55 protein-coding genes are annotated in these 55,757 nt (G+C 67.3%); 28 read left to right on the top strand and 27 right to left on the bottom strand.

Going from position 1 to position 55,757, the window contains the following annotated elements; translation table 11 throughout:
* The first annotated feature begins 41 nt into the window (after positions 1-41).
* From NO978_RS17120 to NO978_RS17110, 3 genes are all read left to right on the top strand, one after another.
* Positions 42-413 (top strand): cupin domain-containing protein, encoded by a 372-nt coding sequence (locus NO978_RS17120; RefSeq protein WP_257300776.1) that lies wholly within the window; start codon positions 42-44, stop codon positions 411-413.
* Positions 414-477: 64 nt separating this feature from the next.
* Positions 478-2,562 carry a DEAD/DEAH box helicase gene (locus tag NO978_RS17115; RefSeq protein WP_257300775.1) on the top strand — a complete coding sequence of 695 codons (2,085 nt, stop codon included), beginning with the start codon at positions 478-480 and terminating at the stop codon, positions 2,560-2,562.
* A 490-nt stretch (positions 2,563-3,052) separates the two neighbouring features.
* Positions 3,053-4,804: an excinuclease ABC subunit C gene (locus tag NO978_RS17110; RefSeq protein ID WP_257300774.1), complete on the top strand. Its 1,752-nt coding sequence runs from the start codon at positions 3,053-3,055 to the stop codon at positions 4,802-4,804.
* On the opposite strand, the gene NO978_RS17105 is transcribed toward NO978_RS17110, so the two are convergent.
* The 5 genes from NO978_RS17105 to uvrB form a co-directional block, all read right to left on the bottom strand.
* Entirely contained in the window at positions 4,801-5,520 is a 720-nt protein-coding gene (locus tag NO978_RS17105) for a DUF4013 domain-containing protein (protein ID WP_257300773.1), read from the bottom strand. The two genes, NO978_RS17110 and NO978_RS17105, sit on opposite strands and share 4 nt — an antisense overlap.
* A gap of 72 nt (positions 5,521-5,592) precedes the next feature.
* Positions 5,593-6,441, bottom strand: a complete 849-nt coding sequence (locus NO978_RS17100) for an ABC transporter permease (RefSeq protein WP_257300772.1) — start codon at positions 6,439-6,441, stop codon at positions 5,593-5,595.
* On the bottom strand, positions 6,441-7,400 hold the full coding sequence (locus NO978_RS17095) for an ABC transporter ATP-binding protein (RefSeq protein ID WP_257300771.1): 960 nt from the start codon (positions 7,398-7,400) through the stop codon (positions 6,441-6,443). The genes NO978_RS17100 and NO978_RS17095 overlap by 1 nt, the downstream gene beginning before the upstream one ends.
* 73 nt (positions 7,401-7,473) lie before the next feature.
* Positions 7,474-8,439 carry an alpha/beta hydrolase gene (locus NO978_RS17090; protein ID WP_257300770.1) on the bottom strand — a complete coding sequence of 322 codons (966 nt, stop codon included), beginning with the start codon at positions 8,437-8,439 and terminating at the stop codon, positions 7,474-7,476.
* Positions 8,440-8,497: 58 nt separating this feature from the next.
* Entirely contained in the window at positions 8,498-10,567 is a 2,070-nt protein-coding gene (gene uvrB, locus NO978_RS17085; RefSeq protein WP_257300769.1) for an excinuclease ABC subunit UvrB, read from the bottom strand.
* 167 nt (positions 10,568-10,734) lie between these two features.
* On the opposite strand from uvrB, the gene serS reads away from it, so the two are divergent.
* Both serS and NO978_RS17075 read left to right on the top strand, forming a co-directional pair.
* Positions 10,735-12,111: a serine--tRNA ligase gene (gene serS, locus NO978_RS17080; protein WP_257300768.1), complete on the top strand. Its 1,377-nt coding sequence runs from the start codon at positions 10,735-10,737 to the stop codon at positions 12,109-12,111.
* 54 nt (positions 12,112-12,165) lie between these two features.
* The gene (locus tag NO978_RS17075) at positions 12,166-12,405 is read left to right on the top strand and encodes an SHOCT domain-containing protein (protein WP_257300767.1); all 240 of its coding nucleotides are present in this window, start codon (positions 12,166-12,168) and stop codon (positions 12,403-12,405) included.
* Positions 12,406-12,412: 7 nt separating this feature from the next.
* Here the strand turns inward: NO978_RS17075 and NO978_RS17070 are convergent, their stop codons facing one another.
* Together NO978_RS17070 and NO978_RS17065 are read right to left on the bottom strand one after the other, a co-directional pair.
* Entirely contained in the window at positions 12,413-12,766 is a 354-nt protein-coding gene (locus NO978_RS17070) for a nuclear transport factor 2 family protein (RefSeq protein ID WP_257300766.1), read from the bottom strand.
* 71 nt (positions 12,767-12,837) lie between these two features.
* On the bottom strand, positions 12,838-13,716 hold the full coding sequence (locus NO978_RS17065; protein WP_257300765.1) for a redoxin domain-containing protein: 879 nt from the start codon (positions 13,714-13,716) through the stop codon (positions 12,838-12,840).
* A 31-nt stretch (positions 13,717-13,747) separates the two neighbouring features.
* Here NO978_RS17065 and NO978_RS17060 point away from each other — a divergent pair, with 31 nt between their 5' ends.
* The 4 genes from NO978_RS17060 (at position 13,748) to NO978_RS17045 (ending at position 15,814) form a co-directional block, all read left to right on the top strand.
* Entirely contained in the window at positions 13,748-13,888 is a 141-nt protein-coding gene (locus tag NO978_RS17060) for a hypothetical protein (protein WP_257300764.1), read from the top strand.
* Between the two features lie 322 nt (positions 13,889-14,210).
* Positions 14,211-14,627: a hypothetical protein gene (locus tag NO978_RS17055; protein WP_257300763.1), complete on the top strand. Its 417-nt coding sequence runs from the start codon at positions 14,211-14,213 to the stop codon at positions 14,625-14,627.
* A 36-nt stretch (positions 14,628-14,663) separates the two neighbouring features.
* Positions 14,664-15,161, top strand: a complete 498-nt coding sequence (locus tag NO978_RS17050) for a DUF367 family protein (protein WP_257300762.1) — start codon at positions 14,664-14,666, stop codon at positions 15,159-15,161.
* Between the two features lie 503 nt (positions 15,162-15,664).
* Positions 15,665-15,814, top strand: a complete 150-nt coding sequence (locus NO978_RS17045) for a 50S ribosomal protein L40e (protein ID WP_089732234.1) — start codon at positions 15,665-15,667, stop codon at positions 15,812-15,814.
* Positions 15,815-15,872: 58 nt separating this feature from the next.
* On the opposite strand, the gene NO978_RS17040 is transcribed toward NO978_RS17045, so the two are convergent.
* Positions 15,873-16,487 carry an MBL fold metallo-hydrolase gene (locus NO978_RS17040; RefSeq protein WP_257300761.1) on the bottom strand — a complete coding sequence of 205 codons (615 nt, stop codon included), beginning with the start codon at positions 16,485-16,487 and terminating at the stop codon, positions 15,873-15,875.
* A 143-nt stretch (positions 16,488-16,630) separates the two neighbouring features.
* Here NO978_RS17040 and NO978_RS17035 point away from each other — a divergent pair, with 143 nt between their 5' ends.
* Genes NO978_RS17035 through NO978_RS17025 form a run of 3 tightly spaced genes read left to right on the top strand, consistent with a single transcriptional unit; the run spans position 16,631 to position 18,024 of the window.
* Entirely contained in the window at positions 16,631-16,807 is a 177-nt protein-coding gene (locus NO978_RS17035; RefSeq protein ID WP_257300760.1) for a DUF5786 family protein, read from the top strand.
* A 4-nt stretch (positions 16,808-16,811) separates the two neighbouring features.
* Positions 16,812-17,366: a DUF99 family protein gene (locus tag NO978_RS17030; protein ID WP_257300759.1), complete on the top strand. Its 555-nt coding sequence runs from the start codon at positions 16,812-16,814 to the stop codon at positions 17,364-17,366.
* A 58-nt stretch (positions 17,367-17,424) separates the two neighbouring features.
* A complete protein-coding gene (locus tag NO978_RS17025) occupies positions 17,425-18,024 on the top strand; it encodes a uracil-DNA glycosylase family protein (protein WP_257300758.1) in 600 nt (199 codons plus the stop codon).
* On the opposite strand, the gene NO978_RS17020 is transcribed toward NO978_RS17025, so the two are convergent.
* From NO978_RS17020 to NO978_RS17010, 3 genes are read right to left on the bottom strand one after another with little or no spacing between them, the layout of a single operon-like run.
* The gene (locus NO978_RS17020; protein ID WP_257300757.1) at positions 18,021-19,070 is read right to left on the bottom strand and encodes an ABC transporter permease; all 1,050 of its coding nucleotides are present in this window, start codon (positions 19,068-19,070) and stop codon (positions 18,021-18,023) included. The two genes, NO978_RS17025 and NO978_RS17020, sit on opposite strands and share 4 nt — an antisense overlap.
* A gap of 1 nt (position 19,071) precedes the next feature.
* Complete coding sequence (gene phnC, locus NO978_RS17015) at positions 19,072-19,827, bottom strand: phosphonate ABC transporter ATP-binding protein (RefSeq protein WP_257300756.1); 756 nt, start codon at positions 19,825-19,827, stop codon at positions 19,072-19,074.
* Between the two features lie 36 nt (positions 19,828-19,863).
* On the bottom strand, positions 19,864-20,793 hold the full coding sequence (locus NO978_RS17010) for a PhnD/SsuA/transferrin family substrate-binding protein (RefSeq protein ID WP_257300755.1): 930 nt from the start codon (positions 20,791-20,793) through the stop codon (positions 19,864-19,866).
* Between the two features lie 368 nt (positions 20,794-21,161).
* On the opposite strand from NO978_RS17010, the gene hisH reads away from it, so the two are divergent.
* Positions 21,162-21,824 carry an imidazole glycerol phosphate synthase subunit HisH gene (gene hisH, locus NO978_RS17005; protein ID WP_257300754.1) on the top strand — a complete coding sequence of 221 codons (663 nt, stop codon included), beginning with the start codon at positions 21,162-21,164 and terminating at the stop codon, positions 21,822-21,824.
* A 3-nt stretch (positions 21,825-21,827) separates the two neighbouring features.
* Here the strand turns inward: hisH and NO978_RS17000 are convergent, their stop codons facing one another.
* Positions 21,828-22,148 (bottom strand): hypothetical protein, encoded by a 321-nt coding sequence (locus NO978_RS17000; protein WP_257300802.1) that lies wholly within the window; start codon positions 22,146-22,148, stop codon positions 21,828-21,830.
* A gap of 161 nt (positions 22,149-22,309) precedes the next feature.
* Here NO978_RS17000 and NO978_RS16995 point away from each other — a divergent pair, with 161 nt between their 5' ends.
* On the top strand, positions 22,310-22,837 hold the full coding sequence (locus NO978_RS16995) for a twin-arginine translocation signal domain-containing protein (RefSeq protein WP_257300753.1): 528 nt from the start codon (positions 22,310-22,312) through the stop codon (positions 22,835-22,837).
* A gap of 280 nt (positions 22,838-23,117) precedes the next feature.
* Here the strand turns inward: NO978_RS16995 and NO978_RS20055 are convergent, their stop codons facing one another.
* Together NO978_RS20055 and NO978_RS16985 are read right to left on the bottom strand one after the other, a co-directional pair.
* The gene (locus tag NO978_RS20055; protein WP_257300752.1) at positions 23,118-24,719 is read right to left on the bottom strand and encodes a hypothetical protein; all 1,602 of its coding nucleotides are present in this window, start codon (positions 24,717-24,719) and stop codon (positions 23,118-23,120) included.
* Between the two features lie 25 nt (positions 24,720-24,744).
* Complete coding sequence (locus NO978_RS16985; protein ID WP_257300751.1) at positions 24,745-25,002, bottom strand: hypothetical protein; 258 nt, start codon at positions 25,000-25,002, stop codon at positions 24,745-24,747.
* 157 nt (positions 25,003-25,159) lie between these two features.
* Between NO978_RS16985 and NO978_RS16980 the strand changes: the two genes are divergently transcribed.
* From NO978_RS16980 to NO978_RS16970, 3 genes are all read left to right on the top strand, one after another.
* Positions 25,160-26,269 (top strand): tRNA (guanine(26)-N(2))-dimethyltransferase, encoded by a 1,110-nt coding sequence (locus tag NO978_RS16980; RefSeq protein ID WP_257300750.1) that lies wholly within the window; start codon positions 25,160-25,162, stop codon positions 26,267-26,269.
* 87 nt (positions 26,270-26,356) lie between these two features.
* The gene (locus NO978_RS16975; RefSeq protein WP_257300749.1) at positions 26,357-27,241 is read left to right on the top strand and encodes a YihY/virulence factor BrkB family protein; all 885 of its coding nucleotides are present in this window, start codon (positions 26,357-26,359) and stop codon (positions 27,239-27,241) included.
* Positions 27,234-27,899, top strand: coding sequence for a ribonuclease BN (locus NO978_RS16970; RefSeq protein WP_257300748.1), 666 nt, complete (start codon positions 27,234-27,236; stop codon positions 27,897-27,899). Before NO978_RS16975 ends, NO978_RS16970 begins: the two co-directional genes overlap by 8 nt.
* A 52-nt stretch (positions 27,900-27,951) precedes the next feature.
* Here the strand turns inward: NO978_RS16970 and glnA are convergent, their stop codons facing one another.
* Positions 27,952-29,307 carry a type I glutamate--ammonia ligase gene (gene glnA, locus NO978_RS16965; protein WP_257300747.1) on the bottom strand — a complete coding sequence of 452 codons (1,356 nt, stop codon included), beginning with the start codon at positions 29,305-29,307 and terminating at the stop codon, positions 27,952-27,954.
* Between the two features lie 126 nt (positions 29,308-29,433).
* On the opposite strand from glnA, the gene lrp reads away from it, so the two are divergent.
* The 3 genes from lrp (at position 29,434) to NO978_RS16950 (ending at position 32,644) form a co-directional block, all read left to right on the top strand.
* Positions 29,434-29,892: an HTH-type transcriptional regulator Lrp gene (gene lrp / locus NO978_RS16960; protein WP_257300746.1), complete on the top strand. Its 459-nt coding sequence runs from the start codon at positions 29,434-29,436 to the stop codon at positions 29,890-29,892.
* A gap of 61 nt (positions 29,893-29,953) precedes the next feature.
* Positions 29,954-31,207: a carboxylate--amine ligase gene (locus NO978_RS16955; RefSeq protein ID WP_257300745.1), complete on the top strand. Its 1,254-nt coding sequence runs from the start codon at positions 29,954-29,956 to the stop codon at positions 31,205-31,207.
* Between the two features lie 84 nt (positions 31,208-31,291).
* Positions 31,292-32,644: an LLM class flavin-dependent oxidoreductase gene (locus tag NO978_RS16950; RefSeq protein WP_257300744.1), complete on the top strand. Its 1,353-nt coding sequence runs from the start codon at positions 31,292-31,294 to the stop codon at positions 32,642-32,644.
* Positions 32,645-32,775: 131 nt separating this feature from the next.
* Here the strand turns inward: NO978_RS16950 and thsB are convergent, their stop codons facing one another.
* The gene (gene thsB, locus NO978_RS16945; protein ID WP_369684159.1) at positions 32,776-34,416 is read right to left on the bottom strand and encodes a thermosome subunit beta; all 1,641 of its coding nucleotides are present in this window, start codon (positions 34,414-34,416) and stop codon (positions 32,776-32,778) included.
* Between the two features lie 372 nt (positions 34,417-34,788).
* Here thsB and NO978_RS16940 point away from each other — a divergent pair, with 372 nt between their 5' ends.
* Positions 34,789-36,528, top strand: a complete 1,740-nt coding sequence (locus NO978_RS16940; RefSeq protein WP_257300743.1) for an alkaline phosphatase — start codon at positions 34,789-34,791, stop codon at positions 36,526-36,528.
* A gap of 51 nt (positions 36,529-36,579) precedes the next feature.
* Here NO978_RS16940 and NO978_RS16935 read toward each other — a convergent pair whose 3' ends face one another.
* The 3 genes from NO978_RS16935 to NO978_RS16925 form a co-directional block, all read right to left on the bottom strand.
* Positions 36,580-37,329 (bottom strand): SOS response-associated peptidase, encoded by a 750-nt coding sequence (locus tag NO978_RS16935; RefSeq protein WP_257300742.1) that lies wholly within the window; start codon positions 37,327-37,329, stop codon positions 36,580-36,582.
* A 25-nt stretch (positions 37,330-37,354) separates the two neighbouring features.
* Positions 37,355-38,551, bottom strand: a complete 1,197-nt coding sequence (locus NO978_RS16930; protein WP_257300741.1) for a hypothetical protein — start codon at positions 38,549-38,551, stop codon at positions 37,355-37,357.
* Positions 38,552-38,711: 160 nt separating this feature from the next.
* Positions 38,712-39,575 carry a sulfurtransferase gene (locus NO978_RS16925; RefSeq protein ID WP_257300740.1) on the bottom strand — a complete coding sequence of 288 codons (864 nt, stop codon included), beginning with the start codon at positions 39,573-39,575 and terminating at the stop codon, positions 38,712-38,714.
* Between the two features lie 276 nt (positions 39,576-39,851).
* Between NO978_RS16925 and NO978_RS16920 the strand changes: the two genes are divergently transcribed.
* Entirely contained in the window at positions 39,852-40,631 is a 780-nt protein-coding gene (locus tag NO978_RS16920) for a sulfurtransferase (protein WP_257300739.1), read from the top strand.
* On the opposite strand, the gene NO978_RS16915 is transcribed toward NO978_RS16920, so the two are convergent.
* Positions 40,628-41,812, bottom strand: coding sequence for an AI-2E family transporter (locus NO978_RS16915; protein ID WP_257300738.1), 1,185 nt, complete (start codon positions 41,810-41,812; stop codon positions 40,628-40,630). The two genes, NO978_RS16920 and NO978_RS16915, sit on opposite strands and share 4 nt — an antisense overlap.
* Before the next feature lie 137 nt (positions 41,813-41,949).
* Here NO978_RS16915 and NO978_RS16910 point away from each other — a divergent pair, with 137 nt between their 5' ends.
* The 3 genes from NO978_RS16910 to NO978_RS16900 are packed head-to-tail and all read left to right on the top strand — an operon-like array spanning position 41,950 to position 45,959.
* Positions 41,950-43,032, top strand: coding sequence for a thiamine ABC transporter substrate binding subunit (locus tag NO978_RS16910; RefSeq protein ID WP_257300737.1), 1,083 nt, complete (start codon positions 41,950-41,952; stop codon positions 43,030-43,032).
* Positions 43,033-43,057: 25 nt separating this feature from the next.
* Positions 43,058-44,944: an iron ABC transporter permease gene (locus NO978_RS16905; protein WP_257300736.1), complete on the top strand. Its 1,887-nt coding sequence runs from the start codon at positions 43,058-43,060 to the stop codon at positions 44,942-44,944.
* A complete protein-coding gene (locus NO978_RS16900) occupies positions 44,937-45,959 on the top strand; it encodes an ABC transporter ATP-binding protein (protein ID WP_257300735.1) in 1,023 nt (340 codons plus the stop codon). The genes NO978_RS16905 and NO978_RS16900 overlap by 8 nt, the downstream gene beginning before the upstream one ends.
* 33 nt (positions 45,960-45,992) lie before the next feature.
* On the opposite strand, the gene NO978_RS16895 is transcribed toward NO978_RS16900, so the two are convergent.
* Genes NO978_RS16895 through NO978_RS16880 form a run of 4 tightly spaced genes read right to left on the bottom strand, consistent with a single transcriptional unit; the run spans position 45,993 to position 48,234 of the window.
* Entirely contained in the window at positions 45,993-46,352 is a 360-nt protein-coding gene (locus NO978_RS16895; RefSeq protein WP_257300734.1) for a helix-turn-helix domain-containing protein, read from the bottom strand.
* A 40-nt stretch (positions 46,353-46,392) separates the two neighbouring features.
* Positions 46,393-46,791, bottom strand: coding sequence for a hypothetical protein (locus tag NO978_RS16890; RefSeq protein ID WP_257300733.1), 399 nt, complete (start codon positions 46,789-46,791; stop codon positions 46,393-46,395).
* A 38-nt stretch (positions 46,792-46,829) separates the two neighbouring features.
* Positions 46,830-47,528 carry a 3,4-dihydroxy-2-butanone-4-phosphate synthase gene (ribB, locus tag NO978_RS16885; RefSeq protein ID WP_257300732.1) on the bottom strand — a complete coding sequence of 233 codons (699 nt, stop codon included), beginning with the start codon at positions 47,526-47,528 and terminating at the stop codon, positions 46,830-46,832.
* A 1-nt stretch (position 47,529) separates the two neighbouring features.
* Positions 47,530-48,234 carry a CTP-dependent riboflavin kinase gene (locus NO978_RS16880; protein WP_257300731.1) on the bottom strand — a complete coding sequence of 235 codons (705 nt, stop codon included), beginning with the start codon at positions 48,232-48,234 and terminating at the stop codon, positions 47,530-47,532.
* Positions 48,235-48,783: 549 nt separating this feature from the next.
* On the opposite strand from NO978_RS16880, the gene NO978_RS16875 reads away from it, so the two are divergent.
* Positions 48,784-51,276 carry a PAS domain S-box protein gene (locus NO978_RS16875; protein WP_257300730.1) on the top strand — a complete coding sequence of 831 codons (2,493 nt, stop codon included), beginning with the start codon at positions 48,784-48,786 and terminating at the stop codon, positions 51,274-51,276.
* Here the strand turns inward: NO978_RS16875 and twy1 are convergent.
* Positions 51,270-52,247 (bottom strand): 4-demethylwyosine synthase TYW1, encoded by a 978-nt coding sequence (gene twy1, locus NO978_RS16870; protein WP_257300729.1) that lies wholly within the window; start codon positions 52,245-52,247, stop codon positions 51,270-51,272. The genes NO978_RS16875 and twy1 overlap by 7 nt on opposite strands.
* 197 nt (positions 52,248-52,444) lie before the next feature.
* Here twy1 and NO978_RS16865 point away from each other — a divergent pair, with 197 nt between their 5' ends.
* Both NO978_RS16865 and argS read left to right on the top strand, forming a co-directional pair.
* On the top strand, positions 52,445-52,666 hold the full coding sequence (locus tag NO978_RS16865; RefSeq protein ID WP_257300728.1) for a hypothetical protein: 222 nt from the start codon (positions 52,445-52,447) through the stop codon (positions 52,664-52,666).
* A 47-nt stretch (positions 52,667-52,713) separates the two neighbouring features.
* Positions 52,714-54,468 carry an arginine--tRNA ligase gene (gene argS / locus NO978_RS16860; protein WP_257300727.1) on the top strand — a complete coding sequence of 585 codons (1,755 nt, stop codon included), beginning with the start codon at positions 52,714-52,716 and terminating at the stop codon, positions 54,466-54,468.
* 1 nt (position 54,469) lies between these two features.
* Here the strand turns inward: argS and NO978_RS16855 are convergent, their stop codons facing one another.
* The gene (locus NO978_RS16855; protein ID WP_257300726.1) at positions 54,470-54,601 is read right to left on the bottom strand and encodes a hypothetical protein; all 132 of its coding nucleotides are present in this window, start codon (positions 54,599-54,601) and stop codon (positions 54,470-54,472) included.
* A 53-nt stretch (positions 54,602-54,654) separates the two neighbouring features.
* Positions 54,655-55,593 (bottom strand): cell division ATPase MinD, encoded by a 939-nt coding sequence (gene minD / locus NO978_RS16850; protein WP_257300725.1) that lies wholly within the window; start codon positions 55,591-55,593, stop codon positions 54,655-54,657.
* Positions 55,594-55,757: the final 164 nt, after the last annotated feature.

Raw genomic sequence — 55,757 nt, 5'->3', positions numbered from 1 at the left:
GGTCGGTACCCGTTAAGTGCCAGTCGGTCCTACGGTCGCCCATGTCCGAGCCGACACCGGTCGTCCGGCGGAGCGAGGACGTATCGTACGAACCAGTCGACGCCGCCGACGGCCTCTCGAAGGGCGTGCTCGTCGACGCCGACGACGGCGCACCCAACTTCGCCATCCGGCGGTTCACCCTCGACCCCGGTGCCGAGGTGCCAAAGCACACGAACGCGGTCGAGCACGAGCAGTACGTGCTGGAGGGCGAGTACGTCGTCGGAACAGCCGACGAGGAGCACGTCGTCTCCGCCGGCGACTCCCTGCTGATTCCGGCCGGCACCGTCCACTGGTACCGCAACGAGGCCGACGAGCAGGGGGCGTTCCTCTGTGCGGTGCCCAACGGCGACGACGAGATACAGCTACAGGAGTGACCGATGCCGCCGGCCCCGAAGAGGTTCCGAACCCCTGAAATACCCGGCTCTCGTACCGAATCGCGTGTCACGACAGGTCCAGCGCGTCGACACCCTGTTCCTCCACGAGGCCGGCAGGAACTACCTCGCGGTCGTCGAGCGCGACGGCGAGCGCGTCTTCCGTTCGAAGCTCGAACTCAAGGAGACGAACGCGGGTCCCCGACCCGGCAAGTTCCGGCTCGTCCGTGACTCCAGCGAGGAGCCACGCAGCCCCGAGGAGTTCGTCGAGATCGCACGCCGCGCCGAGCGCATCCGCATCTCCGAGCAGACCTCCAACCGCGCTCGCGAGGAGCTCCAGGAGATGCTCGACGGCTACCAGCTCGACGCGAAGGTCGTCCGGACCTGTCGCTACTGCGCCTCCGCCGGTCGGTACTCCCCCATCACGACCGACACCGCGGTCAAGGACGGTACTGACTGGATCTGCACCGACTGCGCCCGCCGCGAGCTGGAGAAGGAGCTGGCCTATCACGGCGAGTTCACCAGCGACGCGAAGGCGCGCCTCGAGGACCTGCTGCTGGAGGTGCAGGACCTCGAACGCATCAGCAACCTGCTGAAGGGCGAGCTCGACCCGGACCTGACGAAGTTCGACGAGATATCGGCGACGACCGAGGACATCGACCTCGTCCCGGTCGACGACCTCGGGCTGCACCCGAAGCTACAGGGCCTGCTCGACCAGCGGTTCGACACCCTGCTGCCCGTCCAGAGCCTCGCCGTCGAGAACGGGCTGTTCGGCGAGCAAAAGGGCGACGGCCCGCGCGGGATGGGCGACGACCAGCTGGTCGTCAGTGCGACGGCGACCGGGAAGACCCTCATCGGCGAGCTCGCCGGCCTCCAGAACGTCCTCGACGGGAAGGGGAAGATGCTCTTCCTCGTCCCGCTCGTCGCACTCGCCAACCAGAAGCACGAGGACTTTGCCGACGAGTACGGCGACCTCGTCGACGTCACCATCCGTGTCGGAGCCAGCCGCGTCAACGACTCCGGCTCCAGATTCGACCCCTCCGCCGACGTCATCGTCGGCACCTACGAGGGCATCGACCACGCGCTGCGGACCGGGAAGGACCTCGGCGACATCGGCACCGTCGTCATCGACGAGGTCCACACGCTGAAGGAGGAGGGCCGCGGGCACCGCCTCGACGGGCTCATCTCCCGGCTGAAGCACTACAGCCAGCAGCGCCAGCAACAGCGGTCCAGCTACGACGGCGCGCAGTGGGTGTACCTCTCCGCGACCGTCGGCAACCCAACCGAACTCGCCCGCGGGCTCCGTGCGAAGCTCATCGAGTTCGAGGAGCGCCCCGTGCCCATCGAGCGCCACGTCACCTTCGCCGACGGCCGCGAGAAACCACGCATCATCAACCGCCTCGTCAAGCGCGAGTTCGACCGCGAGTCCTCGAAGGGGTATCGGGGGCAGACCATCATCTTCACCAACTCGCGCCGGCGCTGTCACGAGATCTCCCGCAAGCTGGAGTACAGCGCCGCGCCCTACCACGCCGGGCTGGACTACGGCCGCCGGAAGAAGGTCGAGCGCATGTTCGGCGACCAGGATATCTCGGCGGTAGTGACCACGGCGGCGCTCGCCGCCGGTGTCGACTTCCCCGCCTCGCAGGTCATCTTCGACTCGCTCGCGATGGGCATCGAGTGGCTCTCCGTGCAGGAGTTCAGCCAGATGCTCGGCCGCGCCGGCCGCCCGGACTACCACGACCGCGGGAAGGTGTACATGCTCGTCGAGCCCGAGTGCACCTACCACAACTCCATGGAGATGTCCGAGGACGAGGTCGCGTTCAAACTGCTCAAGGGCGAGATGGAGCCCGTCATCACCCGGTACGACGAGGACGCCGCCGTCGAGGAGACGCTGGCGAACGTCGCGGTCGCCGGCAAGTCCGCGAAGGCGCTCAACGACCGGATGCTCGGCAACATCCCCACCAAGCACGCCGTCGGGAAGCTGCTCGAGTACGGCTTCGTCGACGGCTTCGAGCCGACGCCGCTCGGCCGGGTCGTCTGCGAGCACTTCCTGACCCCAGGTGACGCCTTCGCGATTCTGGACGGCATCCGCAAGGAGAAGCACCCCTACGAGGTGGTTGCGGACCTGGAGCTGCGTGAGACGGAGCTGTAGAACCGGCGTTTTCGAGCGTGTGGTCGCTGTTTTTGTTGCGTGAGTATCCTCGGATTCGGGTTCTCCTGTGGGACGTGTCGGTGAAGCCTCAAGTTCACCAGGTAGTTCCCCACGAGAGGGGACATATTTTGTAAACCGTTCACCCGCGACGACGACTGAACACCCGGCTGGCGCGCGGCTGGCGAGCGTGCCGAAGGCCGCTCGCCGCACTCGTGCGAGGGGCGAGCATCACAGCGAAGCGAGAAGCGCAGTCGGTTGGGGAGGACTGAGGTACGGGGTGTGGGACTGAAAGGGGCTGCCTGCTCGACGAAGCCCGACGACGCAAGCACTGGAACGGAGTGAAGCGCGCAGCGAGGCGCGGGAGTCGAGCAGGAAGGGGCTTTCGGGCTGTTGTCCCTGACAGCACTCCCCACGAAGCTCCTGGCTCCTCAGACGACCACTCGCAGACGTAACCCCCATGCCCTCCCGTCACCTAGCCACCACAGAACCGATGGACGCCGAAACCGTCCGCGAGCACGCGAACGACCTCCCGACGGAGCCGGGGGTCTACCAGTTCTTCGAGGGCGACACGGTGCTGTACGTCGGGAAGGCCGTCGACCTGCGCTCGCGCGTCCGGTCGTACGCCGACCCGCGGTCTGCGCGCATCGCGGGGATGGTCGAGCGCGCGGACGACCTCGACGTGGCCGTGACCGACACGGAGACGCAGGCGCTGCTGCTGGAGGCGAACCTCATCAAGCGCCACCAGCCGCGGTACAACGTGCGGCTGAAGGACGACAAGTCCTACCCGCTCGTCCAGCTGACCGACCACGAGTTCCCCCGCATCGAGGTGACGCGGGACCCGGACGAGGGCGCGACCGTCTTCGGCCCGTACACGAGCATGGGTACGGTCGAGACGGTCGTCAAGGCCCTGCGGGAGACGTTCGGCGTCCGGGGCTGTTCGGACCACAAGTTCGCCGGGCGCGACCGGCCGTGTCTGGACTACGAGATGGGGCTCTGTACCGCACCCTGTACGGACGAAATCGCGCGGGACGACTACGTCGCCGACGTCGAGGCCGTCGAACAGTTCTTCGCAGGCGAGACGGGCGTCCTCGCCGATCCGCTCCGCCGGGAGATGGAGCAGGCCGCCGAGAACCAGTCGTTCGAGCGCGCGGCGAACCGCCGCGACCGGCTGGCGGTCGTCGAGTCGTTCCACGGCAGCGGCGGCGAGGCGGTCAGCGGCCGGGACGAGTACGAGCGCTCGGTCGACGTGCTCGGGGTTGCGCTGCGGGGCGACGACGCGACGGTCGCCAGACTCCACGCGGAGGGTGGCCAGCTGGTCGAGCGGGACCGCCACGCCGTCGCCGCCCCGACGGGCGCCGACCGCGAGTCTGGAGATGTCGTTCCGAGCGTCCTCGCCGCGTTCCTCGTCCAGTACTACGCCGAGCGGTCACTGCCCGACGCCATCCTGCTGCCCGAACACCACGGCGACGAGGAGGTGACGGCCTGGCTCGACGCCGCCGACGTTGCGGTGCGCGTGCCGGGCGCGGGCCGGGAGGCGAAGCTGGTCGAGCTGGCGCTGAAGAACGCCCGCCGGAACGTCGGCCAGCGGGACGAGTCCGCCGCGCTCGCCGACGAGCTGGGCCTCCCGCGGCTATCCAGAATCGAGGGGTTCGACGTGAGCCACGCGCAGGGGACGGCCGTCGTCGGCTCGAACGTCTGCTTCGTCGACGGGAGCGCCGAGAACTCCGACTACCGCCGCAAGAAGCTAGCGGAGACGAACGACGACTACGCGAACATGCAGGCACTCGTGCGCTGGCGGGCCGAGCGCGCGCTCGAGGGGCGTGACGACCGCCCGGACCCCGACCTCCTGCTCATCGACGGCGGCGAGGGCCAGCTCGCGGCCGCGACCGACGCGCTCGACGCGACCGGCTGGGACGTACCGTGCGTCGCGCTGGCGAAGGCCGAGGAGCGGGTAGTGACGCCCGACCGCAGCTACGACTGGGACGACGACGCGCCACAGCTCCACCTCCTCCAGCGGGTGCGCGACGAAGCCCACCGCTTTGCGGTGCAGTACCACCAGACCATCCGGGACGACGTCTCGACCGTGCTCGACGACGTGCCCGGTATCGGGCCCGAGACACGCCGGCGGCTGCTCGGGCGGTTCGGGAGCGTCGAGAACGTCCGCGAGGCGAGCGAGACGGAGCTGCTGGCGGTCGAGGGCGTCGGCGAGAAGACCGCAGCACAGCTGCGACGGCGACTCTAGTAGGCGTCGCCGGCGTGGGGGTCGCTAGCACCGGAGGCTCCCCTGCCGGTCGTCGCGATGTCGCGGGCGACCGTGCCGAGGTAGTGGAAGATGCCTGCCTGCAGGATGAACAGGAGTGGGAAGCCGACGAGCAGGAATACCAGCGGGAGGGCGACGAGCGACCCGACGAAGCCGACGATGCCGGCCATCAGGAACGCGACGAAGTAGTCCATGGTAAAGGCGATCTCGCGGATGGACTCGAAGTCGAACGCCGCCATGAACTCCTCCTCGGTCGCGACGCCGACGAGCGCCGCCGGCATCACGTAGTACGCGATCATGAGGAGGAGGAAGGCGATGCCGCCGAACACGAGCATGATGATGAGGCCGATACTGCCACCGGCTGCGGCACCACTTTCACCGGCCGCCGCGCCGAAAGAGAACACGAAGATACTGAGGAAGACCACCCCGAACAGGAGCATCATCGGTATCAGCGTGTAGACGAAGGTGACGCCGAACATCATCGCCCCGTCTTTCAGCAGGGCCTCCCAGTCCTCGAACTCGGGGGGCGACGGGTTGTTCCGGGCACCGGCCCGCATCGACTGGAGGCTGTACCCGTTCACGATGAGCTGTGGGAGCAGTGGGATGAGACCCGAGGCGAGCAACAGCCCACCACCGATGATGGCCCGGAGCGCCCCGTCCTCTCCCTTCGTCGGGAACTTCAGTGAATCGACTACCATGAATCGAAATCCAGCGCGCGGCTGAAAAATGTTCGGACATCGAAACGACGAAGAGAAGGTGGCTGCGGCGCCTTACCCCAGCTCGGACCGCCGGAACGACAGGTAGCCGACGGCGAGCGAGACGGCCGACCAGGCCAGCATGACGAGGACCGCGAACCAGGTCTGGTCGTGCAGTTTGTCGCTCTCGGGCTGGAAGTTCAGCTGGAACGACTGGTACTGGTCGAACACGCCGCTGTACACCGGCTCGGTCGACTGGAGGTACGCCGTCGCCGGCGAGAGGAGCTGGACGTAGCTCCGGGTGTTCTCGGAGACGGTCACCCCGAGCAGGCTCTCGACGGTGTCGAGGATGGTCCCGAGGTTGATGACCGGGAAGAAGCCGAACCAGAACACGACGAACACGAAGTACGCGCCGAGCGCGCCGAACATCGCCCGCGAGCGCGAGGACGCGGCGGCGGAGATGGCGACGAAGATGCTGACGAACGACACCGTGTACACGAGCGAGACGCCGGTGAAGACGGCGAACCGCTCGACGCTGGGTGCCTGGACGTACGTCGCGAGGGCGATGACGAACGACACGACCATCCCCAGCACGACGGCGGCGGTGGCGACGCTCAGCCGCGAGGCGAACTTCCCGAAGAAGTACTCCGCGCGGCTGTTCGGCAACCCCATGACGTACTTGATAGTGCCGTCCATCCGGTCGCCCGCGATGGAGAGGTAGGCCAGCGGCGCGAGGAACAGCGGGAAGACGAACGAGACGAACGCCGACACGTCGAACAGCGTCCTGTAGGGCTCGTCGTAGATGCCGTACTCCGAGGCGAACACCATCGCGACGAGCAGGGTGAACACGCCGATGACGGCCAGCACGATGGACGACCGACGGGCGTTCGTGAAGTCGTCGCGGGCGATAGTCGCCAGCCGCATCAGTCCTCACCTCCGGGGGTCGCGGCCACTCTGTCTTCCTGGGCGGCGACCGCCTCGTGCTCGCCGTTGGTGTACTCCTCGAACAGCGACTCCAGCGAGGTGGTCTCGATGCCGATATCCTCGACCGTCGCGGCGGCGTCGATGCGCCGGAGCGCGGGCATCTTCGCCGCCGGGTCGCCACAGGTCACCGTGACCACGTCCTCGGTGGCGGTCACGTCGCGCACGCCGTCGACGGCACGGACCGGCCCGAGGTCTGGAACCGTGTCCACGGTCGCTTCGACGACGCCGCCGACCCCCATCTCCGCACGGAGCTCGTCGAGCGTGTCGAGCGCGACGAGTTCGCCCTGGGCCATGATACCGACCCGGTCGCAGACCTTCTCCACCTGGTCGAGGATGTGGCTGGAGAAGAACACCGTCGCGCCACGGTCTGCCTCCTCGCGGACGATGTCCCGCAGGAGCTTGATGCCCTTCGGGTCGAGGCCGGAGGAGGGCTCGTCGAGCACCAGCAGGTCCGGCTCGCCGACGAGCGCGATGGCGAGCCCGAGGCGCTGTTGCATCCCCTTGGAGTACCCGCCTGCGGCTCGGCGGGCGTCCTCGGGCTCGAGGCCGACACGGTCGAGCAGTTCGTCCGGGTCGTCGTCGGCCGCCTTCGTCTCGATGGCGGAGACGAGGTGCTCCCGGCCGGTCAGGTTCTCGTACAGCCCGTACCCCTCGGGGAGCAGGCCGATGCGCTCGCGGACGGCCCGGGAGTGGGTCGTCACGTCCGCGCCGAGCACCTCGGCACCGCCGCTGGAGGGCTCGATGAAGCCGAGGAGCACGTTGATGGTCGTCGACTTCCCGGCCCCGTTCGGGCCCAGGAAGCCGAACACTTCCCCTTCCTCGACGGTCAGATCGAGGCCGTCGACGGCGACGACGTCACCGAATCGCCTGGTGAGGTCGTCGGTTCGTATCGCTGCCATGTGGTTCGACGTACTCACATCATTCCGAAATAAATCGGGCCGCGGTTTCAGAATCTGAAATGCGTAGCCCCCGTCAGTCGGCGACACCGAGACGGTCCCCGAGGAACTGCCGGAGCGGCGGTTCGTACGTCGACTGCCACGACGGCGCGTCGATGAGCCCGTGGCCGGCCCCTTCGGCGGTGAACAGCTCGACCGGGACGGCCGCGGCCTGCAGCGAGTCGCGCAGCCGGGTCGCCGACCGGTACGGGACCACGCCGTCCTCGGTGCCGTGGAGCAGCATCGCGGGCGGGTCGTCCCCGTCGGTGTGGTCGACGGGCGAGGCCTGCTCGTACGTCGACGCTGACTCGTCGGCACCGACGAACGCCTGCACGAGGGAACTGTCCATCGAGCCGGGGTCGGCGAGGTCGTAGATGCCGCTGAACCCGACGAACGCGTCGACGGCGACGGGCTGGTCCGGCCTGACGTCGGGCCGGAACGCCGGCACGTCGGGGGCGACCGCGACGAGCGCCGCGAGGTGGGCCCCGGCCGAGTAGCCCGCCAGCGCGCCGCGGGCCGGGTCGATGCCGTACGCCTCGGCGTTCGCCCGGACCCAGGTCACGGCGGCGACCACGTCGCGGACCGGGCGGGGGAACTGTGCGCCGGGCGCGAGCCGGTACTGCACGTCCGCGACCGCGATACCGGCCTCACAGAGCATCGAGAACAGCGGCCTGAACCCCTTGTTCCCGCGAATCCAGCCGCCTCCGTGGGCGAACACGACGAAGGGGAGGTCCGTCCGGTCGCGTGGCCGGTAGAGGTCGAGGCGGAGCGGCCCCCCGTCGGTCTCGACGAACGACAGGTCCCGGTCGACGCGGTAGGACGGCTCCGTCGCAGTTCCCGTCGCTGTCTCCGTCGGTTCCGCCGCCGTCGTCGTCATCGTCGTGGTGACTCGCGTCGTCGGCCGAGCCGTCTCCGTCCCGCCGCCGTCGCTCTGGCAGCCAGCGAGCAGCGCCGCCGTGCCCGTCGCGAGGATGCCGCGTCGTGTCCAGTCCCCGTCGTTCATCGGTCGCGGCTACGGCCCACGGCGTTTTATTTCCCGTGATATTCGGGGAGGAGAAACGTCAGAACTCGGGGTCGGCTTCGGGCTCGATGGTGCCGTCTTCCGGATCCGAAAGCGCCTCGAACTCGGTCCGGAGGTCGCGGATGCGGTCACGGATGTCGGCGGCGAGTTCGAACTCGAGGTTGTTCGCGGCCTCCTGCATCCGTTCCTCGAGCCGCTGGATACGTGCGGCGGCGGCCTCTGCGTCCTCGGGGCCGTCATCGCTTGCGAGCCCGCCGGTGTCGGTCTCCGCGCCGGGGAGACTCGTCTCACCGACCTCCTTCTCGATGGTCGTCGGGGTGAAGCCGTGCTCCTCGTTGTACTGCTGCTGGATGCGTCGGCGGCGCTGGGTCTCCTCGATGGCGGCGTCCATCGCGTCGCTGTGGTCGTCGGCGTACAGCACCACCTCGCCGTTGACGTTGCGGGCGGCACGCCCCATGGTCTGGACGAGCATCGTCTCCGACCGCAGGAACCCCTCCTGGTCGGCGTCGAGGATGGCGACGAGGCTCACCTCGGGGATGTCGAGCCCCTCGCGGAGCAGGTTGATGCCGACGAGCACGTCGATGTCGCCCAGGCGCAGGGCGCGGATCAGCTCGTGTCGTTCGAGTGTGTCCGTCTCGTCGTGCATGTACGCCACATCGACGCCCGACTCCTCGAGGAACTCGGTGAGGTCCTCGGCCATCCGCTTCGTGAGTGTGGTCACGAGCACGCGTTCGTCGCGTTCGACCCGCTCGTCGATGCGGTCCATCAGGTCGTCGACCTGCCCCGTCGCCGGTGCGACCTCGACTGCCGGGTCGACGAGGTGGGTCGGGCGGACGATCTGTTCCGCGACGTTGTCGCTGTGCTCGCGCTCGTAGTCGCCGGGCGTCGCGGAGACGTACAGCCGCTTGTCGGTCTTCTCGAAGAACTCCTCGTACGTCAGCGGGCGGTTGTCGTACGCCGTCGGCAGCCGGAACCCGTTCTCGACGAGCGAGTCCTTCCGGGACTTGTCGCCGGCGAACTGGCCCTTGATCTGGGGCAGTGTCTGGTGTGACTCGTCGATGACACAGAGGAAGTCGTCGGGGAAGTAGTCGAGCAGTGTGTAGGGTGCCTCGCCGGAGTCGCGGTCCGACAGGTAGAGCGAGTAGTTCTCGATGCCCGAGCAGTAGCCCGTCTCCTGCATCATCTCCAGGTCGAACGTCGTCCGCTCCTCGATGCGCTGGGCGGCGACGGCGTCGCCCTTGCGCTCGAAGTAGCGCACCCGGTCGGCCATGTCCTCCTCGATCTGCCCCATCGCGCGTTCCAGGCGTTCCTCCGGGATGGAGTAGTGCTCCGCCGGGTGGACCAGCACCGCGGGCTCCTCGCTGACGACCTGGCCCTGCATCGGGTCCATCTTCACCATGCGGTCTATCTCGTCGCCCCAGAGCTCCACCCGGACGGCGTACCGGCCGTACATCGGGTATATCTCGACGGTGTCGCCGCGAACCCGGAACGTCCCCTGCGTGAAGTCCACGTCGTTGCGCTCGTAGTTCAGGTCGACCAGCCGGGCGAGCAGCTCGTCCCGGCCGACCTGCTCGCCCACCTCCAGCCGCATGGACATGTCGACGTAGTTCGACGGGTCACCCAGTCCGTAGATGGCCGAGACACTGGCGACGACGATGACGTCGTCCCGCGTCAGCAGCGAGCGCGTGGCCGAGTGCCGGAGCCGGTCTATCTCGTCGTTGATGGAGGCGTCCTTGTCGATGAAGGTGTCCGTCTGCTCGACGTACGCCTCCGGCTGGTAGTAGTCGTAGTAGCTGACGAAGTACTCGACCGCGTTGTCCGGGAACAGCTCGCGGAACTCCTCGTAGAGCTGTGCCGCCAGCGTCTTGTTGTGTGCGATGACCAGCGTCGGCTCCTGTATCTCCTCGACGGTCCAGGACACCGTGTTGGTCTTGCCCGACCCCGTCACCCCGAGCAGGGTCTGCTCGGTCGCGCCGGACTCGAAGCCCTCGACCAGCGACTCGATGGCCTGGGGCTGGTCGCCCGCCGGCTCGAACGGGGCGTCCACCCGGAACTGCGTCTGGGCGTCCGGGCGGTCGGGGGAAAGCGGGCCGGAGTTGGCGTCGCTCATCGTGCCCGTCGTACGCGAGCCAGCGCAAAGAGTCGTGCGTTCGCGGGTGCCGGCGGTCGTTCCCGCCAGCCCGCCCGTTCGCTTGTCCCTGCAACACCGAGAGGGGTTGACACGCTCCAACACACATCCGATACGGTTTTCCCGACCCCACAGCAACCACCTTGCAAATGCTCGACCGCCGATACCTCCGGGAGAACCCCGAGGAAGTCCGCGAGAGCCTCGACAACCGGGGCTACGACGTGGACCTCGACGAGATTCTGGAACTGGACGAAAAGTGGCGCGAACTGAAAGCCGAAGGCGACGACCTCCGTCACGAGCGCAACGAGGTCAGCAGCAAGATCGGCCAGCTGAAACAGGAGGGCGAGGAGGAGGCGGCCCAGGAGGCCATCGAGCGGTCCAGCGAGCTCAAGGAGCGGCTCCAAGAGGTCGAGGAACGCACCGACGAGCTCGAAGACGAACTCGACGAGGCGATGCTCGAACTTCCGCAGGTCCCCCACGAGGGCGTGCCCGTCGGCGAGGACGAGGCCGACAACGTCGAGGTCGAGCGCTGGGGCTTCGACGAGCTGCGCGAGCTGCCCGACGAGGTCACGCCGCACTACGACCTCGGCGAGGAGCTCGACATCATCGACGAGGGCCGCGGCGCGAAGACCACCGGCGCCGGCTTCTACTTCCTGAAGGGCGACGGCGCGCGCCTCGAACACGCGCTCATCCAGTTCATGCTGGACGTCCACCGCGAGCAGGAGTACGTCGACGTGTTCCCGCCGGTCCCCGTGAAGTCGACCTCGATGCGCGGCACGGGCCAGCTGCCGAAGTTCAACGAGGACGCCTACCGCATCGGCGGCGACGAGTTCGACGACTACGACGACGACGACCTCTGGCTCTGCCCCACCGCGGAGGTGCCGGTCACGAACATGTACCGCGACGATATCCTCCTCCGCGAGGACCTCCCGCTGAAGCACCAGGCGTACACGCCGAACTTCCGACGCGAGGCCGGGGAACACGGCACCGAGACGCGCGGCATCGTCCGCGTCCATCAGTTCAACAAGGTCGAACTCGTCAACTTCGTCGAGCCCGAGGAGAGCTACGACCGCCTCGACGCGCTCGTCGAGGAGGCCGCCGAGGTGCTCGAACGCCTCGGGCTCCCCTACCGCGTGCTCGACCTCTGCACCGGCGACCTCACGTTCGCCTCCGCGAAGACGTACGACCTGGAAGTGTGGGCCCCCGGCACCGACAGCGAGGACGCCCCCGAGAGCATGGGCGGCCGCTGGCTGGAGGTCTCCAGCGCCTCGAACTTCGAGGACTTCCAGGCGCGCCGGGCGGGCATCCGCTACCGGCCCGAACACCACGAGAGCGCCGAGTACCTGCACACCCTCAACGCCTCCGGGACCGCCGTCGGCCGCGTGATGGTCGCCATCCTGGAGTACTACCAGAACGAGGACGGCACCGTCGACGTCCCCGAGCCCCTCCAGCCGTACATGGGGGGAACCGAGGTCATCGAGGGCCACGAGAAGGTCGGCGAGAGCGCGCTCGGCACCGACGAGTAGCGTCCATCCCCCACGCCACGAAACGCTTTTTCCACACCCTGACGTGGCTATCGTATGTTCCCGCCAGCGTTCTTCGGCGCCATCGGTGGCGCCGAGCTCGCCATCATCCTGTTCGTCTTCTCGCTCCCGGTCGCGCTGGTGCTCCTCGCCGGCGTCATCCACGCCGCCCGGTCCGAGCAGTCGAGCACGGACCGCGCGCTCGAGGAGCTCCGCATCGCCTACGCCCGCGGCGAGGTGGACGACGACGAGTTCGAGCGCCGGAGGCGAAAGCTCGAACGCGACGGACGGGACTGAAACAGCCTCACCGCGTGTACGTCTCGATGCGCTCGATGCGACCCTCCGAGAGCGTGAACACGTCGACGAACCGGAGCAACGGCTCACCGTCCTCGCACACCCGACCGCGGACCAGCACCGTTTGCTCGGTGTCGTCGTTCTCACCGGGAGCGGCTTCCCGCTGGAACCGACCCTGTAACTCGTGGCTCGTCTCCGGCGATGGCCGGCCGTCACGCATGAACCGGACGAACGACTCCCGACCCTCGAACGAGCGGTCCGGCCGTTGCTGAACGAACGACGGTGAGAGGGCCGAGCGGAGCGTCTCGTAGTCGTGCTCGTCGAGCGCGCGGTAGTACGTCGCGACCGGGTCGTCGGAAGCCATGGGCGTGCTTCGGTCGCCGCCCACAGAAACCCAGTGGTTGGCGACCGGACACGAATCTCGACCGCCGACGACTACTCTTCCGGGAACAACGAGGAGGGTGCCGGCAGCTCGTCGCCAGTGCTCGCGGCCTCGTGTGGCCCCTCCGCGTCCGCCCGGTACTCGTCGCCCAGGTCGTCCTCCTCGTCGGCGTAGTACTCCGCCGAGCGGGCGTACCACCGGGCAGCCTGTCGGTACTCGTCTGCGCGGTCGCCGGCCGCCTCGCACGCATGCTCCACGCGCGCCGACTCCGCGAAGCGGCCAGCGGACCGGAAGCTCTCGGCCGCCGCGTCGAAGTACGCGACCGCATCGTCGAAGTGCTCGACCGCGCCGAGCCACGCGGCCACCTCGTACTCGCTCCAGGCGGTCTCGAACCGGTCACGTCCCGTGTCGAGGTGTTCGTGCCCGCGAGCGTACCGCTGGACTGCGGTCCGGTCGTCCCGCACGTCGTCGATGGCCGCGCGGACCTCTCCAACGTCCGGCAGCACACTCTGGTCGTCCGTCGACCAGGCGTAGCGCACCCGCTGGCGCTCGTCGATGACGAACACCGAGCGCTTCGGGACGTTCCGGTGCCCGCGCCAGTCCGCCATGCAGACGCCGTACTCCGCGGCGACCTCGCCCATGCTGTCTGCCAGCAGTGGGTAGGTGATGTCGTACTCCTCGGCGAACCGACGGTGGCTGAACACCGAGTCTCCGGAGATGCCGAAGAGAGTCACGTCCGCGTCGAGATTCAGCAGGTCCATATCCTGAAGCGTACAGAGCTCGTCCGTACACGTCGGGCTGAAATCGGCCGGATAGAAGGCGATGACGACGAGATCCTCCCGGAGTGCCTCGACGAGGGAGTACTCGTCGAACTCGCCCCCCTCGACGCCAGGGAGGGAGAAGTTCGGTGCTTCGGAGCCGACGGAGAGCATGGGTCAACGTCTCAGCCCCGTCGACTTAACCATGGTTGCCGGTCCGCAGGATTTGCCCGCGATCTCGGCGACCGCTCTCTTCGTCCACAACGGTACGGTGGTCACCATCGCCTGCCTCGGGATTCCGACGGTGGCGCTGCTCGGATACAACGGGCCGTCGTCGGGAGCGTGACCGTCCGCGCAATGGGGCCCCGGGTAGCAGGGGAGACGCTCGCCGTGTCCGTCCCGCACGCCATCGTCGAACTTCCGGCGCTCTGGCTGACCGGAGCAGGCGGCATCCGGGTGAGCCACGGTCTCTGGAAGGTGGGGGCGGGCGAGGGGAGCGATACGAGCGGACCGCGCTTGTTCGCCGAGGCACTGGTCCGGTACGGGGTTGCACTCGCGTTGCTCGGAGTCGCCGCCGTCGTCACAGGCGACGCCCGTCGTCTTCCGCGCGCTGGCGTGAACGACGCAGGTGCGGATGGTTTTTCACTGCTTGCGACCACCGCTCCTACATGGTTCGGTTCCAACTCCAGGGCGTCCACGGCGGCTGGGAGGCCGCGGTGACCGGGCCCTCTGACCACGTGGAGTTCGCCGTCGAGAGCGACGACGACACGGTCTATCAGGGCTACGGCTCGCTGCACTCTTTGCTACGGCTCTACGACCTCGCACGGCTCGAACGGGCGGTCCATCCGCAGTTCCTCGGCTACGAGGTGGCCGAACGCGGCGGGACCGTGCTCGTCGACCTGCGGACTGGGCAGGTACGGACGACCTACGACGAGCTTCGGGGTGCGATGGAGCCGTTCCTCGCGGAGTTGTTCGAGACGATGGACGGCCAGACCGTCGGCGAGCGCACGGACCACATCGCGACGATGCAGGAGCGGGAGCTGACGCTGGTCGACATCGACGCGCTGTACGACCGACTGGTGTAGCGTGGCGCTTTTGCCCACTGCCGGGCAACGGGAGGTGTGAAGCTCCACGCCCGGTACGAGGGCGACGACGACCCCGACAAGTGCACGGCCCGGAAGCTCGCGAAGTTCGACCTCGCCGAGCTGCACCGCTCGAACCGGGCGACTCCGTACGGGCTGGTGCTGGACCCACACGCGGAGCAGGCGCTCTCGCCGGCCGACGACCCCGAAACCCTCGTCGCGCTCGACTGCTCGTGGGAGAGCGCGGACGTGGCTGCGTTCGACCTCCGCGGCGAGCACCGGGCGCTCCCGTTTCTCGTCGCCGCCAACCCGGTGAATTTCGGGAAGCCGTTCGCGCTGACGACCGTCGAGGCGCTGGCCGCGGCGCTGTGCATCCTCGGCGAGCGCGACCACGCCGAGCGCATCCTCGCGAAGTTCACCTGGGGCGAGACGTTCCTCGAACTCAACGAGGAACCGCTGCGGCGCTACGCGGCCTGTGCCGACTCCACCGAGGTCGTCGCGGTCCAGGACGACTACCTCGTCGACGAAGCGGAATAGCGAACAGACGGCACGCGCACTCCCTCCAGTCCGTGCACTGCGCGCGAGGGTGTGCCGTGCTCCCGCCTCGGCCCTCGTGCGACCGTTCTCACGTCACGTCGAGTCTGGTTGCGGGTTGGTATTTGAAGGGGAGGCTCGATGGCTACCGGATTTTAACCACTGGCGCGCGGCTGGCGAGAGGTGCGCGGTTCGGAACGAGCGTAGCGAGTGAGAACCGCGACTGTGAACGGGGAGCAAAGCGACCCGTGAGCGTGCCGAAGGCCGCGAGCCGAACTCGCGCGAGCGAATCGGCTGGGGAGGAATGAGGTGCGGTACGGTCGGGGGAGGGGCTGAAAGGGAGCGAGGACCGCTGGCTGTCCGAGTCCCCGCATTTCCTACCGACTGACCGGGCTTTCTGGCTGGTGTCGCCAGCAGTGACTCCAGTCCCGTTCGACCACACGACCCAGAAAACTCGCGGACGCACTCGGAAACGCTTTTACGCGCAGCACGGTGTAGGGAGGAGTATGGCACGATTCGAGGCTGCGGAGAAACGGTCGCTCGAGAAGATGATCTGCATGCGCTGCAACGCGCGGAACCCGAAGCGGGCGGACAAGTGCCGCAAGTGCGGCTACAAGAAGCTCCGCCCGAAGGCGAAGGAAGCGCGCGCCGCATAATCGCAGTCGTCTTTCTCGTCTCACTCGCGCGTGGAGTGGCCACACTCGCAGGACGCAGCTACTCGTCGGGGTACTTCGGCTCGCGGTTCTCGGCCCGGTCGAGTGCGGTCTCGACGACGTCGCGGACGTCACCGTGGAAGGTCTCGCCGTGGCCGGCGTACATGTGCTCGACTGTGTCGGGCATGCGTTCGAGCAGGGTGTGGATGCTCTCGATGAGCCGTTCGCGAGACTGGCCGGCCATGTCGGTCCGACCGAAGCTGCCGTAGTCGAACGCGCCGTCGTCGTGGACGACGACGTCGCCGCTGAACAGGCTGCTGTCGCTGACGAGGGAGACGTGGTCGGTGGCGTGGCCGGGGGTGTAGACGACTTCGAAGCGCTCGTCGCCGATGACGAGGTCGTCGCCGTCGGTGATGGCGTGGGTGCGTCGCGGGTGGTCGCCGTAGGCGTAACAGTCCGGGTCGTCGAACGCCTCGCAGACGGCGTCGAGCTGGGCGACGTGGTCGCCGTGCTGGTGGGTGAGCACGACCGCGTCGAGGTGGTCGGTGTGTTCGCGGACGACCTCGACGACGCCGTCCATGGCCCCCGCGTCGACGAGTACCGTCCGGTCGCCGACGGCGAGGTATGCGTTGCAGGTGAACGTCGCCGCGCCGGCAGTGACGTTGTGGACTTCCATACCTCGCCGTACGACAGCATCACTTAAGTGCTGACTGGAGCCTGCAACGCGCACAGAAAGTTTCCAGCAGATATTGCCGAACGTAATTCGAACGGGTTCTCCGCCGTGGTTTTTTTGAGTCCTCCACGATTATTGTACAGTGTATGGGTTTCGGGAGCTACGACGAATCGGAACAGAACAACCAGAGCATAGACACAGATCTCGACGAAGAGTCGGTCGATTCGCGCGAGAACGACCACCAGGGACGAATCGAGTTCGAGAACGGAGCCAGCAGCGACGAACTCATAAATCGACTGAAAGACATCAAAGACGACGGCTGACGGGATGAAAGCCGGCGTGCGGGCGGTCGGTATCGCAGAGTCCACGCAGGGCGGCGTGAGCACGCTCGCCGGCGTCGTCGTCAGGGCGGACCGTACTGTCGATGGCCTCTCCTTTGGGACGTGTACGGTCGGCGGGAGCGACGCGACCGACGCCGTCGTCGAGACGGTCCAACGACTCGGTCGGGACGACGTACGCTACGTCGTCCTCGCCGGTATCGCGCTGGCGTGGTACAACGTCGTCGACCTTCACGCGGTCCACGACGCGGTCGACCGGCCGGTCCTCTCGGTGACGTTCGAGGCGAGCGCGGGGCTCGAAACCGCTATCGAGGACGCCTTCGACGGCACGGCACGCGAACACCGGCTCGCAGTGTACCACCGCCAGCCGTCGCGAACGCCTGTCGAGGTCAACGGCGAGAACGTGTACGTGCGCGCCGTCGGCATCGACGACAGCGAGGCCCGCGACGTTGTCCGGGCGTTCACCCCCGAAGGAGGACGACCGGAACCGCTCCGTGTCGCCCGGTTTGCCGCCCGAGCCGGCGACGAGCTCCGCCGGGCCTGAGACCGCCGGGCGGCCACAGAGCGTAGCGGTTAGGTGGGCCCGCCACGCGTGAAGGCGTATGGAGACCATGGACGGGCTGGAGGTCCACGACTGCGAGCAGTGTCCGGCGCTCTGTGACTCGCGCAGCCGGATCGTCAACGGTGTCGGACCAGCCGACGCGGACGTACTGTTCGTCGGCGAGGCCCCCGGCGCGAACGAGGACGAGGAAGGCGAGCCGTTCGTCGGGCGCTCCGGCGACGTGCTCACCGAGACGCTCCGCGAGGTCGGCCTCGACCGCGAGACGGTCCGCATCACCAACTGCGTGCGGTGCCGGCCGCCGGAGAACCGCGACCCACACGCGGAGGAGCTCGCGAACTGCCGGCCGCACCTCGAGCGCGAGATCGACCTCGTCGACCCGGCAGTGCTCGTCACTCTCGGGAAGGTGCCCGCCGAACACCTGCTCGGGCGCTCCGTCGCGGTGACGAACGAGGCCGGGAGCCTCACCGACGTCCGCATCGAGGGGGAGCCGCGTCGCCTCCTCGTCTGTGTCCATCCCGCGGCGACGCTGTACGATCCGAGTCAGAAAGAGACGTTCGTCTCGGCCATAGAGAGCGCCGCCGACCTGGTCGGCGGCCGCGAGGAAGGGAGCGACGGGCAGTCCCGTCTCGGCGAGTTCTAGTCCTTCTTGGGCTTCTCGGAGCCCATCCACTTGTCCATGTCACCGAGGTCCCGGATGATATCGAGGATACCGCGTCCCTGATCCTCTCCGGGGCGCATGTACGACCGCACACGCGAAGAGGTCATCTCGACAGTCAGGACGATGAAGACCACGACCAGAATTCCCGCCGCAGCCTGCGGGTAGGCGCTCGGCGACCCGAACGCTCCGAGACTGATCTTCGCCTGGATGTACTGTCCGATCCCGCCGACGCCGATGACACCGAGACCGATTGCGATGCGGGTGTTGATCTCGAAGACGTACAGCGTCCACGCGACGTAGCCGTTGTACACCTGGCTCAGCATCCCGAAGATGATAGTCTGCAGACTCGATGCACCGGTCGAGCCGACCGCCTCGATGGGGCCGTCTTCGACCTCCTCGAGTTCGTCGGTCAGGAGGCGACCGAGGTTCCCGATGGTGTCGGTCCCGATCGCGAGCACCCCGGTGACCGGACCGAACCCGGTCAGCGGGACGAAGATGAGCGCCCAGATCAGTGCCGGCACCGCACGGATGGTGCTCATGATGCCCCGGAACACGAAGTTGAACGGGAACGGAACGACCCGTTCGGAGCCGAGGATGCCCAGGATGAGTGCGAGCGGGAATCCCAGTACGGTCCCCAGGAATCCCATGATGACGGTCAGCACGGCCGAACTCACGAGGACGCTCGCCTCGCCGAGTTCGGCACTCAGGACCGACGAGACGAACCACTGCGGATGCAGCAGCGTCTGGACGATGGCTTCGAGACCGCCGATCTCTTGATCCTTCGTCTGTTGTGTCAGGTCGACGAAGTCCGGCGGTACGAAGCCACTGAGGAACTCGGTCCACCCCGGCAGGTTCCGGTAGAGCAGCCCGACGGTCAGTTCGACGAACCACAGTCCACCGGCGGTCAGTGTGAGCAGCACCAGGATACCAGCCAGATAGAGGAGCTGCCGGTTCCGGGAGGCGCGGTCGAGCTGTTCGAGCTTCTTGCGGATCCGGTTGTCGCCCCGTGATGAGTCTTCTGACGCCATGTTAGATGTGCTGAATTCCTTCGTCGTTCTCGGCGCTCTCTTCCCCGTAGTAGATGCGGTCTACGACGTCCATCGTCAGATCCTCGCGGTCCCCGTTGAAGATGAGTTCGCCCTCGTTCAGGCCGATGAACCGGTCGCCGAACTCGCGGGCGATGTTGACCTGATGGAGGCTCACGATGGAGGTGAGGTTCCTGTCGACAGCCGCCCGGCGCATGTACTCCATGACGTCCTGGGCCGCCTTCGGGTCGAGACTCGCGACCGGCTCGTCCGCGAGCAGGAGGTCGGGGTTCTGGGTGAGCGCACGGGCGATGCCGACGCGCTGTTGCTGCCCGCCGCTCATGCTGCTCGCACGTTGTTCGGCCTCCTCGAGGAGGCCGACGGTGTCCAGCGCCTCGAGCGCCATCTGCTTGTCCTCCTCCCCGAACCGGTTGAGCAGACTACCGAACGTGGAGGAACGACTGAGGGCACCGGAGAGCGTGTTCTTGTACGCGCTGAGCCCCTCGACGAGGTAGTGCATCTGGAAGACCATTCCGACGTTGCTCGTCGGCATCGAATCGATGGGCTGTCCGTTGAACTCGACCGTCCCCTCGGTGGGCGTCGTGAGGCCGTTCAGTATCCGAAGCAGGGTCGACTTCCCGGCTCCGGACGGCCCGAGCAGGACGACGAACTCGCCGTCAGAGATCTCGAACGAGACATCGTCGAGTGCGACGGTGTCGCCGTAGATTTTCGATACGTTGTTGACGGAAATAGTTGCCATTTTGCGGTGCTAAAACGGGTTGACTGTTGAGCGGTGTTATCCGAAGATCTCTTCGCCGTAGCCGAGGTTCTCGGCGGTATCGACGACCGGCTGGTACGTGTCGACGCCACGTTCGCGGACGTCGTCGAACCACACGTCGTCGTCGGTGTCAGCCTCGCCGTCGGCACCGTAGTACATCTCGTCGGGCGCCTCGGTGAACGCGGTGACGATATTCTCCTTCTCGTCGTCGCTGAGTTCGGGCGAGACGACGATGGGCGCGCGCGGGATGCCGCTACGCTCGGCGACGACCTGCAGTTCGTCCTCGTTCGTGAAGTAGGCGAAGTCGCCCACGCCAGCCGCGTCGACCGTTCCGTCGGCTGCCGCGTTTGACGCCTCGATGTGGGTCGTCCACTGCGGGTTGAAGTCAGCACCGGTCGCACTCCCCGGCTCCTCGGGGAGCGAGAGGTCGGTCTCCTCCTTGATCATCGAGAGCGGGTAGAGCGAACCACTCGCGCTCAGCGCGTCGGCGAAGGCGATGTCGGCGCCCTCGAGGTCGCTCGGCTCCTCGATGTCCGAGCCCTTGGGGGCCACGATGAAGCTGGAGTACTCCCAGCCACCGTACGCCTTTCGCTGGAGGACGATGTCGACCTTGTCGGAGTTGACACCGAGTGCGGCGGCGAACGGACCTGTCTCGGCGACGTCGGCGTTGCCGCTGTCGAGGCCCTCGAGTGTTGCGCCGTAGTCCTCGGAGTAGCTCATCTGCAGGTCGTCCTCGCCGATGGGGTCGATGTGGTCGACGAAACGCTCGCCGATCGGCTCGTACTGAGCTTTCATCTGGTCCTGTGGTTCGGTCGGCGACATCAGGAAGGTCATCTGACCGTCCACGTAGGGGTCGCCTCCGAACGAACCGAGACATCCTGCAGCACCCACCATCCCAGCCGTGGTTGCTGCGCCAGCGGCCTTGAGGAAGTTGCGTCGACTTTCCATTGCGAATCAATTCATAGTTCTTGATGTTGCTATTAAAAGTTCCTAATCTATCTACATAGAACTACGTAGGGCAACGTCTGGATGGGGCGAGACGCCCCGACTCGCCATTTCGGCACGCTTCCGAGGCGGCCTCTGGCGGTTTGTGATGTTCTTCTGGCGATACAAGCTCGATAGCGGACGCTGGGCGTCAGCACGGCGACCGTCTCACCGCTGTGGCTCCGTGGGATATGTAGACAACATATCGGGTTTTTCTTGGGAGAGAATCAGGGGCGAGCGGCGGCGGACAGAACGTCTTCGGGCCCACCGTCTCCGGGGTGAACGTGACCGGAACGGAAACGCACTTGCGCCGCGACGCTGAACTATCGCTCATGAGTACGCAGTCGCGCTCCCGCGAGCAGGAGACACTCGCGGACATCGTCGTGGTGGACTACGGGCTGGGGAACCTCCGGAGCGTCTCCCGTGGTCTCGAACGGGCCGGCGCGTCGGTCAGCATCGAGAGCGACCCCGAGGCGTTCGGCGAAGCCGACGGCGTCGTCCTCCCGGGCGTCGGTGCGTTCGGCGAGGGGATGGAGAACGCCGAATCGGTGCGGGACGCACTCGTCGAGGTCGCCGACTCCGACACGCCGCTGTTCGGCATCTGTCTCGGGATGCAGATGCTGCTGACCGAGAGCGAGGAGGCCGAACGCGAGGGACAGGGCGACGTGAAGGGCCTGGACCTGGTTCCCGGCCGGAACGTCCGCTTCGAGACGGGCCAGACGGTCCCCCACATGGGCTGGAACGACCTCTCGATCCAGCGCGAGCACCCGCTCGTCGAAGGTGTTGACGGGCGGTACGCCTACTTCGTCCACTCCTACTACGCCGTGCCCGACGACGAGGACGCGGTCGTCGCGACGACGGACTACGGTGGCTCGTTCCCCGCCATCGTCGCCAACGACGACGGCACGGTCTTCGGCACGCAGTTCCACCCGGAGAAGTCCGGCGAGACCGGCCTCACCATCCTGCGCAACTTCGTCGACCTCTGTGCGGAGTGAGCGTCAGAGGAACTCCCTGACCTCGGAGTACCACATGTCGTGGTGGTCCACCGCGTCGACCCGCTCGGCGATGGGGACCGCCAGGGCGTGCCAGCACAGCTCGGTCGGGTCGTCCGGGTCCAGATTGTACTCGGCGTCCTTGCACGTGCAGCCGCTGTCCTCGACGATGTACTCGTCTTCGTAGCCCACGACGACGGTGAAATCGCGGTACCGCTTCACGCGTTCCTCAGAAACGGCCTCGATGGCGTGCTTGCCGCGGTCGCCGTGGACGGCCATTATTTTCTCGACCGCATTCGGGGTCAACTCGCCGGCTTCTTCGAGCATCGCCTGCCACTCTTCGACGGCGCGCTCGCGCTCCTCGTCGGTCACGCGAGCCACCCGGCCACGATGCCCCCAATCACTGTCCCGTCGTTCGGTCCGGGGTGTGAAAACAGTTCGGTCCCGGCACCCCAAGGCACTTGTCGAAAATCACCGTCGGCTACCGTATGCTCTCCAGACGGCAGTTCCTCGGAGCGACCGCGACGACCGCGGCCGTCGCCACGGCCGGCTGTCTCGGCAGCTTCGATGCGGGCGGCGACGGACCGACGACCGACGAGACACCGACCACGAACGCCACGACGACCGCGGCGCTCTCGCCCGGCGAGCAGACCCGGGGCGAGGCCGAACCCGTCTCGACGACGGAGACAATCACCGCCGACCGCTACGAGTACGTCGAGGCCAACGACACGGTCCGATATCCGGCCACGAGGTCGGGTGGGGAGGTTTCCAGCCACGGCTACTCGGCGTTCGAGAGATGGACCAACGTCGAAGGGGCGAGCGCGGCCGGGCCGGCGATTCTCGGACGACTCGATAGTCGCCTCGAATCGATGGCGAGCATCTCGGCGGGCTTCGGCAGCCGCGAGGAATCCGACCAGCTCTCCGTCTACGTGGCACACGTCACGTTGCAGGACCGCTCCGGGAGGGTCATCGACGAGCCCGAGGTGCCCTCCCGGCGGACGACCGATGACAATTAACGTAGACCGGAAACATAGTACACCTCTCTCCGACGAACACCGACTTGTCGGCGGTCATGAGCTGTGTTTGCTGGTACAGTCGGGTTACTCTTTGTCGGTATATCGCCGTTCACTCGCGCCTCGCGCCGACGCCGCGACGTTCGGGAGAGCTTTCAGGCTGGGGTTCACCACTCGGTGCCAACAAGCCCCTCGGTAGCGGCCGACACCGTCTGCTTGCTCCGGCACGAACGCTCCTCATCGGTTCATTGTTGGCAATGCGGAGAACTACCAATAAGCCGTTTCAGGTGTTAGCGACAGGCCGAAGTCCTGATCTGCTGTCAATGGACTTCGGAGTTGTCTCGTCTTCTGCTGTCGAATTCGTCGCCCACCCGAACAGTCTCTCAGCGGTCGCTGAGAGGAATTCCTGCGGGGCTGTTTGGTTAAGCGGGTCTGTGTCACTCTCGACTTCCAGACCGTCCATGATGCTGTCCCCATCTGTATCAGCAGTGACAGGGTCTGTCCCTTCCGCAATCTCAGTCAAGTCGTTCAACCCATCTTGATCGGTGTCTTGCCTCAGTGGGTTGAGGCCGTGCTGCCGTTCGTACCCATTACGGAGCCCATCATCGTCTGCATCATAGCCACTGTACAAGTGCTGTTCGCTCTCGAATTCATGGTCAGGGAAGCCAATCGCATTGATGTACCGATCCGCCACTGGCCCCATTTCTGGGCCGCCAACGTCGATCAAAATGCGTTTGAAGTCGGAATAATTGACGGTGCCATCATGCTGCTGAACGTCGCGGTAGACATCCCGCATGGATGCCTCACCATTCGTGTTCTCCCGTATCTGTTCATTAAGGAACGCAAGAACATGTGCTCCTTTATCATACTCTACGTATGAACTGTTCCATGTCGACCGGTCAGTTAGGTTCGCATGCTTGATCCTCTCGTCAGTAGTTGTGATCTGTTCCTCGAATTCCTCGGCAGTAGCCATTCCTCTATTCAACATGGTTGTGGCAGTGAAGTATTCAGCACTCCCCTCTACAAACCAACTCATCTCCGGGCTCATTCTCGTTTGTTGGGTGACGTGCACGTATTCATGCGCCCATGTAGTGTCAGGATGGTTCAGAGGTAAATTCGATTGCACATAGAAGTCGCCACCTGTTTCCCGACCGGCATTAGTCATATCAGTATATTCAGAGACTGCAATAATGAGTTTCTGGTCATCATTGCGACTGTTCCAGAGCGTTTCCTCCATATACCGGAACGTGTCGAACAGCTCGTCGCTATCAGGGCGTATTGACATCCCCGCCGTCTTCACGACCGTCGCATTTGTACCGTTAACCATGGCCGATTCAGTAGTATAGTGACCAAGATAAACATACCCGTCACCAGCAATACCCTCACCGGCGACACTATATTCTTCGTTGTATTCGGGAGATTCATCATAATACCGCCACCCGATGGAGGGAGATACAGTATCGACGATTGCCCAGCTCCCAACGTCGATGCCAGATTCGTCCCCACCGAGTGTGTCAGTTGAGAGATCGATTGTGTACGTTATTTGTGGCGCTTCACCACCCTCCCATACATATCCTTCTTCTGTTTTTTGGAGGTTCTGTATGTTCTGGATGTTGATTCTATCGGGATCGGGGTTTCCAAGATCTACCCGTGGAACGTTAGAAGGAATCTGATATTCTGCTACAGCTGTGATTTGTCCTGGTGTCTCTGGCGTTAATTCGTAGGTAATCTCGACCGTCAGGTCAGAAGGTGTACTGTTTTCATCTGCCGCCTCTGCGGCTACCGAACCTGGCACTAACGATATAATGAGCATCAAGATAAAAATCACCGCCAGCCCTCCTCGAATCGCCCTCGGTTGAATTGTGGGGCGTCTTTCAGAGTTCACACACCAACACCCGAATGTAAATGTATTAACTATTTCGGCCAGTCAACAGTTCAGTACGCTCACGCAGCTTCTCTTCGAGTTCGTGCTGGTCGACCATGCCGTACTCGAACGCGTACTCGGCGGCCTTCTCGCTCGCCGTGACCGGCGCGTCGCGGTCCCTGGTGACGGCGCCGGCCGCCTCGATGGTGTTGTCGACGACCGTCTGGCGGTCGCGGCCGGCGAGCGTGCGCGTGCTGTTCACGGTGATGGTCGGGAACTGGTCGCCGTCGGCGTCGGTGAGCACGTAGACGTGGTAAACGGCGGTGCGCGGGCGCGGATGACGCCCCGAGTGAGGACCCCCACGAGGCCGGCGACGCCGGTGTTCCTCCGGCGGTCGGTCCGCCGGCAGCAGTGACCGCCACATCGCATCCCTTTTCGCCCACCGCCGCCCACGACCCCACATGGACGTCACGGAGGGCAACGTCACGGTCTCGGTGCCCGAGCAGGACGGCGAGGGCACCCACGAGTCGGTCTTCTTCAACCCGGTCCAGGAGTTCAACCGCGACCTGACCGTCGCGGTCCTCCGGGCGTACCGCGAGAACGAGGAGCGCGCCGACACCTACCTCGACGCGATGACGGCTTCCGGGGTCCGGGGCGCGCGGGCCGCCGCCGAAGGCTGGGACGTGACCTGCTGTGACGTCGACGAGGAGGCCGTGGAACTCGCCCGGGAGAACCTCGCCCGGAACGACCTCCCCGGCGAGGTGGTCCACCGGAACGTCAACGCGCTCATGCACGAGGACTACTTCGACGTGGTGGACCTGGACCCGTTCGGCACGCCGATGCCCTTCGCCGACGCCGCGTTCGCCAACACGCGGGACCTGCTCTGTGTCACCGCCACCGACACCGCCCCGCTCTGTGGCGCGCACTTCGACTCCGGCGTGCGTTCCTACGCCGCCGTCCCGCGCAATACCGACTATCACGCCGAGATGGGCGTGCGGGTCCTGCTCGGCGCGCTCGCCCGGGCCGGCGCGCGCTGGGACACCGGCATCACGCCGCTGCTCACCCACGCGACGAGCCACTACGTCCGCACCTACCTCGACCTCTCGGGGCGGGCCACCGACGCCAACGCGAGCGTGGACCAGCTGGGCTTCCTCCACCACTGCGAGGACTGCCTCCGGCGCGAGGCCGAGCACGGTATGCTCCCGCACCCGCCCGAGACGTGCCCGCGCTGCGAGGGCAACCGGGTGCTCACCGCCGGGCCGCTCTGGCTCGGCCCCTACCGTGACCCCGACTTCGTCGCCGACGTGCGCGAGCAGGTCACCGACGACATGGGCACCGCCGACCGCGGACGGGACCTCTGTGACACGCTCGAAGCCGAGCTCGACGAACCGAGCCACTACGACCAGCACCGCCTCTGCAAGCTCTGGGGCCGCGGTGCCAGCGGCATGGACGACTTCCTCGGCGCGCTGCGGGATGCCGGGTTCGCGGCCTCGCGGGCACACTACGGCGGCACTACGTTCAAGAGCGACGCCAGTATCCCCGAGATGGAAGCAGCGACCGAGGAGCTGTGAAACGGTCGGTGAACGCTCGGCGCCGTAGCCAGCGACCTAACCACGCTCGGCGACGGTCTTTTTGCGGGAGTGCTCGTACCCGTACCCGTGTCACTTCCGCCAGCGGTCACCCGTGCGCGGTCGCTCGTCGTGGCGGTCGTCGAAATCGCACGTGACGAGCAGCTAACGTTCCTCGCGGCGGCCATCGCCTACTACGCGTTCGTCTCGCTGTTCCCGCTCGCACTGCTCGCCGTGGCGGTGGCGACGGCGGTCGGCGGCGAGGCACTGGCGAACGACGTGGTCGCGGTGGCCGGGGAGACGCTCACGCCGGCGAGCCAGGAGGTGCTGCGAACCGCGCTCGTCGAGCGGGAGGGCCGGGGCGGTGCGACCATCGTCGGCCTCGTGGTGCTGGTCTGGAGCGCGCTGAAGGTGTTCCGGGCCATCGACCGGTCGTTCTCGGCGGTGTACGGCCGCGGTCTCGAGGAGCCGCTCGGCGAGCAGCTCGTCGAGGCCGCGGTCGGGCTCGCGGCGGTCGCCCTCGCCGGCGCGGTCGCGGTCGCGGTCACCGTCGCGGTGAGTCTGCTCGACCTGCCGTACGGCAGCCTCGTCGGAGCGGCGGTCACGGTGGTCGCGCTCGGGCTGGTGTTCTTCCCACTCTACTACCTCTTCCCGCACGCCGACGTGACCGTCAGCGAGGCGCTCCCCGGGTCGGTTTTCGCCGCGGTGAGCTGGGCCGTTCTGAGCCTGGCGTTCACGCTCTACACGACCGAGTACGCGACGGCGTACGCGGTGTACGGCGTCGTCGGGGGCGTCCTGCTGCTCGTGACGTGGCTCTACCTCGGCGCGCTCGTCCTGCTCGTCGGTGCATCGCTGAACGCCGTGCTGGCCGGGCGAACGCTCGCGACGGAGGAGCTAGAGGCGAGTGTCGACCGGCACCTTCAAACCGCGGGCCTGCGACAGGACGAAGCGACAAGGAACAGCGACGATGCCTGAGGACGAGACGGACGACCCCACCGAGCAGGGCACCGACGCAACCGAGGACGACGGCGCACCAGCGAGCGAGGAGGCCGCGGACACGGAGCAGCCCGCGGGCGATGGCGCGGACGACGCCGACACCTCCGGCGATGCTGGCGGCGCAGGTGGCGACGAGCCCGGCGATGGGGGTCCAGACGGCGACGGCGGAACCGACAGCGGTGGCTCCGGCGACGACGACCGGACCGACCAGATCGACCGGCTGTACGAGCGGCTGGCCGAGCTCGAAGACGAGGTCGAGGGCAGCCGCGCGAGCAAGGACTCCGTCGCCGACCTCCGCGAGGAGCTCGCCGAGTTCGAGGACGACGTCCAGTCCCGCACGGTCGACCGTGACGAGATGCGGGGCGACCTCAAGCGTTACGTGCGACGGAAGCTCCGGCGCGGCCACGCCCGCGGCTGGGGCCCGTACGTCGTGCTGCTCTACGGCACGGTGATGACGCTGGGGCTGCTGTACACCCCACGGCTGCAGGGCGACGGCTGGGTGGTGCTCGCGATGATCATCATCTGGCTGTCGACGCTCGGGCTGTACGTGCTGTTCGTCATCTTCGGGCTGACGTTCTCCGTGCTCGGTATCCCGGGACGGCTCCGGGACCGTGTCCAGGAGTGGCGGTCGAGCTAGGCGGCGCTCGCGGCGCGTGACGACGCGGCAAAAGAAACGGATTCGTGTCGGCTCAGTACTTCTCGAGGTACCGGTCGATCTCCCACTCGGAGACGTCGACGAGGTAGTCCTTGAACTCGGCGCGCTTGGCCTCGGTGAACTTCTCGTAGACGTGCTCGCCGAGTGCGCTGGCGACGACTTCGTCCGCCTCGAGTGCGTCGACGGCCTCCCCGAGGTTGGTCGGGAGCGTCTCGATGCCGTACTCCTCGCGCTTTGCCTCGTCGAACTCGTAGATGTTCTCTCGGATGGGGTCCGGGCAGTCGAGGCCCTGCTCGATGCCTTCCAGGCCCGCGTGGATGAGCGCGGCGAAGGCGAGGTACGGGTTACACGACGGGTCCGGGAAGCGCGCCTCGATGCGGCTCGCCGCCGGGACGCGGGCGGCGGGCTTGCGGATGAGCGCGGAGCGGTTCCGGTCGGACCACGCGACGTACACCGGTGCCTCGTAGCCCGGCACCAGGCGCTTGTAGGAGTTCACCGTCGGGTTCGTCACCGCGGTGATGGCCGGCGCGTGCTCGAGGATGCCCGCCGTGAACTGCTTGGCGGTCTCGCTCAGGTCGAACTCGTCGTCGCCGTCGTGGAACGCGTTCTCGCCGTCCTCGGTGAACAGCGAGAGGTGCGTGTGCATGCCGGAGCCGTTGATACGCGGGATTGGCTTGGGCATGAACGTCGCGTGCTGGTCGTGTTCGGCCGCGATGGCGCGGACGACGGAGCGGAACGTCGCGACGTTGTCGGCGGTCGAGAGGGCGTCGTCGTACTCGAAGTTGATCTCGTGCTGGCCCTGTGCGACCTCGTGGTGCGAGGCCTCGATGTCGAAACCCATCGACTCCAGCCCGAAGATGATGTCCTTGCGGACGTCGCTCGCGAGGTCCTTCGGTGCGAGGTCGAAGTAGCCACCGGCGTCGCTGGTCTTCGTGGTGGCGTAGCCGTCTTCGTCCTCCTCGAACAGGAAGAACTCCGGCTCGGGGGCGGCGTTGACGGTGTATCCAAGCTCCTCGGCGCGCTCGATGGCGCGCTTGAGGACGCCACGCGGGTCGCCGGAGAACGGCTCGCCGGTGGACGTGTTGATGACGTCACAGATGAGCCGGGCAGCCGCGCTCTCGTCCGTGTTCCGCCACGGCAGGACCGCGAACGTCGTCGGGTCGGGGTCGAGCCGCATGTCCGATTCCTGGATGCGCACGAAGCCGTCGATGGACGACCCGTCGAAGTATATCCCCTCCTCGAACGCCTTCTCGGCCTGGCTCGCCGGGACGGAGACGTTCTTGACGGTCCCGAGGATGTCCGTGAACTGGAGCCGCAGGAAGTCCACGTTCTCTTCCTCGATCTGTTCGAGCACAGCTTCCTCCTCCGCACTGAAGTTTCCGCTTGTCATCTTTCTGGTCGACTAATCCAACCATTGCCAGTACTAAAACCCTACTGTTATACGCAAATCTCGGGAGAGGCGTCCTGAATTGAATGTTCGTAAACTTCTAATGGCTGGGAGCGTACGGTGGATACAATGACGTACGAAAATCTCGACGCGAAGTTGGTGAATGCACTTCTGGACAACGGCGACGCGAGCCTTCGGAGCCTCGCCGAGCAGCTCGACGTCTCGGTGACGACGGTCTCGAACCACGTCTCCGCGCTGGAGGACGACGGGGTCATCCGTGGCTACACGCCGAAGGTGGACTACGACCTGCTCGGGTACGACGTGACCGCCATCCTCCAGCTCAAAGTCGAGGGGAGTGCCCTCCCCGACATCACCGACAGACTCCGGGCGGAGAAGCAGATGGTCTCCGTCTACGAGGTCACCGGCGACTACGACGTCATCGCCATCGGGAAGTTCACCGACACGGACGGGATGAACGAGCAGATCAAGCGCCTGCTCACCGACCCCGAGATCAACGAGTCGAACACCAGCGTCGTGCTGAACTCCGTCTGCGAGAACGAACAGTTCTCGCTCGAAGTGGACGACTGACCGCCAGCGGGGACTGCCGATAACGCACTCCTTTTGTCTCGGATGTGGGTAGTGGCCACCGATGAGCACGCGCTTCCGGACGGCCGACGGCCTGGTCGACCACCTCGCCGACCGCACGTTCGACCGACCGCCGGCCATCGTCTGCAACGCACACGTCACGGGACTCGGCGTCGCCCGCGCGCTGGCGGCCCACGACGTCCCCGTCGTCGCACTCGACCGCACCCCCGACGGCGTCGCACCGGGGTCGACCGCCGTCGCCGCCGCCGGTGCCGTCACCTACCCCCTGGACGACGCCGACGGCTTCCGGGCGGACGTCGAGGCCGTCGCCGACGCCCTCGAACACGAGCCCGTCGCCTTCGGCTGCATGGACGAGTGGGTCCACGGGCTGGCCGACACCACCCCTGACGGCGTTTGCCTGCCCTTTGCCCCCGGGACCATCGACGCCGTCCTCGACAAGACGTCGCTGTACGCGCTCTGTGACGAGCTCGACGTCCCGTACCCGGAGACGTACCGACTCGAGGAGACGGGGGTCGACGGCGACGGGCCGCCGGTCCGTAGCGCCGACGCGGCGGCCGCCGAGCTCGGGTTCCCGCTCGTGCTCAAACCGGCCCGGAAACGCGAGTTCGAGGAGGCCCTGGGCACGAACGTCGTCGAGGTTACCGGCCGCGACGAGTACCGCGACGTCGTCGAGGGGGCGGGCGACGCGGGCATCCGCGTGATGGCCCAGGAGCGCGTCGACGTGGCCGAGGGCGAGGACCGCTCGCTCGCGTCGTACGTCCCCGAGTCGGGTGCGCCGCTGGGCGTGGTCGGCAACGCCAGGGTCCGGCACCCGCGGGGCTACGGCACCTCCTGCGTCGTCGACGTCGTCGACGACCCCGACCTCAGGGAACGGGCCCTCGCCGTCCTCGACGCCGCCGGCTACCACGGCATCAGTGAGGCCGAGTTCGTCTACGACCGCGAGCGCGAGACCTACGTCCTGCTCGACGTGAACACCCGTCCGTGGAAGTGGATCGGCCTCCCCGTCGCCGCCGGTGCGAACCTCCCGATGGCCGCGTACGCCGACGCCACCGACGCCAGCTACGAGCCCGGCCCCCGCCGCGAGCCGCGCTGGGTGTACCTCGCGGACTACCTCCACGGGCTCGCCGACGGCGGCCGCGACGTGCTTTCGCGCGAGGAGTGGACCGCCCTCGCGTCCGGTCGCGTCGACGGCGACGACGGCATCGTCACCGGGGTTTACCGCCCGGAGGACCCGGAGCCGACTTACCAGCTGCTCCGGACGGAGCTCGGCACCCGGGAGTACTACTGCGCCTGCTGAGGTCCGGTGCCAGCGGCGGCGGGAGAACCCGCCGATGTCGCCGGTACCGACCCCCATTACCCCGTAGCGACCCTGTGGTCGTCCATGACCGACGACGGGATGCACCTCAACCTGTTCACGATGAACTCGGTGGAGCACGTCACCGTGGGGTCGTGGCGTCACCCCGGTGACCAGTCCACACGCTACAGCGACCGTGAGTACTGGACAGAGGTCGCACGCACCGCCGAACGCGGCGGCTTCGATGGCGTGTTCTTCGCCGACGTGCGCGGCATCTACGACGTCTACGAGGACGACCGCGACCCCACCATCGAGCGCGCGGTACAGACCCCCTCGAACGACCCCGCGTACCTCGTGCCCGCGATGGCCGAGGTGACCGACCGCCTCGGCTTCGCCATCACGAAGTCCACCTCGTACACCCACCCCTACCAGCTCGCCCGCGAGTTCTCGACGCTCGACCACGTCACCGACGGTCGCGTCGCGTTCAACGTCGTCACCTCCTACCTCGAGTCCGCGGCCGCGAACCTCGGGCTCGACGCCCGCATGGACCACGACGAGCGCTACGACCGCGCCGCGGAGTTCATGGACGTCTGTTACGCCCTCTGGGAAGACTCCTGGGAGGATGACGCAGTCGTCCGGGACCGCGAGGGCGGTCGCTTCAGCGACCCCGGGAAGGTCCACGCCATCGACCACGACGGCGAGCACTTCGCCGTCCCCGGCCCCCACGGCTGCGAGCCCTCGCCCCAGCGCACGCCGGTCATCTACCAGGCCGGCTCCAGCGACCGCGGCCGCGAGTTCGCCGCCCGGAACGCCGAGGCCGTCTTCGTCAGCCAGCCGACCCCCGGACAGGTGACCGACTACATGGCCGACCTCCGCGAGCGCGCGGCCGAGCACGGTCGCGACCCCGACGAGCTGCTCTTCTTCCCGGGCATCGTCCCCATCGTCGGCGCGACCGAGGAACTGGCCGAGGCGAAGGCGGAGAGCTACCGCGACCACGTCGATGTCGAGGGCGTGCTCGCGCTGCTGTCTGGCTTCGTCGATATGGACCTCTCGGAACTCGACCCCGACCAGCGCATCGAGCGCATCGAGACCGAGGCCATCCAGGGCACCGTCAACGCGTTCGCCGGCGGCGAGAGCGAGTGGACGGTGCGGGAGATGGCCGAGTTCGCCGGGCTCGGCACGACCTCCCCCGTCGTCGTCGGCACCCCCGAGCAGGTCGCCGACGAGCTCGCGTACTGGTACGAGGAGGTCGGCGTCGACGGCTTCAACGTCAAGGAGGCCGCCCGGCCCGACACCCTCTCCGACTTCGTCGACATGGTCGTCCCCGAACTCCGCGAGCGGGGACTGCTTCGTGAACGCTACGAGGGCGACACGCTCCGCGAGACCATGCTCGGCCGGCCTCGACTCCACGAGTCCCACCCTGGCCGACGCGGCGACTGAGCCGGCGGGGCACGGCGGCGAACGGACTGCAGCGACCGACAGCGTCGCCACTGCCGGGCGAGCGATCGAAAGAATCGGGTCGGGTTCGCGTCGATGCGGCGTGCGGAAGCGGGTGACAGGTGCGACCGAACTTACATCGCACCGCCCATACCGCCCATGCCACCCATGCCGCCCATGCCGCCGGGTGCGCCGCCCTCGTCGTCGCCCTTGTCGGTGCTCAGGTCTCCAGCGGAGATGATGTCGTCGATCTTGAGGACGAGGTTCGCGGCCTCGGTGGCCGAGCTCAGCGCCTGCTCCTTGGAGTGAGCGGGCTCGACGATGCCGGCCTCGAAGGTGTCCTTGACGTCGCCGGTAAAGACGTTCAGCCCGGCGCGCTTGTCGCCGCCCTCGTGGGCAGCGCGCAGGTCGACGAGCGTGTCGATGGAGTCCAGCCCGGCGTTCTCGGCGAGGACGCGGGGGACGAGCTCCAGCGAGTCGGCGAACGCCTCGACGGCCAGCTGCTCGCGGCCCTCGACGCTGTCGGCGAAGCTGCGGAGACGGTCCGCGACCTCGACCTCGATGGCACCGCCGCCAGCGACGACGCGGCCGTCGGAGACGGTCTGTGCGACGACGTCGAGCGCGTCGCTGACACCGCGCTCCAGCTCGTCGACGACGTGGTCGGTGGAGCCGCGCAGGAGGAGCGTCACGCCGTGGGCGTTCTCCGCGCCCTTGACGTAGAACAGCTCGTCCTCGTCGTCGCGCTCGACGTTACCGAAGCCGAGGTCCTCGGTACCGAAGTCGTCCAGGTCGGAGACGATGTTCGCGCCGAGGATCTCGCGCAGGAAGCGCACGTCGGCCTTCTTGACGCGACGGACGGCGAGGATGCCCTCCTTCGCGAGGTAGTGCTGGGCGAGGTCGTCGATGCCCTTCTGGCAGAAGACGACGTCGGCGCCGGAGTCGACGATCTGCTGGACCTTCTGCTTGAGCTGCTTCTCCTCCTGGTCGAGGAACTGCTGAAGCTGGCTCGGGTCCGTGACGTTGACCTCGGTGTCGACGTCGGTCTCCTCGATCTCGACGGCCTCGTTGAGCAGCAGAATGTTCGCCTCCTCGGCGGACTTCGGCATGTTGTCGTGGACGGGGTCCTTGTCGATGACCGCGCCCTTCAGGAGCTCGGAGTTGGAGGCGGACTGACCCGTCTGGGTCTCGATGTTGAGGTACTGCATGTCGACCTGGCCTTCGACGGTGACCGAGCTGATGGCCTCGACGATGATCTGGGCGAGGAGCTCCTTGTCGAGCTCGGCACCCTTGCCGGTCATCGAGGTCTCGGCGACCTTCCGGAGGAGGTCCTCGTCGTCGGCGTCGACGTGCTCGGAGATGTCGTCGATTTCCTCGCGGGCCTGCTGGCTGGCGAGGTGGAAGCCCTTGATGATGGCGGTCGGGTGGATGTCCTGCTCGAGGAGGTCCTCGGCATTCTTCAGGAGCTCACCCGCGACCGCGACGGCCGTCGTGGTGCCGTCGCCGGCCTCGTCCTCCTGCGTCTCGGCGACCTCGATGATCATCTCGGCCGTCGGGTTGTCGATGTCCATCTCCTTCAGGATGGTGACGCCGTCGTTCGTGATGGTCACGTCACCCATCGAGTCGACGAGCATCTTGTCCATGCCTTTCGGGCCGAGTGTGGAGCGTACGGCCTCGGCGACCGCGCGAGCGGCCTGGATGTTGTACTCCTGCGCGTCACGGTCCTTGACGCGCTGGGATTCCTCGGACATCACGATCATCGGCTGTCCCTGCTGCATTCGCTGGCTCATGGTCACTCGAATCTATGAATGTGATTCTATATAAAAGTTGGTGTTCCGTCTCTCGCCCTCGGCCCGGTGGTGTTCGAGTCTGGTCGACAGAACCGCAGTACTGCGACCCATTCTTGCGGCCACATTGACAATCAGTAACACGACACAGACGTGTGCGGGCGACCGCAATCCCCCGTATTTATATATCGCTGCTCGGGCCGTCGCTGCCGAGCGCGGTTGTACTGATATTGTTTTTATACTATTGGTAAATTCCTAACTATAGTACAGTAAATATACGGCCCTTATTCGATATTGCTATTGGAAACCAAAAATATATTATTTCCGATACTTTGATGACGGGTGCCGGAGAGCCCCTACTCGATGTCCGACGATGGCACTCCTCGGCACGTACAGACCAACCGACGCGGCTTCCTGCGGAGCGTCGGCACTACCGCTGTAGCTGGCGGTCTCGCGAGCATGCTCGGCGAGCGGGCTATCGCCGAGCCGGTCGCACCGGACGACGGCGGCGCCGACTCCCTGTTCTCGGTCGACCCCGTAGCGGACCCCGACGACACGTTCCCCCAGTCCGTGATGAGCGGCGGCCCCACGGCTGCGGGTGCGCTCGTCTGGACACGAGTCGCTCCCCCAGCGTACCAGGACGGCCAGGCGCTCGGTGTGCAGGTCGCGACAGACGAGGCTCTCGACGACATCGTATTCGAGGGCAGCGTCCCGGCGGGGGAGATCGGCCCCGAACACGACTACACCGTCACCGTCGACCTCGACGGCGAACTCGACAGCGACCGGTTCTACCACTACCGGTTCGTCTACGGCGACACCGCCACACGCACCGGGCGACTCCGGACGCTCCCCACGCCCGACGAGAGCGTCGAGTCGGTGTCGTTCGCCGTCATCACCTGTCAGGACTACCAGAACGGCTACTACGGCGCGTACCACCACCTCGCGAACGAGGACGTCGACTTCCTCGTCCACCTCGGCGACTTCATCTACGAGTCCGCCGACGGCGCGTACGTCTCCCCGACGGAAGGCGTCAAGCCCGGACGCGACCTCGAACTCCCCAGCGGCGAGTCCCTCGCCGAGTCCGTCGGCGACTTCCGGCACCTCTACAACACGTACAAGGCCGACCCGCTCCTTCAGGAGGGCCTCGAACAGCACACCATCATCGCCGGCTGGGACGACCACGAGATCGGCAACAACCGCTACTGGGACTACGCGACAGAATCGCCGGTCCTCCCCGACAAGGAGGGCGGCGACGACCCGGAGACCGCGCTCGAAATCACGGCAAACGGCATCCAGGCCTGGGTCGAGCACATGCCGATGCGCGTCGAGTACGACCCCGCCGCCGAGCAGCTGCACGAGCAGTTCCAGCTCTGGCGACAGTTCCGCTTCGGCGACCTCGTCGACCTCGCGTTCACCGACGAACGCCTCTACCGCGACGGCCCACCGTGCGAGGACGCGACCGTCACCTGCACCGACGAGGAGGCCGAGGACCGGACCGTCCTCGGCGACGAACAGCAGGCCTGGTTCGAGTCGTGGGTCGCCGGCTCCGACGCCACCTGGACCACCTGGGCGAACGAGGTGCTCAACATGCCGCTGACCAAGGGCGACGGCTTCAATCAGGTCGAGTTCGTCCACGACTCCTGGGACGGCTTCCAGTACGAGCGCTGGGAGCTGCTGCAGCACGTCAAGGAGACCGACCCGCAGAACTTCGTCACGCTCACCGGCGACCTCCACTGCGCGATGGCCGGCTACATGATGGAGGGCTACGGTGAGATCGACTGGCAGTGGGACTACGACCGCGTCGGTGTCGAGCTCATGACGCCGTCGGTCACGAGCGTCAACGCCGCCGACGTCATCGACTTCCCCGACGACTGGGACCGCGACGCGCTCACCAGCATCGCGATGGACCAGAACGAGCACATCCAGTACCTCGACTGGCACCACCACGGCTACGCCGTCGTCGAGTTCACCACCGAGGAGTGCAACTACACCGTCTACAGCGTCGACAAGGAGGAGAACTCGACGGACGCGACGAAGGAGAAGCTCGCCGAGTACCGCACCCCGAACGGCGAGATCGAACTCGAAGAGCTGTACCTGGAGTAGCGCAACGCGACGGCCACACCACGTCGTGACCGTCGACCAGACACCCGTCCCTCACCCCTTCCCGTCGGCCGGTTCGACCACCATCGGCCCGTCGTTCGACGGGTCGTTCACCGCCGTCGACACCGGGTACGTCCGCATCCCGTCAGCAGGATAGGGGTCGAGCAGTGCTTCGGCATCCTCGGCGTCGCCGTGCAGCCACGTCTCGTACTCGTCCGGCGCGAGCAGCACCGCCATCCGGTGGTGCAGGTCCGCCACGAGTTCGTTCGGTTCCGTCGTCAGCACGGTGAAGGAGACGTGGCGTTTCGTCTCCGGCTCGGCCGACCCACCCGCGAACGCGTCGAGCCCGGGCTGGCGCTCGACGCCCTCCCAGACGGCGAACAGCCCGGCCATCGCGAACGGGCGGTCGTCCTGCATCGTCACCCGGTAGGGCTGCTTGCCGCCGCCGGTCTCCACCCACTCGTAGAAGCCGTCGGCGGGGACGAGACAGCGACCGACGGTAGCCTCGTCGTCGCCGCCGTCACCCACTGATTGCGACTCGAAGGCCGCCCGGAACGTCGGTTTCTCCCGCACCGTCTCCGACCGCGCGTTGATCGGCTTGTTCGCCTCCGCCGGGTCGTCGGCCCACGACGGGACCAGCCCCCAGTTCGCGTACGAGAGCTCGTCGTCACCGTCGCTGCGAATCACCGGCAGGTCCTGTCCCGGCGCGGCGTTGTACCGCGGCTCGAACCGCTCGGGCACCCGGACGTCGAACGCCGCCGCCAGCTCGTCGGTGTCGGCGAACAGGCTGTACCGTCCACACATGGGCGCACGTACGCACGGGGACTACTTACGACCGTGCATCGCGGTCCTCCTCCTCGTCGTCGTCCCGGCGGTCGCGCCGCCGGCGGCTCCGGTCACGCCTGTCTCGGCGGCGTTCGGTGTCACTGCGGTCCCTGGACTTCCCGGAACTGCGCCGGTCCCGGCGGTCATCGGAATCCCGACGGTCGTCGGAGTTACGCCGGTTGCGACGGTCGTCTGAGTTGCGACGGTTCCGACGGTCCTCTGAGTTGCGACGGTCACGGCGTTCGTCCGAGCTGCGTCTGTTCCCGCCGCCGTCACTATCGCGCCCGTTCCTGCGGTCGCTCTGTCCCCGTCGCTCCCCGCGACTGTCCCGGTTCGGGTCCCGCCGGCTCGTCCGTGCCTCGGTCCGGGCGGTGTCGGCGTCGTGGCTCCCGCCGTCACCGCCGGAGCCGACTCCACGCCGGCTCGTCTGGGCCTCGGTCTGCTCTATGTCGGCGTCGTAGCCCCCGCCGCTGCCGCCGGAGCTACCTCCGCGCCGGTCGGCCACCGCCGAGGCCGTCTTCGACTTCACCGTCCCGCCGGCGTCGGCGCCCTTCTTCGCCGTCTCCCTCGCGGCGAGCCAGGTCGTATGCAGCGACTCGAACGTGTAGAAGCCGGCGAGGATGCAGCCGACGAACAGGAACAGCACGGCGTCTACCTCCCCGCCGAGCATCGGCACCGTCACGTTGTACTCGACGCCGACGAGGCTCAACCCGAGCGTCGCCGCCCCACCGACGCCGAAGCCCGCGTATCGGCTCACCTTCTCCGCGGCGGTCAGCAGCGTCCACACCAGCCCCGCAAGCGCCGCGATGGAGGCTATCGCGTCGAACAGCCGCGCGGCGTACTCCTCGCCGACGAGCAGCCCGACGGTCCGCCGGGCCAGCCGCCGACCGACCACCTTCAGCGTGACGACGAGCAGGCTCGCCACGCCGAAGAGGAGCAGTCCGGTGACCAGCGTGTTGCCTTCGGCTAACCCGAGGACGGTGTCGGCCACCGCCAGGACGAGGCCCAGAAACAGGCAGTACGTCGTTCCCGCCACCGCGTACCGCTTCCGTTCGGCCGTCGCGAGCAGCATCGGCACGACGGCCGCCGTCAGCCCGAACAGCAGTGGAACGGCGGGTGCTGTCGGTAGCAACGCGAGCAGCAGCAGCGTCACGACGACCCCCATCGTCGTCGCATGTCGGAAGTCGAGGTCCTCCTTCATGTCCCCCGACAACACCCGTTGGGGCGATAAAGTTACTGCCCGCTGTCAAGAACTCGTCGTCGAAGAATGGGTATCGCTGGAGTCGCTGTGGCGTTGGGGAGCCGATTACTCTACTCCCCGCTTGCTCGTCCGGAGACGCTCGCTTCGCTCGCGTCTCCCGTCAGTCGTCGGCTTCGCCCGTCTCGATGGGTGCGCCGACGAGGTTACCCCACTCGGTCCAGGAGCCGTCGTAGTTGATGGTGTCGTCGTAGCCGAGCAGCTCGTGGAGCGCGAACCAGGCGACCGAGGAGCGCTCGCCGATGCGGCAGTAGGCGACGGTCGTGGAGTCGCCGTCGATGCCCTTGTCGGCGTACAGCTCGCCGATCTCGTCGGCGGTCTTGAACGTGCCGTCGTCGTTCGTCACCGACGCCCAAGAGATGTTCTGGGCGCCGGGGATGTGGCCGCCGCGCTGGGCGGTCTCCTGCAGTCCAGGGGGCGCGAGGATCTCGCCCTTGAACTCCTCGGGCGAGCGCACGTCGACGAGGGGAACGCCACGCTCGATGGCGTTCTCGACGTCCTCGCGGTACGCGCGGATGCTCTCGCGCGGGCCGCTTGCGGTGTAGTCGACGGCGTCGAACTCGGGCACGTCCGTCGTGAGCGGGTAGTCGTGCTCGAGCCAGTAGTCGCGGCCGCCGTCCATGAGCTTCACGTCGTCGTGGCCGTAGTACTTGAACTGCCAGTACGTGTACGCCGCGAACCAGTTCGAGTTGTCGCCGTAGAGGACGACCGTGGAGTCCTCGGTGATGCCGTGGCTCCCGAGCAGCTCCTCGAAGTCCGCCTTCGTGAGGATGTCGCGGGTGGTCTGGTCCTGGAGCTGTGTCTCCCAGTTGAAGCCGATGGCGCCGGGCGCGTGGCCCTCGTCGTAGGCCTCGGTGTCGACGTCGACCTCCACGAGGCGGTGTGCGGGGTCGTCGCTCTGGAACTCCTCGAGGTTGTCCTCGACCCAGTCGGCCGAGACGAGTACGTCTTTCGCGTAGTCAGTCATACACCCGTAGTTATCGCTACAGGGGTATATTCCTGTTCCACACCGGCATCGCCCGCCGGTCATCGGCCGAAGCGGAGAGAATCACCGGTGATTGGGCCGGCTTCGGTCGTGAGTCGGCGACGCACGGGCGGCCCCACGGCTGCGGTCGACGGCCGAACTATCCGTTTTCGAATATTTGTTCGCGGGCCAACAATCGGCAACGGTTGCCGCGCTCTACGAGACGGGAGTTCCGCCGGCATCGTGGGTGCTTAACCCGCCCGCGACGTACGGCCCCTCATGACAGACGCGCCACGGGTGGTCTCCCCGGAGTGGCTCGCCGAGGAACTGGACACGGCACGGGTCGTGGACGTGCGTGACGCCTGGGAGTACGAGGGCATCGGCCACATCCCCGGCGCGGTCTCGGTACCGTTCGACTCGTTCCGGGACGAGGACAGCGACGCACCCGGCACCCTGCCGGGCGTCGACGAGTGGAACGCCGTCCTCTCGGCTGCCGGCGTCGCGAACGACGACACGCTCGTCGCCTACGACGACACCCACGGCGTCTTCGCCGCGCGGTTCGTCGTCACGGCGCTCGCGTACGGGCACGCGGACGTCCATCTCCTCGACGGCGACTTCTCCGCCTGGCGGCTCGCCCACGAGACCGAGAGCGGCGCGCCCGAGGTCGAGCCGACCGAGTACGAGGGCCAGTTCGACGAGGACTGGCCGCTCGTCGACGCGGAGGACGTCCGCGCCGCGCTCGACACCGACGCGGTCCTCGTCGACACCCGCGAGGACTGGGAGTACGAGGAGGGCCACATCCCCGGCGCACGGCTGCTCGACTGGCGCGAGTTCGTCGACGAGGAGACCCGCGGCCTGAAACCCGAAGCCGAGCTCAGGGAGCTACTCGAATCCCGCGGCATCACGCCCGAGCGTCGGGTCGTCCTCTACTGCAACACCGCCCGACGCATCAGCCACACCTACGTCGTCCTCGACCACCTCGGCTACGAGAACGTCTCTTTCTTCGAGGGGAGCCTCACCGAGTGGAAGGCCATCGACGGCCCGCTGGAGACCGCCTAAACGTCGTCCTCGTCGCGGTCAGCGTCCTGTTCCGGTTCGGGTACGTCCGTCCCGCCGTCGGTGTTGGTACCGTCGACATCCGGCGGCGGCCCCCCGGCATCCGTCCCCCCGCCCTCGGAACCGTCGTCCGACACCCCGTCGGGTTCCGCTACCGCGTCGTCGGGGATTGGAACCTCCGGCACCTCGTCGGGGATTGGAACCTCCGGCACCTCGTCGGAGAGCAACGCCACGCTCTCCGTGAACAGCGCGACCGCCAGCGGCCCCATGATGACCCCGACCGGGCCGACCGTGAGCAGGCCACCGACGAAGCCGACGAAGTAGAGACTGCCCGGCATGTCGGCTGTCATCGCCGCCAGCCGCGGACGGATGATCGCGTCGGGCAGGTACGCGATGACGACGCCACCGACCACGACGATGAGGATGGCGGCGTTCACGTCGCCGCTGCTCACGTGGTACAGCGCGGCCGCGCCGATGAGCAGGCTCGGCCCGATGACCGGCAGGAACTGGAGGACGCCCGCGATGACCGCCATCGTGACGGGGAAGTCGTAGCCGAGCAGCCAGAACGTGGGGAGCGCCATCGCGAACGTCCCGACCGCGGTGGCGATCTGTAGCAGGTAGATCGCCTGTAGCGTGTCCTTCGTCCGCTCGTGGAGCGCCCGCACCGCGTCCCGGTACTCGACGGGGACGACCCCGAGTGCGGTCCGGTACGCGTGGCCCTGGCCGATGAGGAAGCCAAAGAGCACCATCACGAACACGAGCACCTTCAGGCTGAGGTCCGGTGCGGCCCGCGCCGCGTCCTCCAGCAGCACCGTCATGAAGTCCAGTGCCATCGACTGAGCTTCCTCGAGCGAGAGCTCGTACGTCGTCCCCAGTGCCGTCACGGAGAACGTCTCCGGGAGCGTCTCGACGAGCCCGAACAGCTGCTCTCGGCGGACGTACGCGACCACGAACAGTGGTGAAAACACCAGAAGACCACCGACGAAAGTTGCACCGGTGGTGACGACCGCCGACCAGTACGCGGGGATGCCGCGGGCCTCGAGCCGCTTCTGGAGCGGGAGCACGACGCTCGCGACCGTCAACGCGAAGAACACCGTTCCGAACACGGCCGAGATGACACTCCAGGTGAGGGCGCCGACGACGGCCACCACCAGTGCGAGTCCGAAACGGCGGTTCAACTCCATCGGTTCACTACGTCATCCCGGGGGTAGAAAAATACTCCGCCCACCGGGACGCCGTGCCGCCCACCGGGAACCATCGCACGAGAGCCCGTACGGCCACATCACGCTCTTTTTGTACCACCGAGTGCAATCACCCGCTAATGAGACGCAGAGCGTTCCTGAGTGGTGCGGGGTCGGCGGGCGCACTCGCGCTCGCGGGCTGCCTGACCCAGGGCGGTGGTGGCGGGGAGCCGAGTGGCACACTGACGGTCGCGACGTACGAGTCGTTCGTCGACTCGCCGTCGTCCAGTCCCGGTGCGTGGATCAAGGAGAACTTCGAGTCGGAGTACGACGACGTGACCGTCGAGTACGTGACGCCCGAGAACGGCGTCACGAACTACGTCCAGCGGAAGCAACAGGGCGCGCCGGTCGAGGCCGACGTCTACGTCGGACTGAACGTCGACGACCTCGTGACCATCGACGCCACGCTCGGCGACGACACGCGGCTGTTCCGCGAGCTCGACCGCGACTTCGTCGCGAACGCCGAACACCTCCGCCCCGAGCTGGAGTTCGGTGACCCCAAGAGCCGCGTCCTCCCGTACGACACCGGCTACATCAGTCTCGTCTACGACGAGGACGCGGTCGACGAGCCGGCGACGTTCGACGACCTGACCAGCCCGGCATACGAGGGCACGCTCCTCGCACAGAACGCCCAGAGCGCGGACTCGGGGCAGGCCTTCCTCCTCTGGACCATCAACGAGTTCGGCACTGACGGTTACCTCGACTACTGGCGCGACCTCCAGGCGAACGACGTGCGCATCCTCGGAAGCTGGTGGGACGCCTACAGCGCGTACCTGGAGTCCGAGCGACCGATGGTCGTCTCCTACTCGACCGACCAGGTGTTCGCCAACGAGGACGACCTCCCGATGAATCGGCACCAGATCGGCTTCCTCGAGGACCAGGGCTACGCCAACCCCGAGGGGATGGCCGTCGTCGAGGACTCCGGGAACGTCGACCTCGCCACGGACTTCTTCGACTTCATGCTCCGCGGCGAGACCCAGACCGAGATCGCGGTCCGGAACGTCCAGTTCCCCGCCGTGACCGAGGACCAGGTCGACCTCGACGACTCGTTCGCCCAGTACGCCCACCGCCCGCCAGAGGCCGTCTCCTTCGATTACGAGGCGCTCGAGGGCAACCTCTCGGGGTGGGTTGACGAGTGGGCACGCACCATCGCGAGCAACTAACTCGAGGGGGCGAGTTCGGGTAGCAATGAGCCGGCGCGAGTGGCCCGGGCTGTCCGCGGACCGCACACTCCGCAGCATCGCCGTCGCGGTCACCGCCGTGACCGCGGTCGTCCTCCTGCTCGTGCTGTACTTCCCGGTCGGAACGGTGTTCGTAGAGGCGTTCGGGGGTGCCAGACCGTTTGACTCCTTCGCGAGCACCCTCACGGACCCGTTCTACACCGGCGTCCTCGCGGAGCTGTTCGCCCGGCCGTTCGCCGTCGGTACCCACCTCGACAACGTGTTCGCGTGGTTCGCTGGCGTCTCGGTCGGTCCGGACGGCGTGGACACCCCGCCGCTCAGCAAGGGGCTGTTCGGGTTCACCGCCTACCAGGCCCTGCTGTCGACGCTCGCCAGCGTCGCCATCGGCCTGCCCGGCGCGTACATCCTCGCGAACTACGAGTTCCGCGGGCGGCGCACCCTCCGCTCGCTGACCATCGTCCCCTTCGTCCTCCCGGGTATCATGGTCGCGAGCGGCTTCTACGCAGCGTTCGGGCAGGCCGGCCTGCTGAACGACGTGCTCGCCCTCGTCGGGCTCGGACCGCAGCGACTCATCGAGACGAACCCGCTGTTCGTCGTGGTTCTCGCCCACGCGTTCTACAACGCGCCGCTGGTCACCCGGGTCGCGACGGCGGCGTGGGAGTCCGTCGACTACCGGGCCGTCGAGACCGCCCGGAGCCTCGGTGCGAGCCGTCGGCGCGCGTTCCGCGACGTGGTGCTCCCGCAGCTAACGCCGGCCATCGCGACCGGTGCGCTCCTGACGTTCCTCTTTACCTTCCTCACGTTCCCCATCGTCCTCGCCATCGGCGGTCTCGAACTGGCGACGGTCGAGGTCTGGGTGTACTACCAGCTCACGGAGGTCCTCGCGTTCGAGGAGGCCGCGACGCTCGCCGTGCTGGAGACGGCCATCTCGCTCGGCGTGACGTACGCCTACCTGCGTTACGAGTCGGCCCAGCGCTCCACGAGCCCCGGCGAGGGGCCACCACGCGAGCCGCTGTTCGGCCGTGCGAGCGACGCCGCCGCCTCCTGGCTCGCGCGCAGCCGTGTCGTCCGGGCGCTCGACGCCCGCCGGCTCGCCATCGCGGGCTACGCGGTGGTCGTGTTCGTCCTGTTCGTCGGCCCGCTCGGGGCGATGGTGCTGGAGGGGCTCACCGACGGCAGCGGCCTCACGCTCCGACACTACGAGTTCCTGGTGCAGCGGCAGGCAGCAGGTGCGAGCTTCCAGACCAAGCCCCTGCCGGCCATCCGGAACTCGCTCCTGTTCGGCGTCGCGACGGTCGCCGTCGCCGTCCCGATGGGCCTCGTCGTCTCCGTGGCCAGCACCGGCGAAGGACGCTGGCGCTCGCTGCTCGAGACGGCGACGATGCTCCCCTTTGCCGTCTCGGGTATCGTGTTCGGCATCGGCCTGCTCCGCGGGCTCGTCTTCGGCATCTCGCTCCCGGGGGGCTGGCGGTTCGTCATCGCGGGCGGGGTCGCCATCGTCGCCGCCCACGCCGTCGCCGCCTACCCGTTCGTCGTGCGCAACGTCGCGCCACAGCTCGCCGGCGTCGACCCCCGCCTCGTCGAGTCCGCACGGAGCCTCGGCGCGAGCCGGGTGCGGGCGTTCCTCGACGTCGAACTCCGGCTGGCCGCGACCGGCCTCGTCGCCGGGGCCGCGTTCGCGTTCGCCATCAGCATCGGCGAGTTCGATTCGACGGTGATTTTGGCGAGCGACGTCGCTGGCGACACAGTGACCTACACGATGCCCGTCGCCGTCGAGCGCTACCTCGGCCGTCGCTTCGGGCCCGCGATGGCCATGGGCACGGTACTGCTCGTCGTCACCGCCGTCAGCTTCGTCGTGGTCGACCGCCTCGGTGGGAGGGTCGAGCGTGGCTGAGCTCACTCTCGACGGCGTCTCCGTCAGCTACGGCGACGCCGTCGCGCTCTCGGACGTCCACCTCGACGTGGCGGACGGCGAGTTCTTCACCCTCGTCGGTCCCTCCGGCTGCGGGAAGACCACGACCCTGCGAAGCATCGCGGGCTTCGAGACGCCCGACGCCGGCGAGCTCAGCTTCGCCGGCCGGGAGATGACCGGCGTCCCGCCGGAGGAGCGCGACGTGGGCGTCGTCTTCCAGAACTACGCGCTGTTCCCGCACATGAGCGTCGCCGAGAACGTCGGCTACGGGCTGCGGTTCCACGCCGTCGACGACCCCGAGGCGCGCGTCGCCGAACTCCTCTCGCTCGTCGACCTCGAAGGCTTCGGCGACCGCGACCCGACCGAGCTGTCGGGTGGCCAGCAGCAGCGCGTCTCGCTCGCCCGCGCGCTCGCCCCCGAACCCGACGTACTCCTCCTCGACGAGCCGATGAGCGCGCTCGACGCCCGCCTCCGCGAGGAGCTCCGGCGCGAGGTGAGACGCATCCAGACCGAGCTCGGCATCACGACCGTCTACGTCACCCACGACCAGGAGGAGGCGCTCGCCGTCTCCGACCGCGTCGCCGTCATGCACGACGGCCGCGTCGAACAGGTCGGCACCCCCCGCGAGGTGTACCGCGAGCCGGCGAGCCGGTTCGTCGCCTCGTTCGTCGGCGAGAACAACCTGTTCGACGGCGAGCGGGTCGACGGCGGCGTCCGCGTCGACGGCTCCACGTTCACCGTCGAGGGCCTCGATGCGGCCGGTCCGGACACCGGCGGCCACGCCACCCTCTGCGTGCGTCCGGAGCACCTCCGGCGGGACGCCGCCGAGAATCGCTTCGCCGTCACCGTCGAGCAGTCCGAGTTCCTCGGCGAGGCGACCCGGGTCCACTGCGACTGGAACGACCGGACGGTCGTCTGGCGCACCGACAGCGCGGTGCCCGAGCGCGGTGCCGAGGTGACGCTCGGGTTCGCATCCGACGACGGGCAACTGCTGTAGGAAGGCTCGACGAACCGGCTCCAAGCACGGTGCTCACTCCAGTGGAATCGAGATCTCGACGCTGTCGTACCGCACTGCCGCCCGCTCGACGCACCCGTTCTCGTCGGGGTCGACCCGGACCAGCCCGAACCGCTCGAGCACGTTCAGCGCGTCGGCGACCTCGTCCTCGTCGCGGTCGAGCATGCTCGCGAGGTCCGCAACCGTTGTCGGTTCGTCAGTCCCGAGCTCCCTGAGGAGTCGCACGTTCGCGGGGGCGAACAGCCGCGCAAGCTCGGCCTCGCTCCGGACGCTGAGCGCGTCGGCGGTCCCCCCGTCGATGCGCTGGTAGAACTCGTCCGCGGACTCGAGCCGGACACGGAAGGGCTCCCCGTCCGCGTCACCCTGTCTGGCCATACTCTCAGGTGGTCTCGCGCGTGGTGGGTTAAACCTTGGCCTAACTAGATGCTCCCGCACCGCGCGTGTCGACCGTCGCGTTCGGGGGGCGGACGCGGACGCCACCCTCGTCGGTGGGCGTGGCGCTCGCGCCGCCGACGAACGACCTGGGGCCGACGAACAACACGACCGTCGTGGCGTCGACCCGGACGACGCGGAAGCTGGCGTCGGTGGCGCTCCCGGCGGTCGCGTTCGCGACGTGGTCGGCGATGGCGCGCTCGAACTCGTCGGCGTCGCGCTCGCTGTCCCAGCGCGTGACCCAGGCGTCGCCGGTGCCGACTCGCTCGCTGGTCGTCTCGGCTGGCTGGTCTGCGGCGGGCGCGCCACAGCCGGCGAGGACGAGGCGGAGACAGCAGGCGAGGGGGCGGAGTGGCAGGCGGACCGTGCCTACGGTTGGCACTCAGCACCGGGAATGCGTTTCGAAGAACGGGACGTCACTCAGCCCAGCCGCGCCACGAGGTCGGCCCCTTCGACGTAGGGGATGCCCTCGCGGTCGGCGTACGAGCGGGCGTCGGCGGGCACGAGCGCGCCGCCGGTCTCGTCGTCGAGCATCTCGCAGACGACGACGGCGGGGGCGACGCCGGCTTCCTCGGCGAGCGCGATGCCGAGTTCGGTATGGCCGAGCCGGTGGTCGAGCAGGCCGGGGGCGGCCCGGAGCAGGTGGACGTGGCCGGGCGCGCGGAACTCGTCGACGAACGGGAAACCGTCGGGGTCGGCGGCGGCCTCGGCGAGCTTCGTGATGGTGAGCGCGCGGTCGTCGTCGGGGATGCCGGTGAACGTGTCGCGGTGGTTCACCGTCAGGGAGAACGACGAGCGCTCGTCGTAGCCGAGCTCGTGGTCGGCGGCGAGTGGGTGCTCCAGCTCCTCCTGCATGAACGGCAGGTCGAAGGCGCCGGCGACCGCGTCGGGCAGGGCGACGCAGACGAGGCCCCCGGCGTCGTTGCGCATCCGACGGACCGCCGCCGGGGTGACGCCGTGAGCGGGGTAGACGATGTCCGTCTCGCCCTCGCGGTCGGCGGCGTCGTGGATACAGACCGGCTCGCCGGCGCGGACGGCGGCGACGGCGCGGTCAACGTCGTCGGCGTCGACGGGTACCTCGGCGTCGACATCGCCGTCGTGGTGCTGTGACCGGGTCATCTCACTGCTCCCTGACATGGACAGTCACATCGGCTTCTTCTCCCAGGTCGAGCACGTCGCGGAGCTTGTCCGGCGCGATGACCTCCAGCTGGTCCTCGTCGTGGTGGGTGCGCTCGGGAGCGATGGTGTGTGCGTTCTCGTAGGTCGCTCCGTCGGTGGTCTCGACGGTGGCAGGGTAGCAGACGGCGGGGCCGTAGGTGCGCTCGTCGTCCTCCCAGCCGTCGATGTGGACCGGCTCGATGGCGGACATGGCGGTGCGCCGGCGGACGCTCTCGTCGTCGAGGTCGACGTTGAGCGTGCCGAGGAACGGCTCGTAACCCAGCTTCTCCTCGAACTGGCGCATGTAGCCGGGCAGGGAGATGTAGTGGCGGCCCTCGCCCATCCCGCTGGTGACGACGCCGGCGAGTTCGACGCTCGTCTCGCCCTCGAAGACGCGGCGGTAATCCTCGTACTCGGCGCGGAGGGTGCGCTCGCCCTCGTCGGTGAGCTGGACCCACTGACCGTCGCTGACGGTCTCGCGGGAGATGTAGCCGGCGTCCTCGAGTCGCTGGAGGCGTCGGGAGGCGGTCTGCGTGGAGGCGTCGAGCCGTCCGGCGAGCCCGGAGCAGGACACCTTCACCTCGCCGTCGATGGCGCCGTCGAGCGCGAGGAGCTTCGCGACGGCGAGTTCGTCGTGACCGACCGTGTACGACGCTGTCTCTGACATGAGTGGCGCTTGGAACTCGCCCCGCATAAGCATACCGAATACGGTATGCATAACAAATTCGTTATAGCGTCGTCACGAGGTCGTGACGACTGCGCAGAAACAAGACCTACGTGGAAAGTTGTCGCGATATCACTAAAGCGCGTCGGTCACGGCGGGACACAGGCCAGAACGGTTAACTCGAAACCACACTCCTGTCCGATAAGTGAGCGAAGCGACGACATCGCCAATCGTCCGGGTGACGCCAGCGGACAGCGACCGGCGAGAACACTCCCTCGGCAGCCGGTCCATCAGGTGCGTGCCGGCACACACCGACGACGACCCTCCTCGGTGCTGACACCTACGCGTACGGCGACCGACTCGCGGACGCCATCGGCGAGACCACGGCCGACGACCACGGGACGCCAGCCGACGTGGACAGGGGTCGAGGGAGCGACGCGGCGAGCTGACGTTCACCGACGATGCGAGCGGCGCCGCGGTTGAACTCAGGCTGCACCCCGCGTAGGCCAGAAGGGTTATCGTCGGTGATAGGCAATCGACTGTCGAACTATCGTGTCGGAGATAGCGACGCTGCTCCACGTGCGTCCTCCCGACGGCCGCCCACCCAGCCTCCCCGACCGCTGGACCATCCACACCGTGTCGTCAGCGGCCGCCGCGAACGACCAGCTCGACGGTAGCGTAGACTGTGTCCTCGTCGAACATGCACTCGACGACGGCCGCGACGGGCTCGCGGTCCTCGATGCAATCGACGCCCGCTGTCCCGTGTTCTACCGGACCGTAGAGCCGGACGGCGAGGTCGCCTCCGCCGCCGCGGCACGTGGCGCGGTCCACTACCTCCACGGTGGTGACGACGTGGCCGAGCGAATCAGCGGCGTGGTCGACACGCTGCCGACCGACAGGCCGTCGGTGCTCGAACGCATCGGCGAGGCGTACCTCTCGTTCGACTCGGACTGGAACGTCACCTACATCAACGAACGTGCTGCCGAACTCCTCGACACCAGCCCGTCCGAGATCATCGGCGAGAACGTCCGGGACGGCTTCCCGGAGTCGGCCGACCGCGAATACCACGGACAATACACACACGCCATGGAGACGGGCGAGCCGGTCTCGTTCGAGGAGTACTACGAGCCGCTCGAGCTGTGGACCGCCAACCGGGCGTACCCGACGGACGACGGGCTCGCCGTGTTCTTCCACGACATCACGGAGCGCAAACGGTACGAGGAGATGCTTCCCGGACTGCTCCGGACGACCCACGACATGATGCAGGCCGAGCAGCCCGAGGAGATCGCAGCACAGCTTGTGGCCGCGAGCGAGGATCTGCTCGCGCTGGACCTCTCGGTCGTCCGATTTCACGACGCGGACGGCGACGAACTCGTGCCAGTCGCCGGCACCGTCACGCTTTCCGAGACCCTGGGTGACCGACCGAACTACCCGGTCGGGGAGGGCGGTCCAGGGACCGTGTTCGAGTCCGGCGAGGCCACGTACCGGGACGCCGTCCGCATCGATGGGGTGGAGTCAGTGCTGTACCTGCCACTCGGGGAGCACGGGACGCTCTCCGCCGGCGTCGCGCCGGGCGAACCGTTCGGCACGGTCGAACGACAGACCGCCGAACTGCTGGCGGCGAACGCGACGACCGCACTCGAACGGACCGCGCGCCGCGAACGACTCGAACTGTTCGAGCGCGTCATCGAGTCGGTCGAGGACATGCTGTACGTCCTCTCGCCCGACGAGCAGTTCGTCTACGTCAGCGAGCCGTTCGCGGAGTTCACCGGCTACGAACGGGACGATCTGATCGGACGGTCACCCCTGGCTGTCGTGGACGAGTCGACACTCGAACGCACGCAGGAGGTCGTCACGGAGCTCCGACAGGGCGAGGGGCGGTCACGAACCATCCAGACGCGGCTCAAGACCAGCGACGGTGGACGCCGTCCGGTCGAGGTCGACATCTCGCTGCTTCCGAGCCGGAACGGCGGCCCACCGGGCACCGCCGCGGTCGTCCGGGACGTGAGCACGCTGCAGGAGGCACAGCAGCGCCTCGCAATCGAGAACGAGCGATTCCGGTACCTGTTCGACCACATTCCGGACGCACTCGTCGAGTTCACATTCGACGGGGACGAGCCCATCGTCGAGAGCGTCAACCCGGCGTTCGAGCGGACATTCGGTATCAGCGCCAGCCACGCGATCGGCGAGTCGGTCAACGACCTCATCGTCCCGGAGGAGTACCACGAGCAAGCGAAGCGCATCGACGGTGCCGTCCTCGACGGCGACGCCCAGACGAAGGAGGTCGAGCGCCTGACCAGTACGGGCCTCGGCCACTTCCTCTTCCGCGGAGTCAGCTTCGGGTCGGGCACGAACCGTCGCGGGTTCTGTATCTACACCGACATCAGCGACCGCAAGGAACGAGAGAGTCGACTGGCGGTGCTCCACACCGTCCTCCGACACAACCTCCGGACCGAGATGAACCTCATCGAGGGCTACGCCGAGCAGCTGCAGCGGCGCTACGACGACGACCCGGTCCTGCTCGACGCCATCAGGCGGGAGGCGAACCAGGTGGCCGACCTCAGCGACACCGCCCGTCGGGTCGAGCGTGCGCTCGACCGCGACAACGATCGACTCGGCGCGACCGACGTGACACGGTACGTCGACGACGCCGTGACCACGGCACGGAAACGGTTCCCCCACGCCGACCTCACGGTGTCAGCACCCGACTCGGCGACCGCGGTCGCCGACCGCCGCCTCGTGTTCGCGCTGTCGAACGCGATCGAGAACGCGGTCGACCACAACGACAACGAGCAGCCCTCCGTCGAGGTGTGCGTCGAGACGACCGAGACGGCCGTCGAGATCCGCGTCGCTGACGACGGCCCGGGCATCCCGGAGCAGGAGCGCGCCCTCATCACCGGCGACCGCGACATCACCCAGCTCCAGCACGGCAGCGGCCTGGGGCTCTGGGCGATCAACTGGATCGTCGAGAGCTTCGGCGGGAGCCTCGGGTTCGAGACGCGGGAACGGGGCAGTGTCGTCGTGCTGCGGCTCCGTGCTCAGTAGTCGACGAGCGGGTCCTGTGCCCAGAACTCGCTGTCCTTCCGCAGCTTCGGCACCCAGGTGTCCGCGTCGCGAGCCAGCAGTGCGACCCGGGAGCTCGGCACGTCCTTTATCTCGTCGTGCTCGGGCATGTGGGCGGCGACGTCCTCGGCGAACGCGAGCACGTCCTCGTGGTCGGGCATCGCCGACCGGTCGAGCCGGCCACGCGAGTGCCCGACGTGCATGTACGCCTTCAGCTCCACGAAGTCCGGCTTGGCGCGCCGGTAGAACGCGGCGTACCAGTCGGGGTCCCGCATGTTCTCGCCGTTCACCAGCGTCGTCCGCAGTACCGTGCGGGTCTCGTCCTTCTCGGCGAGCACGTCCATCGTGTCGACGAGGCGCTCCCAGGCGTCGTCCTCGACGGCCTTGACCACGTTGTCGAACGTGTGTCTGTCCGGCGCGTCGACGGAGACGTAGAGCTGGGTCGGGTCACAGCGCGCCAGCATCTCGGGGGCGGTGCCGTTCGAGACGAGGAAGGTCGTGATGTCGCGTGCGTGGAACTCGTCGATGAGTTCGGGCAGATACGGATAGAGGGTGGGCTCGCCGTCCAGACTGATGGCGACGTGTCGCGGCTCCATCGCCTGCTCGAACACCTCTCTCGGGACCTCGTCGTTCCCACCGTACCCCGCGAGCAGCTCGCGCTGGAGCTCGAGCGTGGCGTCGGCGACCGCCGCCGGGTCGTCCCACTCCACGTCGCCCAGCTCGTAGGCATGCCCCGCGTGGTCGCGCCAGCAGAACACGCAGCGCTCGTTGCACTTGACGACCGGCGTCATCTGCATGCAGCGGTGAGATTCGATGCCGTAGAAGGCGTACTTGTAGCACTTTCCATCGCCCGTCAACGCGTTCTTCGTCCAGCCGCAGGTCTGGGCCGCGGTGTGGTTGACGCTGTGGTAGTCGGGGTCGCCAACCTGTTTCGGGCCGTCGGACTCGCTCATTGGCTGTTCGGACGAGGTCCAGTCCTAAAGAATCCGTTCCTCCGGCTCCCGGCCGTGCCCGGCGTCCAGCCGGTCCCCGGACGCGCCGTCCTCGCCGCCGCAGCTGTCCGGTTCCGAGGCGGGTTCGGTACTACGGACCGGCACTGCGGACTGGCCCGAGGGATAGCTACTTGCCCAACCGTGGTGTACAGTACCGTATGTTCCTCCGCACGTTCTTGGCCCTCGTCGGGCTGGCGGAACTGCTCGCACCCCGTCGAGTCGTCGACTTCTGGATGCGACTCGCGGCGACATCGGACGACGTGGAACTCCGACGCTGGGTGTACACGGCCGCGCGACTCGAGGGGCTGGCCATCCTGCTCTGGCTGCTGACCCGCGACGACGACCCCGGTGAGGCCGTCGCCGTCACGGCCGAGACCTGATATCGCATTCAGAAACCCCTTTACAGTCGCCAGCGGTACGTGCCGGTATGTTCATCGCCGTCCGCGAGGAGGTCGCGGCCGCCATCGAGGACGCCCTCGACGCGCTCGACCTCCCGACAGACGACCTCGGCATCGAAGAGCCGCCGGAAGACGTCGACGCCGTGCTGGCGTCGAGCGTCGCCTTCCGGCTGGCCGGCGAGGTCGGCGCACCGCCGCCGAAGGTGGCCGCCGACATCGCCGACGAGATCGACCCCGACACGTACGAGTACGTCGGCGCGGTCACCACGCAGGGCCCCTACGTCAACTTCCTCCCGAGCGAGGCGTACTTCGACGCGACGCTGTCGGCCGCACAGGACGAGGAGTACGGCCACCTCCCCGACCGCGACGAGTCGGTCGTCGTCGAGCACACCTCCGCGAACCCGACGGGGCCTGTCCACGTCGGGCGCGCCCGCAACCCCATCGTCGGCGACGCCGTCGCGAACGTGCTCGACTTCGCCGGCTACGACGTCGAGCGTCACTACTACGTCAACGACGCCGGCCGCCAGATGGCCGTGTTCACGTGGGCCTACGAGACGTTCGACGAAGCGGACCTCGACTCGGAGCCCGAACGCGACCGCATCGAGTACGACCTCGTACGCTACTACCGCAAGGGCAACGCGTTCCTCGAAGACGGCCCCGACGAGGAGGTAGAGGCAGCCGAGGCCGAGATACAGGGCATCATGCAGGGCCTCGAAGCGGGCGACCGGGACACCTTCGAACGCGTCAGCGAGGTCGTCGACCAGGTGCTCTCAGGGATGCAGGAGTGCCTCGCACGTCTCCCCGCCGAGTTCGACGAGTTCGTCAAGGAGTCGCAGTTCATGTTCGACGGCTCCACCGACGACCTGGTCGACCGGCTCAAGGAGCTCGACGAGGCGGTCTACGAGGAGGACGCCTGGCAGCTCGACCTGGGCGAGTACGGCATCGACAAGCAGATGGTGTTCCTGCGCTCGGACGGCACCAGTCTCTACACGACGCGCGACCTCGCCCACCACGAGTGGAAGTTCGAGAACTACGACCGCGCAGTCACCGTCCTCGGCGAGGACCACAAGCTCCAGGCCGACCAGCTCCAGCAGGCACTCTCCCTGCTCGGCAACGACGTCGACCAGCTGGAGAACGTCATCTTCTCGTGGGTCAACCTCCCCGGCGGGCTCGGGATGTCAACCCGCGCGGGAACCGGCGTCGACCTCGACGACCTGCTCGACGAGGCCACCGACCGCGCCCGTGACGAGGTCGAGGAGCGCATGGAGGAACGCATCCGCGACGACGACCTCACCGAGGAGGACATCGAGCGCATCGCCCACCAGGTCGGCATCGGTGCCGTTCGCTACGACATCGTCTCCAAGCAGCCGACGAAGGCCATCACGTTCGAGTGGGACCAGGCACTCGACTTCGAGGCCCAGTCCGCGCCGTACGTCCAGTACGTCCACGCGCGCTGCTGTGGCATCCTCGACGAGGTCGACTCCGTGCCGGAGGCGGTCGACGCCGGCGTCCTCGAACGCGAGGAGTCACGCGACCTGCTCCGTGTCATCGCGCGGTTCCCCGGCGTCATCGACGAGGCCGCGGCCGACCTCGAGCCCCACACCGTCGCGACCTACACCCGCGAGTTCGCGGAGACGTTCAACGCCTTCTACCGGGAGTGCCAGGTTCTCAGTGCGGAGGACAAGGCCGTCCGCGACGCGCGCGTCGCGCTGGTCGCAGCGGCCCGGCATACGATGGCGAACGCGCTCTCGACCCTGGGCGTGGCCGCACCGCGCTCGATGTGAGTTAGAAGGGTGGCGCGGTCCATGCCATCAGACTTCCGCCGGCGAAGATGACCGCAGCGACGCCGGCGCCCAGTGCCAGTGCGACGAACAGCAGTATCCAGGAGAGCGGAACCGAGTTATCGTCGTTTGCCATGTTCGACACTCCGACGTGGCGACCCATAACGGTTTCCAGTCGCCGCCGTCGGTCTACGAGTCCGACTCGGCGTCCGGGATGTCGATACGTGGCTGGCCACCGTCCGTCTCGGAGTCCGCGTCGATTTCGGAGATGGCCGCGGAGACGTCGTCCTCGCTCGCGGCGCTGGCGCCGTCCTGCTCGGCATCGCCATCGTCAGCATCGCTCTGGGGTGGCTGTGACTCGGACGGGGTGGAAGACGCTGGCGACCCCTCGAACGTCGGCCTGTCCTCGGGGTCCGCCTCGCCGACGAGCCGAGCCGCGAGGTAGCGGTACGCCCGGGAGGCGGGACTCTTGGGGTCGTGGACGACCAGCGGCGTCCCCGCGTAGACGCTCTCGCGCACGGTGGGGTCCTCTGGGATGGTCGCCAGGAGAGGGAGGTCGAGCTTCTCCGCGATGCCTTCGTGGTCGATATCGCTCGATGGGTGCGTTCGGGTGAGGACGACCCCGGCGATGCTCCCACCGGCCCGGTCGGCCAGGTCGCAGGTCTTCCGTGCGTCCTGCACCGATGCCGGCTCGGGCGTCGAGACCAGCACGACGGCGTCCGCCAGCCCCAGCGGGAGCACCGTCTCGTGGCTGACACCTGCGCCGACGTCGAGGAGCACGTAGTCGAACTGGTCGCGGAGCTCCGCCACGACCTCGCGGAGGTTCTCCGTCTTGACCGACGCGTAGCTGTCGAGCCCGAGACCGCTCGGGACCGCCCAGATCCCGTCGGCGAGCTCGTACGTTGCCTCCGTCACGTCGGCCTCGCCAGCGAGGACCTGGTGGAGCGTCGTGTCCTCGGGCGAGAGACTCACGAATCCGGCCAGGTTCGCCATGCCCAGGTCGACGTCGACGATCACGACGCGGTTGCCTGCTCCCGCGAGGGCGGTGCCCAGATTCACCGTCGTCGTGGTCTTCCCCACGCCGCCTTTCCCGCTGGCGATGGCGTACACCGTCTCCTGCGTGTTCATGTGTCTGAACAGAGTCGCGGACGGCTAATAAAACATGGTATGTGTTTACCCCGAGGTCTCGACAGCCGGCACAGCGTGAGCCCGTGAGATCATATCATTGCTGCTGACGACTCGACGAAGCTCTTCGTATGGATTGCGTCCCTGCTGGCGCCACGTCGCCAGCA

Source organism: Haloarchaeobius sp. FL176 (assembly GCF_024609245.1).
Taxonomy (GTDB): Archaea; Halobacteriota; Halobacteria; order Halobacteriales; family Natrialbaceae; genus Haloarchaeobius.
This window is presented reverse-complemented; position numbering and strand designations above follow the sequence as displayed.

Bases quoted from the DNA above. Each gene is read 5' to 3' on its own strand.
- NO978_RS17120 (WP_257300776.1), top strand. From the start codon at position 42: ATGTCCGAGCCGACACCGGTCGTCCGGCGGAGCGAGGACGTATCGTAC.
- NO978_RS17110 (WP_257300774.1), top strand. From the start codon at position 3,053: ATGGACGCCGAAACCGTCCGCGAGCACGCGAACGACCTCCCGACGGAG.
- NO978_RS17105 (WP_257300773.1), bottom strand. From the start codon at position 5,520: ATGGTAGTCGATTCACTGAAGTTCCCGACGAAGGGAGAGGACGGGGCG.
- NO978_RS17100 (WP_257300772.1), bottom strand. From the start codon at position 6,441: ATGCGGCTGGCGACTATCGCCCGCGACGACTTCACGAACGCCCGTCGG.
- NO978_RS17095 (WP_257300771.1), bottom strand. From the start codon at position 7,400: ATGGCAGCGATACGAACCGACGACCTCACCAGGCGATTCGGTGACGTC.
- NO978_RS17090 (WP_257300770.1), bottom strand. From the start codon at position 8,439: ATGAACGACGGGGACTGGACACGACGCGGCATCCTCGCGACGGGCACG.
- uvrB (WP_257300769.1), bottom strand. From the start codon at position 10,567: ATGAGCGACGCCAACTCCGGCCCGCTTTCCCCCGACCGCCCGGACGCC.
- serS (WP_257300768.1), top strand. From the start codon at position 10,735: ATGCTCGACCGCCGATACCTCCGGGAGAACCCCGAGGAAGTCCGCGAG.
- NO978_RS17075 (WP_257300767.1), top strand. From the start codon at position 12,166: ATGTTCCCGCCAGCGTTCTTCGGCGCCATCGGTGGCGCCGAGCTCGCC.
- NO978_RS17070 (WP_257300766.1), bottom strand. From the start codon at position 12,766: ATGGCTTCCGACGACCCGGTCGCGACGTACTACCGCGCGCTCGACGAG.
- NO978_RS17065 (WP_257300765.1), bottom strand. From the start codon at position 13,716: ATGCTCTCCGTCGGCTCCGAAGCACCGAACTTCTCCCTCCCTGGCGTC.
- NO978_RS17060 (WP_257300764.1), top strand. From the start codon at position 13,748: ATGGTTGCCGGTCCGCAGGATTTGCCCGCGATCTCGGCGACCGCTCTC.
- NO978_RS17055 (WP_257300763.1), top strand. From the start codon at position 14,211: ATGGTTCGGTTCCAACTCCAGGGCGTCCACGGCGGCTGGGAGGCCGCG.
- NO978_RS17045 (WP_089732234.1), top strand. From the start codon at position 15,665: ATGGCACGATTCGAGGCTGCGGAGAAACGGTCGCTCGAGAAGATGATC.
- NO978_RS17040 (WP_257300761.1), bottom strand. From the start codon at position 16,487: ATGGAAGTCCACAACGTCACTGCCGGCGCGGCGACGTTCACCTGCAAC.
- NO978_RS17035 (WP_257300760.1), top strand. From the start codon at position 16,631: ATGGGTTTCGGGAGCTACGACGAATCGGAACAGAACAACCAGAGCATA.
- NO978_RS17030 (WP_257300759.1), top strand. From the start codon at position 16,812: ATGAAAGCCGGCGTGCGGGCGGTCGGTATCGCAGAGTCCACGCAGGGC.
- NO978_RS17025 (WP_257300758.1), top strand. From the start codon at position 17,425: ATGGAGACCATGGACGGGCTGGAGGTCCACGACTGCGAGCAGTGTCCG.
- NO978_RS17020 (WP_257300757.1), bottom strand. From the start codon at position 19,070: ATGGCGTCAGAAGACTCATCACGGGGCGACAACCGGATCCGCAAGAAG.
- phnC (WP_257300756.1), bottom strand. From the start codon at position 19,827: ATGGCAACTATTTCCGTCAACAACGTATCGAAAATCTACGGCGACACC.
- NO978_RS17010 (WP_257300755.1), bottom strand. From the start codon at position 20,793: ATGGAAAGTCGACGCAACTTCCTCAAGGCCGCTGGCGCAGCAACCACG.
- hisH (WP_257300754.1), top strand. From the start codon at position 21,162: ATGAGTACGCAGTCGCGCTCCCGCGAGCAGGAGACACTCGCGGACATC.
- NO978_RS17000 (WP_257300802.1), bottom strand. From the start codon at position 22,148: ATGCTCGAAGAAGCCGGCGAGTTGACCCCGAATGCGGTCGAGAAAATA.
- NO978_RS16995 (WP_257300753.1), top strand. From the start codon at position 22,310: ATGCTCTCCAGACGGCAGTTCCTCGGAGCGACCGCGACGACCGCGGCC.
- NO978_RS16980 (WP_257300750.1), top strand. From the start codon at position 25,160: ATGGACGTCACGGAGGGCAACGTCACGGTCTCGGTGCCCGAGCAGGAC.
- NO978_RS16970 (WP_257300748.1), top strand. From the start codon at position 27,234: ATGCCTGAGGACGAGACGGACGACCCCACCGAGCAGGGCACCGACGCA.
- glnA (WP_257300747.1), bottom strand. From the start codon at position 29,307: ATGACAAGCGGAAACTTCAGTGCGGAGGAGGAAGCTGTGCTCGAACAG.
- lrp (WP_257300746.1), top strand. From the start codon at position 29,434: ATGACGTACGAAAATCTCGACGCGAAGTTGGTGAATGCACTTCTGGAC.
- NO978_RS16955 (WP_257300745.1), top strand. From the start codon at position 29,954: ATGAGCACGCGCTTCCGGACGGCCGACGGCCTGGTCGACCACCTCGCC.
- NO978_RS16950 (WP_257300744.1), top strand. From the start codon at position 31,292: ATGACCGACGACGGGATGCACCTCAACCTGTTCACGATGAACTCGGTG.
- thsB (WP_369684159.1), bottom strand. From the start codon at position 34,416: ATGCAGCAGGGACAGCCGATGATCGTGATGTCCGAGGAATCCCAGCGC.
- NO978_RS16940 (WP_257300743.1), top strand. From the start codon at position 34,789: ATGTCCGACGATGGCACTCCTCGGCACGTACAGACCAACCGACGCGGC.
- NO978_RS16935 (WP_257300742.1), bottom strand. From the start codon at position 37,329: ATGTGTGGACGGTACAGCCTGTTCGCCGACACCGACGAGCTGGCGGCG.
- NO978_RS16930 (WP_257300741.1), bottom strand. From the start codon at position 38,551: ATGAAGGAGGACCTCGACTTCCGACATGCGACGACGATGGGGGTCGTC.
- NO978_RS16925 (WP_257300740.1), bottom strand. From the start codon at position 39,575: ATGACTGACTACGCGAAAGACGTACTCGTCTCGGCCGACTGGGTCGAG.
- NO978_RS16920 (WP_257300739.1), top strand. From the start codon at position 39,852: ATGACAGACGCGCCACGGGTGGTCTCCCCGGAGTGGCTCGCCGAGGAA.
- NO978_RS16915 (WP_257300738.1), bottom strand. From the start codon at position 41,812: ATGGAGTTGAACCGCCGTTTCGGACTCGCACTGGTGGTGGCCGTCGTC.
- NO978_RS16910 (WP_257300737.1), top strand. From the start codon at position 41,950: ATGAGACGCAGAGCGTTCCTGAGTGGTGCGGGGTCGGCGGGCGCACTC.
- NO978_RS16905 (WP_257300736.1), top strand. From the start codon at position 43,058: ATGAGCCGGCGCGAGTGGCCCGGGCTGTCCGCGGACCGCACACTCCGC.
- NO978_RS16895 (WP_257300734.1), bottom strand. From the start codon at position 46,352: ATGGCCAGACAGGGTGACGCGGACGGGGAGCCCTTCCGTGTCCGGCTC.
- ribB (WP_257300732.1), bottom strand. From the start codon at position 47,528: ATGACCCGGTCACAGCACCACGACGGCGATGTCGACGCCGAGGTACCC.
- NO978_RS16880 (WP_257300731.1), bottom strand. From the start codon at position 48,234: ATGTCAGAGACAGCGTCGTACACGGTCGGTCACGACGAACTCGCCGTC.
- twy1 (WP_257300729.1), bottom strand. From the start codon at position 52,247: ATGAGCGAGTCCGACGGCCCGAAACAGGTTGGCGACCCCGACTACCAC.
- NO978_RS16865 (WP_257300728.1), top strand. From the start codon at position 52,445: ATGTTCCTCCGCACGTTCTTGGCCCTCGTCGGGCTGGCGGAACTGCTC.
- argS (WP_257300727.1), top strand. From the start codon at position 52,714: ATGTTCATCGCCGTCCGCGAGGAGGTCGCGGCCGCCATCGAGGACGCC.
- NO978_RS16855 (WP_257300726.1), bottom strand. From the start codon at position 54,601: ATGGCAAACGACGATAACTCGGTTCCGCTCTCCTGGATACTGCTGTTC.
- minD (WP_257300725.1), bottom strand. From the start codon at position 55,593: ATGAACACGCAGGAGACGGTGTACGCCATCGCCAGCGGGAAAGGCGGC.